Genomic DNA, 57,671 nt, shown 5'->3' with positions numbered 1-57,671 from the left:
ATTCCTACTTTGAATCAGGTTCGAACGATGGAGTGATGAGCGTTCCCGAAAATTATAGAGAGTGGGATTTCCTTGGTGCATGGGCAATTGACGGTGATAAAGGATCTAAAGGAATCCACAATGTCTATGCTTCACCTGGAGCAGTTTCATTCTATCAAAAAAACAAATATTTCCCAGATGGATGCATTTTAGTAAAAGAGTTGATGAATACGCATACCGAATATCTTTCGACGGGATTGGTGAGTAGAGCAAACGAGAATGAAGGATGGTTTGTTATGGTTAAAGATGCTAAAAACCGATTCCCAGATAATCCTTTATGGGGAGATGGATGGGGATGGTCTTTTTTTGAAGCAGGTAAAATGTATAAAACTGTATCTACCGATTATAAGGCTAATTGTATTGCCTGCCACGTGCCAGCGGAAAAAGATGATTGGATTTATGTAGATGGTTATCCGGTTCTTAAATTAGAATAGTCACATTTAATCAAATTAATACTAGTTATCAATGATAAAAAATAATCTTGCTAAAATTTTATTTTCAACCCGTCTCACTTCAATTCTATTTATAATATTTGCTGCTTCCATGGCTGTTGGGACTTTTATGGATGCTGGTCAAGAAACCTCACCAACCGCATATTCTAGGAATTTAATCTATAATGCATGGTGGTTTGAAGCTATAATGGGGCTTTTTGTTATTAATTTTTCAGGGAACATCTTTAAATACAAACTTTACAAAAAAGGAAAATGGGCTACACTTACCTTTCACTTAGGATTTATTTTTATTCTTCTTGGTGCATTTGTAACCCGATACATTGGTTTTGAGGGCGTCATGTCCATTCCTGAAGGGGCTACCGAAAATAGATTCTTTTCACAAAAGACTTTTGTTACAGCTCAAATCGATGGTGATTATCAAATTGATGGAGGGATACAACGCTTATCTGTAGAGCATGAAGTGGACTTTTCTGACCGCCTAAATAACAAGTTTAAAGTTGAAACAAAATATAATCAACAACCTGTATTTATTGAATTGGAGAAATTCATTGTTGGAGCGGAAGAAGATATTATTCCAGATGAAAATGGAGAGGAGTACCTAAAGATAGTTGAAGCGGGAGATGGATCTCCTCATAATCATTTTCTTAAACCGGGACAAACAAAAACTATTCATAACGTCATATTTACCTTAAATAATCCTATTGAGAATGCCATAAATATACACTACAACGACAACAAACTTTTTATTCAGTCACCAGTAGATGGTGAATATATGACCATGGCAACACGAGCTAGTGGACACTTGCTCAAAGATAGTATTCAACCGTTACTCCTTCGCTCTAGATATATTATTGGAAATTTACAAATGGTATTTCCAAAGCCAGTGATAAAAGGAAAATTGGATGTAGTTAAAAAACCACAAATTCTTAAAAGTGATGAGGATGGCATTGTCTTAAAGGTTTCGGTTAATGATGAAACTAAATATGTAAATCTAATAGGTGGGCAAGGCACAAATCCTACAATTAAACGTATGAGTATCGGAGATCTCGATATTGGGTTTCGATATGGATCCAAAATTTTGGAACTTCCTTTTAAGGTTAAGTTAAATGATTTTATTGCTGACAGGTATCCTGGAACAGAGAAGAGTTATTCTGCATTTTCAAGTGATCTGACGGTTTATGATGAAGAGATGGGTGATTTCAATTATCGTGTTTTCATGAATAATATTTTAGATCATCGTGGTTATCGTCTATTTCAATCAAGCTTTTATCCAAATGAAAAAGGCACAATCCTTTCGGTTAATCATGATTTCTGGGGAACTTGGATTACTTATTTTGGGTATTTCATGTTGTATTTAGGGTTATTAGCCATTCTATTTTATAAGGGTTCTCGTTTTTCAAATCTTACTAAAAATTTAAATAAAGTAAAAGCCAAAAAAGCCAAATTACTGTCAGTCTTTTTATTTTGTTTTGCATTGAGTGGTTTGGCGCAAGATGATTCACGTAAGTCTAAATCAGTAATAGATTCAATTTTAAGGGAATCCATTACGCCAAAATCTCATGCTGATGCCTTTGGTCACATGGTAATTCAAGATCTAAGTGGACGTATGATGCCTGTTAACACCTATGCTTCAGAAATGTTGCGTAAGTTGAGTAAGCACGATACTTATGAGGGATTTAATGCTAATCAGGTATTTCTATCTATACATGAAAACCCATTTTTATGGTACGATGTGCCAATCATTTATCTAAAGCCTAAAAAAGGTGATTCCATACGAAAATTAATAGGTATAGATAAAACTCAGAAATATGCAACACTTGCAAATTTCTTTGATGAAAAGGGGTTGTATAAATTAGGCCCTTATCTTGAAGCGGCATATAAGGCGCAACCACCTAGCGGTTTTCAAAAAGAATTTAAAGAGGCAGACCAACGGGTTAATTTATTATTTAATACGGTAGAAGGAACCTCGTTAAAAATATTTCCGCTTCCAGACAATAGTAACAACAAATGGATTTCATCTAAAGAAAAGAATTTAAAAAATTATAAAATAAAAGATTCACTATACTTAAATTTTATCAATAATGGATTTGATTTCTATCTGTCGACATTGAATGAAGCAAAAAAAACAAAGAATTTTAAGGAGCCTGAAAAATTTCTAGAAGCAATTAAAAAAATTCAGAATGAATATGGATCATCAGTAATGATAAGCGATGATAGGATCAATGCCGAAGTTAGATACAACAGATATGACGTTTTTAAAAAATTGTTTAGTTGGTATATGTATGCAGGCACCTTTCTATTTATAGTTCTTATTGTACAAATTTTCAAGGATAAAAATAAAATTATTAGTGCTTTTGTCACGACTTTTAAGTTTGCAATTCTGTTGTTGTTTGTAATACATACACTAGGACTAATTGCACGTTGGTACATCTCTGGTCATGCACCTTGGAGCGATGCTTACGAATCTATGATTTATGTTGCCTGGGCTACAATGTTCTTTGGACTAATTTTTGGGCGTAAAAGTGATCTTACAATCGCAGCCACCGCATTTGTAACTGCCATGATATTAATGGTGGCTCATTGGAATTGGATGGATCCGGCAATTGCCAATTTACAACCGGTTCTTGATAGCTACTGGCTTATGATACACGTTGCTGTGATTGTAGCAAGTTACGGGCCATTTACTCTTGGAATGATTTTAGGGTTGGTGGTACTTTTACTTATGGTTTTTACTACAGAGGCTAATAGAAAAAAGATGCGTCTAAATATAGAGGAATTAACCATTATTAATGAAATGGCACTAACTGTAGGACTCGTTATGCTTACCATTGGAAATTTTTTAGGTGGTATGTGGGCTAACGAGAGTTGGGGACGCTATTGGGGATGGGACCCTAAAGAGACTTGGGCCTTGATAAGTATAATGATTTATGCCTTTGTACTACACATGCGTTTGGTTCCTGGGTTACGAGGTCGTTTTGGATTTAATTTGGCCTCAATTATTGCTTTTTCTAGTATTATGATGACTTATTTTGGTGTTAACTTTTACCTCGCAGGATTGCACTCCTATGCAAGCGGAGATCAAATCGTCAGTTTGAAGTTTATAGGTTATACCCTTGGAATTATAGCAATAATTGCATTTTTTGCTTATCGAAAATATCATAAATATTACAAGAAATAATAATTACCTATTGATGCATCTTTTAAATATAATAATAACAAAAGAAAAGATTGGGTAATTTAAAAGCTTAAATGCTGCTTTTTAAATCAACTAGGTTCTCAGTCTTCTATGATATTGTTTGTTGAATTTGTTAATGTAAAATTTTAAAATATGAATTATCACTATTCTCATTTTCATAATCAGAGTGAATTCACCTTGACAGACTTTAATTGCGTATCTTTTGATAAACGTTTAGGTGATAGTAATTACTATAAGATTATCTGGGTTAAAGATCAAGATATTTTGATTGAAGTAGATGGGTATCATCTAACAATAAAAAAAAACCATGTCTTATTCTGTACACCCCTAAATATCCTTAAATTAGATCCTTATACCGAAGGTGTTGTCTCATATATATTTAATAGAGAGTTCTATTGTACTAGAGATCATGACAATGAGGTGTCCTGTCAAGGATTTTTGTTTTATGGGTCTTCATTGCCTCCAATAGTTGAACTTAATAAGAAGGAGCAAGGGAGTTTCGAATTATTATTTATGATGTTTCAAGAAGAATTTTCTAACAAGGATCATATTCAAGGAGAAATGCTGAGGGTATTGCTAAAAAGGTTATTAATTAAATCTGTAAGATTGGCTAAAGAAATAGGACCTTATCCAGAAATGCAACAGTCTAAGTTTGATGAATTCAGAAAGTTTAACTTACTCGTTGAAGAGCATTTTAGAAGCAAACATAAAGTAGCTGATTATGCGGCACTTTTAAATAAAACTCCTAAATCCTTATCTAATCTATTTTTAAAATACAACCAAAAATCACCTCATAAAGTGATTAGTGAACGTGTCAGTCTTGAAGCACAAAGACTGCTAAATTATTCGAAGAAAAAGGTATTTGATATTTCAAATGAATTGGGATTTTCTGAAGTATCACATTTTTCAAAATATTTTAAGAAACATACAGGATTGTCTCCTAATGCGTTTCGAAATCAAACTTAATTACATTGGAGTTAAACTTTAAAATTATTGTTCCAGTACTTATTGTCTTTCAGAGTCTAATATTTGTATACCATCTGTTCACTTATAAAGGCCCGAAAAAAATAAGCAATCGGATACTAGCATTTTTCTTGATTTTTTTGGCAACGTTGCTAGCATTTAAGATTAGCGTTTTAACGGGAAATAAAATTATAGAAATGCGTATAATATTCTGCGTTTTGACTCTACTATATGGTCCTTTACTTTATTTATATGCGTTATCACTGATTCGCAGATACTTTTCACTTAAACCAATTTATTTACTTCATTTGGCTTTCTCACTATTTTTACTTTTAAATATAGTTATTGGTTATCCAATATGGGATTTTGTTAGACCTCTTGTTTACCTGAGCTTGTTCCCTTATTTAATATTTGCCATACGAGAGATTCTTAAGTATCGAAAAATCATGGTGCAAACCCAGTCAAACGCTACACAAACTGATTTGAGTTGGCTTTTATGGACCATGATCATTTTTTGTTTTGTTGTATTTTCAGATTTGGTTGAATATTTACTTTCAACTCAGCTACTTATTTGGTCGATACCTGTAGTCGATACAACAGTGCTAATTTCGGTAAATTGGATGTTCTTTAATGGACTAAAACAGCCACAAATTTTTTCAGGAATTTCAATTGGCGATAAAGTTTTTGTCAAGAAAAACGACAATAATAAGTTTGATCCAGAAATAATAAAATCTGACATTAAGCAGATTACAAAATATATGGATAATGAAAAACCCTATTTAAATTCGACGCTTTCATTAACTGAGCTAGCAATTGAATTGGATATGCCTGTAAGGAAATTGTCTCATTTGATAAATTACTATTTCCATAAAAACTTTATAACTTTTATTAATGATTATAGGTTGTTGTTAGCAGAAGATCGTTTAATAAATCCTTTTCATGAAAAAGAAACAATATTAGAGGTTATATACGCTGTAGGATTTAATTCCAAATCCACATTCAATTCTCTATTCAAACAAAAAACTGGATTAACTCCAACAGAATATAAAAGAAATAACTCCTCACATTAATTACATATAACCTTTGTAAGTGATTTTATAATTATATCTATTCCTAAATAGTACGAATACATGTATTCGTACACTTCATCGAAAAAAACTTTGTTAATTGCTATATAAAGAACAAATAGTTGGTGACAATCTCCGATTTAGGTGTTGACATTAAAGATGTTTTAGTATTCAAAAATGTGAAAATTTCTAATGGATTAGGTTCTTAAAGGTTTAAATTTTTATAAATACGCTCAGAACAAAACAGGACTATTCTTAGACGTTTATAAAAGTAAATTCTCATAACTTTTAGGAAATTGTATAATTTTAAAGGAAGTTTCTTCATTTTAATAACGATAATTTAACGTCAAATTTGTACTTTAAGTAAGTCATTAATAAATAGATACTTAATATGAATTTGTTTTCGACCAATTTTCTTGAAATAAATAGCGCAAAAGGAATTCACCTTATTTGGGTATATAATATAAATTTGGATGCAACTTTTAATTCGAATAGTATTATTCTGAAAAAAAATAATCTCGTTATAGTAAGGCCAAATGAAAAGTTTTCAGGAAGGTGTGATGATTTCTCAGAGTTTAAAGTTATTAGGTTTAAAGAAAATGAGAGTATTATGGAAAATTCATTTTTATATAATCTATTGACTAAATATTCGGATAGAACATCTATAATTGAAGTAGATGATAAAACAGCTAAAGAAATTGATAATTCATTTGCCAAGGCTGCAAATTGTTCTTGTCTACAAAATGGACTAAATACCAATTTATTAATTAATGATGTTAATGAATTAATTATCAATAAGAAAGAGGTCGAAAAAAACTCAAGGTTTGGATTAGTATTTGATTTTCAAAAGTTACTTATGGATAACTATAAATGGAATCACTCGGTAGCAGGATATTCAAAAGAATTGGGCATAAAACCAAAAAAGTTATTAAAAAATATGCAAAGGCTGGGATTTAAAAACCCTAGTGTGATGATTAAGGAAAAACTTTTGTTGGAAGCAATGAAATTACTAGTACATAGTAGCAAGTCAAGTAAAGATATCTGTTTTGACTTAGGGTTTGATGATCCGGCTTATTTTACTCGTATTTTCAAAAGTAATACTGGGATTACTCCATTAAATTATAGAACGATTCATAGAAATTCTGATAATTGCGAAAAATGTCCTATTTAATTTAGTGTTTATTATTTAACTTTAGTATTTGGAACTATGGTAAGCGTATTGAATAAAGTAACAGAGAGAAATTTGAGCAGTAGCATGTATAGGTTTTTATCAAACCTTAAGAGTTCAAAAATCGAAGATGCTTTATATAATTATTTCGATGAAGACGTTTTAATAATTTATAATAATAAGCAAAGATTAGTAAATAAACAAAATTGGATTAGGTACGTAAAAAGTAATGTTTTTAATCAGTTTACGAACGTTATTCAATTTAATATAACAAATATTAAAACAGTTAACGAAGAGTTGTTTTTTGACATCTTTATGATATGTAAAAAGTATAATGGTCATATGGATTTCACAGAGATTAAAGTCACTCAGAAATGGCAAAATGATTTGATAAATCAAACGACATACAATTTGAATAGCTATTAATATAAACAATAATTTTTCAACATAATTAAACACTAAAATCATGCTAAAAAAAATTTTTAAACCCAGCAGTTACATTCTAATTGTAACTGTTATTGCATTTATGTCTTGCAAAAATGAAGACACTTATAAAGAGATCTCCTATTATACTATTAATGAACAAGGAGAGCTTGAGCGCCCAACCGACTTTAGAACCTGGGTTTTTGTAGGAACGCCATTAACGCCAAACGAACTTAATAATGGAAATGCTGCTTTTCCGGAATTCCACAGTGTGTATATTGACCCTGTTAGTTTTAAGCATTACAAAAAAACAGGGAAGTTCAGAGAAGGTACAATAATGATTAAGGAACTAATTACTGTTGGAGACAAAATGGCTACAAGTGGTAGCGGTTATTTTATGGGAGAATACCATGCTTTGGAAGCTACCATAAAGAGTAAAAAGGATTTCCCTGATGCTGCTGGAAATTGGGCGTATTTCCCATTCCATGTTGATGATTCGGGAACTCTACCGGGTTCTGTTAAGGCACAGCCAGATGTAAATTGTAATGCATGCCATGATGCAAATGCAGCAGATGATTTTGTATTCACGCAATACTATCCAATTTTAAGTGCTGCAAAAGGAGTTGGGGATGTTAGCCCAGAAGATTCTGATCATAGAGGATCTGAAATGAAAGTTAATATGGGTGGAACTACTGCAACTTCGGAAGAGAATTCAACTTCTGATTATGCAAATGCAGGAATTTGGGAAGCTAGTGCGCCTACGCCAGAAGATTTGGATTTGGATTTCCCTTTAGGCAAAGAAGAATTATTTGCTTATTTGAATACCAAGAAATATCAAGAATTTAAAACACAGGAGAGCGAGGCTCATCCATCAATTGGACCACATACAAAACTTGGTTGGCCAGTTAGAACATATATGAATGATATTTTGGCAGAATCAATGACTAGCGGAAATAGTAGTCATCCAATAGGATCTGCGGTAGTTAAGGAAATGTTTACTGACCAAAATGTCCTAAATGGTTGGGCAGTATATACTAAAACTCAAGATGATACTGCAGCCGGAAAAGGATGGTTTTGGTATGAGGTTACAAGTACAGAAGATAGTAATGCTATACAAGGTATTGGAAATGGTGTCAACGGATGTGTAGGTTGTCATGCTATTGGGAAAGACATGGTTCGTTCAGCATTCCCATTTAAATAAAAAAATAACTAATCTATAAAAATATTTAAAATGAAGTATTTCAAATACATAACAATAACAGCTTTGAGTCTAATGCTTTTTGCAGCCTGTGCCAAGGAAAAAGAGGCAACCGAAGAATATACAGAAGTGTCATATTATAAAATGGACAGTAATGGTGATTTAATGCGACCTACGGGCTATAGAGATTGGGTTTATGTTGGTACTCCAGTGACGCCTAACGAATTAAATAATGGAGCCGCTGCATTTCCTGAGTTTCATAATGTATATATTGATCCTATGAGTTATAAGCATTACAAAAAGACTGGCAAATATAGAGAAGGTACTGTAATGGTGAAGGAGTTGGTGAGTGTTGGTGATAAGGCTGCGACAAGTGGTATAGGTTATTTTCAGGGAGATTTCTTAGCAGTAGAAGTAACAATAAAAAGTAAAGAACTATATCCTGATGAACCAGGAAATTGGGCATATTATGGATTCCATACAGATGATGCGGGTAATTTGCCTGCAACTCAAAAGCCATTTGGAGCTCAGCATTGTAATATTTGTCACCAAACCAGTGCAGCTGAAGATTGGGTATTCTCACAATATTACCCTGTATTAAGAGCTGCTAAAGGGGTAGGTGAAAATGTTAACCCAGAAGATTCAGATAAACGATAATAATAACAAAATAATACTTTACTAGACAAATAGATAAAACCAATATCTATTATGTCTTCATGATTAACTTTGTTTTGAGCTTTTAAATAAGAATTTTAACTAATCCTTTTTTAAATAGCAAGAAGCTATAGTTTTTCCATTAACCTCACTGATTATTAAATTTTAATTGTAGTCATTAGCATATGCGATTAGCCTGTTCTTTCATTGATAGGTTTAGTGTTGTCCAAAGGTGTTTTATGATAATAGAACACTTTTGGATTGTTTAAGATATTCACTAATTAATAATTAAAAACAGAATCTATGAAAAAATTAAAAGAACGTTGGGGCATTACTTCCAATTTTCAAATTATAATAATTCTTCTCGTATTTTCTGTGACGGGATCTTTATCCGTTGCCCTTGCCAAGCCATTAATGAATGGTATTGGTGTTACTAAAGAACTTATGAATCCAATAATATTCTGGTCTATCCGTGTATTTTCTATGTTCGTTATATACCAAGTACTTTTAGTAACAATAGGAACCATTATGGGTCAGCACAAGTTCTTTTGGGGAATGGAGAAGAAAATGCTATCAAGAATTGGTCTTAAAAAATTCTTCAAAGAGTGATATTCCACAGTTGAAAATCTGTAAAGTTTCTATTTACAAATTTTATCATTTAACAACATCAAAGGAAGGGTGAAAAGTACAATTTTTGAGGTATTATAGATATTGTAATACGCCCTTTATGATTCTATCTTTGTATAATAAATCAAACCTAAAAGAAAGGATATAAATTATGTTAACATGGAAAGATGTAATAAGTTTTACTGTTAAAGGAAATCCAAAGCCTAGCAGGAGAGTACAAAAAACTGATTTGGAATGGAAAGAACTACTAACTCCTGAACAATTCAGAATTACTCGAAATAAAGGAACTGAAGCGCCTCATAGTGGAGCGCTATGTAGTATTCATGACGAAGGTAAATATAATTGTATTTGTTGTGATACACCTTTGTTCGACTCGACAATTAAGTTCAGTTCTGGGACAGGGTGGCCCAGTTTCACTCAACCAATAGAAGAAAATGCTATTAAGTATGAGCGAGATACGGCATTTGGTATGGCTCGTGTTGAAGTTATGTGTAATACCTGTGACAGTCATTTGGGGCATGTTTTTCCTGATGGACCTGAACCTAGCGGATTACGTTATTGTATTAATTCAGAATCAATGAAAATAGAAAGGAAAGAATATGGAAACTAAAAAATTAGAATTAGTAACACTGGGAGGCGGATGTTTCTGGTGTGTAGAAGCAATTTTTCAAGAAGTAAATGGTGTCGAAAAAGTAGTCTCTGGATATAGTGGAGGGAATGCACCAGGAAAGCCTACATATAGAGAAATATGTTCAGGACTAACAGGTTATGCCGAGGTTGTTCAAGTTTCATTTGACTCAAATGTCATTTCTTATGAAGACATTTTAGTGATTTTCATGACAACTCATGATCCAACAACAATAAATCAACAGGGAGCAGATAGAGGAACTCAATATCGTTCAGTTATTTACTATCATAATGATGAACAAAAGGAAATAGCCAAAATGGTTTCGAAAAAGGTTTCACCTTTCTACGAGCAGCCGATAGTAACAGAAATTACGGCTTTAGATATATTCCATGAAGCCGAAAAAGTGCATCAAGATTATTACAGAAATAATCAAGCTCAAGGCTACTGTAGCTTTGTAATAACTCCAAAATTGGCCAAATTACGGAAATTGCATGGGGATAAATTAAAAAAGATAGCTGCTTAATATCATTTTTATAATATATCAAATAATTAGTCAGGGTGTGTTATGCACCCTTACTAATTCAAAGAAGTAATTTAAATAAATGAAAAATCACAACCAATTAAGGTAAATGAAGCTGTTCATTATAACGGTAATAAAAAGTTTTATAGTGAGGGAATTAATTCGGAAAAATGGTTCGCTAAATACCCAAGATGGGCAAGGTATAAAGTAGTTTGCACAATGTTATTGTGTAGCTCATAACTTCGTAAGGATGAAAAAAAGGTATAAATTTTTGTTGATCATAGTTGTTGTATTCATTGGAATACAATTTTATGGTCCATATAAGAATTCTCAAAAAGGAACAACTGTTAACGATTTTTTGTACTCGGAAAAAGCACCAAGAGATGTTGCAAACTTAATTATAAATTCATGCTATGATTGTCATTCTAATTTCACTAAAGATAGATGGTATAGCAACATAGCACCCGCATCATGGCTTGTTGGCAAGCATGTTAAAGCGGGTAAGTATAGTCTGAATTTTTCTAATTGGGCTATTATGGATGTTAGAGACAAGAGAGCTATGCTTTCGGCTGCAGCTTTTAATATTACGAAAGAAGAAATGCCTTTGAAATCATACCTTATGATGCATCCAGATACTAGGCTATCTCAAGAGGAAATAAAGAAGATTATGAAATGGTTATATACAATAGAGGTGAAATAAAACAAAAAATGTTGCAATTTAAAAAATGTAGCATATTACTAGAGAAACTGAAAATTTGCTAGAAGGATATTCGGTAGTTCAGTTAATAATGAAAAAAGCGGTAAAGTGTATGCCAAAGAATTTGGCGGGAGTGATTATATTAGTTTCAGCAATCACATTGCCAATTAGAATGAAATCTTAAGACCTTGTGTGATGCCAGAACTAAGGGTTATGAATAGTTTAATAAAAAATTAAATTTGATGAAAGCAATTTGGAATAATACAGTTATTGCGGAAAGCAATGAGACTTTAGTTATAGAAAACAACCACTACTTCCCACCTGAAAGTATAAAAAAGGAGTATTTAAAAAGTGTGGATATACACTCAACCTGCCCATGGAAAGGTGAGTCATCTTATTATGATGTTATTGTTGGCGGAAAATTAAATACAGGTGCTGCATGGTATTATGAAAACCCGTCAGTTCTAGCTAAAGGCATAAAAAATTATGTTGCATTTTGGAAAGGTATTGAAGTAATTAAATAGATTAATTTAAATATAAGAATCATGAATAAATTAGCTTTAAAACAAGAAATTATAAGAGTTCAAAGAGAGAATCTTGAGGCAGTTGAATTAGAGTATGCCGAATTTAATGAAAACACAAAGTTAAAATTACAAGATAACTTGGATACGGATGATTTATCCCATAGAACACAGGCAGAAGAATATAGCCAGGTATTTGACAAACAAATCCATAACATTAGTGATAATATTGAGAAGATAAGCAAAATATCATTTGACAAAAAGGATAAAATTGGCCTAGGTGCAGTAGCGAAAGTAAACGGTCAAAATTATATCATTGGGATTCCAGCTTGTCAATTTGATTTTGAGGGAGAAAATTTTATTGCAATGTCCTCAGAGGCACCTTTATTTATAGCGATGATGAATAAATCTATAAATGAAACCTTTAGTTTTAACGATAAGTCTTTTTTGGTGGAGGATATTCATTAGAATAAATAAGACCTAGAAATTATTCAATTCATTCTTCGTTTATTTCGAGAATTTGTCTGATCATTTGATTTGTAAATCCCCATTCTGTATATCGCTGATTTTATAATCAATTTAATTTTTTAGTTATTTTTGAGTTCCTTTTATCGCTTTGATTGTCTATCTTTTATTTAAAATCAAGGAATTCGGCTAAGCAGCAATAATTAACTGAATTAAATTCCTTGAAAAACCCACATCTTACTCAAATTTTCACTCAGATTTGTTTCTTTACTTTTTGGTTGATTCTTTATGCTCTTTATTTACGTAATAAAATATTTAATTAATTTCGGTTAAACTTTCAAGCATTGAAGGGATTTATTCTGAAACTGTTAGATGAGGTTGAACTGAATCCCTTATCACTCATCCTATAATAATTATATCAAACGGAGTGATACCTATAAGTACTGATTTTTAGTATTGTTAATTTGAATGATTGTTAGTTAGGGAATAATTTTATAATCATTAAGATTAATTATAGCTTTTTGGTAAGATCTTAATTGGAATTATATAAAGGAAATATATCCAATAAATTAACAGGTATATGTCGTAATTTTATATAATTCATAATTTATTAACAACATTTTTAAAAAAATAATTATAGTTTAATAGTAACACTAGTATTATTGGTTTTTGGAGAATCATATATGTTTGCACAATTACCAGATCCTGGATTCGAAATTGATGACGTAACAGCACATGAATAAAATGAAAAAACAACTAATTATATGTTTATTGCTTTTTACTTCGTCAATGCTTTTGTATTCTCAGTCGGAAGAAAAACATAAAAAAGAGTCCGAAAGTGAAAATCCAGTATTAGAAATTATCACCTCAGGAATTTATGTCACTTCTTTCAAGAATAAAGAAAACACTTTTGGAACAGAATTGCATCTCACTTATTGGTTCAACCATAAATGGGGAGGTGGATTATCGTATACAGCCAAATTTGAAGAAGAGGAAACTCTTAATGATGTTGCTTTGCTAGGCAGTTGGAATCCTACTAAATGGATAACATTAAACGTTGGACCAAACTTTGGCCTTTCTGGGGAGCATAGAGATTTCGAAGTATCAGCTTATACCGAAGCAGAAATCAATATCCGACCTAAAGAATGGATTCATTTTGGACCGGTTATAGGAACAGTATTAGGTAGAAATTCAGAATTTACTTTAGGAATGCATCTAGGATTTGAATTTTAATAAAATCCAAATTCTACTTTTAATTCAAAGTTTGGCTAGAGTTTTTGTGATAATAAAAGGATATAGCAAATACGTGAAATAGTGTTTATTAATTAAAGTTGATTTTGCAAGAATAACGTTAGATGTTAATACATCATTAAATATAAATAAAATGAAAAAATTAATTTTAATTCTTGGTCTCGTTATTTCCATAGTATTGGTTATGAGTTTTGTGCAAAACGATACAACTGATAATCAGGAAATGGTCGCATTTCCTGATGGTTACCGAGACTGGACTCATGTGAAGTCTGTAGTTGTTATGGAGAGCCATTCCCTTTACGAGCGATTTGGAGGGATGCATCATATCTATGCAAATGAAAAGGCCCTTGCTTCTATGAAAGACGGCTCAACTTACGAAAAAGGATCTGTTTTAATTTTTGATCTCAGGCACGAAGTTGTAGCAGATAGTTTCATTTATGAAGGATCACGTAGAAGTGTAGCTGTTATGATTAAAGATTCTGTCTTATTCCCAGAAACTGGTGGTTGGGGCTTTGAGGAATTCACAAAAGACGATCAAAGGATTAGAATAGTAAAAGATGCGAATAACCAATGCTTCTCCTGCCATAAAACTCAGAAAGCCTCTGATTACATTTACTCAAAATACCGTGATTAAGATCGTATCTATAATTGCACAAATAGATAAAACCAACTATGAGTTTATCTTCTGAAACACCTTGCTTCTGAACAATGGATTTCTTATTTTTTGCTAACTTCGTGCTCAATGGTACTAATCTGTTAACGAGCATATTATAGGCAATTTAGTTATATAAAAGACTGAATTAATTTATTGAAATTTAGAAATTATGCGAAATCCAATTAAATTTATTATTCTAATATTTACTTTTATAGGCTGTAAAAGTAGCGTAGATATTAATCCCGTAAAAAAGATAGATTCAATTAAAGTTTCTATGGATAAAAATGCCGAATCATTTCTGATTGCCTCAAATATAAATTCGGTATCCATTGGTATTTATAAAAACGGAGAGATACATACTGGTCATTTTGGTGAATTAGATAAGGGTATGGGCAATACACCAAATGATGCGACAATTTATGAGATAGGTTCTAATACTAAAACCTTTACTGGTTTTCTTGTGGCGCAGGCGGTATTGGAAGGCAAGCTGACTATCGAGGATGATGTCCAGAAATTTTTGGATGAAGAATATCTGAATTTTGTGTATAAACAATCTCCAATAAAGATTAAACATTTACTCACACATACCAGCGGATTGGTTAATACATTACCTCCAGAAGTGAATGCTTTATTTGGTAAATTTGAGGAGGAGGGGACTCCTGAAAAAATAAACCGAGTATATGCAAATTACAGTAAGGAAAAATTCCTCGAGGATCTTCATGGTGTTCAAATTGATACGATACCAGGATATAGGTTCTCTTATTCTAATGCAGGAGTCGAATTATTGGGACACATACTAGAAGTTGTTTACGAAGATAATTTCGATAATCTACTTAAAACCTTCATTTTTGAAAGAGCTGAAATGACCAATACTAAAATGGAATTAATGCAAGTGGATTTGCTTAATGTTGCCAATGGACTAGGTTTTAGCGAAAATGTTAGACCGCTTTTTTATAATCCACTTTGGGGTTCAGCTGGCAAACTAAAGTCAACAACTCCTGATTTAACAAAATACTTGCGCCTTCAACTCGATTCAACATCAACCACCATTCGAAAGTCTAGAGAGGTTATTTATAGCGAAGATGGGAGAACTATTTCCTATTTATGGCGCGTTAGAGCATACGAAGAATTTGGAAACTACTACTATCATCATGGAGGGTCTTTTCGAACTCAAAACATGATTTTTGTGTTTCCGCAGTTTGATTTAGGAATCTCCGTAATAACAAATCGCAGTGATAATGAAACAGGGCCTCAACTTCAAAAACTAGCTTTTAGCCTACTAGAAGATTTGAAATAAGTGCTTATAACAAAGTGTATAGTTCATTGTTAATCTTAGGGATAGCCTCGACACTATACATAAATCGTTGTGTAACATTTGATGATATATTTTATAGAAGTAAGAACTACGGACCTCGAGTTCTAAGAAATCAGCTATGAAAATTTAAGGGAGATAAATAGTTTAGATATGACCCAAACGGAATTAAAAATAAACACCCTTGAAAATTTAAATTAACAAGGGTGTTTATTGATTGTTTTGATTGATGTGTTATCTATTGATAACCCGTTTACTAACTGTAACGTCTTTTTGTATTCCAAACAAATGTTTTAGTGGTATTTGTTGTGGCTGTAATTCTGTTGGTGTTTAGTGTTCTCATGATGTTAATTTTATATAGATTGATGGTTTTGCTTTTAGTTTAGTTGTAACGTCTTTTCGAATTCCAAACAAAGGTTTTCGTTGTGTTTCTTGTTCCTGTAATTTTGTTGTTATGTAATGTTCTCATGGCTCTAATATTTGATTGTTTATACTGTATAGACGACCGTGTTTTAATATTGTTACGGTATTTAACCCTTGTTAACAGAGTTTAACAAAACGTTAAGGAATTGGAAACCAGCTTTAAAAAAGAAAAAAGAGGGTAACAACCTTCATAATTCATAGCATATGAAATTCCATGCGGAAACTTCTCGCTGCTGAATAATGGGTTCTTGATTATTTGCCATCTTTAAGATCAAGCAATAAACCATATTTTGGGTGTTTCCTATTCCTGTCTTAATTATAGGAATAAGAAGAGATCTTTCACCATCTCCAAATAGTTAAATATTTTCAACAAAATTTAAAAAGACTTTTTTATGAAGTTCAAGATCCATATTAGGAGAAAGTGCTACTCGAGCAATATAATCTTTGTCGCCTTCTTTAGTTGTTCCTTGGGTAGATGTTGCAGGTATCGTCCAATAACAGCCATTTAGCTGACCATAACTCACGCAGTACTTGCTTTCATTAGGGATTTCTGTAATCATTAAATTGATTAATTTATGATTTAACGCTCTTTTATAAGATTCTTTTTCTTCATCTGTGTTACCTTTAGTTGGAAGATCTAATGAAAACACGGAAGGAGTAAATCCTTGTTTCGCTAATTCTTTTGATACAAAATTGATTTTCGCCTCTGGTAAAGTATCGTTGATAAAGTTTACAAAATCACGTGTATTTTCATAAGCATCATGAATTCTTTGTTTCATTGAAGGTAATTGTTTTGCCAATATTTCCATTTGAAGATCTGTAGCTTCGTTATCGCAAAGTCTTAGATGTATTTCTATTTTTTCCATCAATGCTGTAGTTTTTTTGTTTCCTACACAGTAGCCAGCAGTACATTGTCCACCACTTGGAAATTTCGATCCACTAGCATATGATATGGTCCTAATCGTTGAGAGTATTTCATTTTCACCTAAAAAGTGTACGTTAGGACAAAATGTTTGATCTAAAATAAAAACTGGATCTATTGCAATTTTACCAGTTGCAGTTTTACGGGATGCACTTAAAACATCTTTTAGTTTTATAAGATCGGGAACTTCAACTCTAGGGTTTGTTGGGATTTCAGCGATGATGTATGGGATAGCATCTTCGTAAGAAATTTTATCTAAAATGACATCAATACTTTGAACCATATCATTATCACCATCAACTGGTAAATCCACCACTTCAACATTATCAATGCAATCAGCAACTCGTCTTGCTTGGTCATTTGTTCCACCATAACAATTTGGAGGAACAATAATTTTGATAGCCTTTCCTTTATGATTTTCTTGTGCATCGTGAATTAACCCCATCATAATTGCATATTGAATCGATAATCCACTAGAACCAACAAGAGCCTTTGTATTTGTTCCAGTAATGGCTGCAATGGAGTCTAAGACAAGAGCTTTGTTTGTCTCAACATTATTTTTTTTAATATCAAAAGAAGATTTCTCTATTAGAAACTTTAAGGCAGCAAGAGAATTGGCTGGCGTCATTGCGATTGTCTCTCTTCTTCGGACATGTTGAATATCTGAGATATAACTTTCATTTTGTTCGCCATTCACTAATAAAACACTTCCAAGATGAGCATAAATATTGATGAAAAAGTCAACGTTTAGGGAGAGTTCAATAGTTCCAATTTCATCCTGTTGTGAAATATAAATGGTACTACCGTTAAACACGGAAATATCTTCTACCCTCTCAATATTCTGCAATTCAAACTTATAGCCATAAATACGTCGCAGTATTTCAACATCAAAAAAATCTGGTAATTCACCTGTATAAATGATTTGGGTATTTTTATTGTCTATCAAATTTTTTCTTAGAATTGCCAAAACAGGAACCGTCTTTGATGAAAAACTTATGACATTATTTGGTTTTTGATTATTTAAATTGGCAATTACCCATTCTAGAACAGAAGATAATGGATGACCTAATCGAATGTAGTCATAAGCAGTGGGTAATTTACTTAATGCCGATGATTCAGAATTATTGTTATTAAATAAGACTTCAAATTGTTCTAGAAATTCAATTTTGGCCAATTTTTCATCATAAATATCTAGTCGATGAGTTGTTAGGCTCAACCAGCCAGTTGGCATGTTTTCTAATACATCTTTAATATAATTTAGCATTTTAGTGTCTTGCATGATTTTTACCTTTGATAGGCCAGTAATATACATTAATTAGATTTTTTTTAAAAGTGTTACTAAACGTTTTGTTACATTGTGCATAACGTTTAGTATATAAAAAGTAGCGAGATAATATGTGTATTCTCTTCGGAGAGGATAAATATATTAAAAAAACGCAAGCTTTGATAACTTGCGCTTAATTAGCTATTTTTTATATCTGTTGTTGGCAATAGTTTATTTTGTTGTTTCCAAAGTTTTAAGCTGAGAGGTAGAATTGTCACACCAATAGCAATCATCATTTTTGGGTTTAAACTTCAATGCATTTTTGTAGCTGTCTTTTGCCTTTTCATTTTGTTTCGCAGCAAAATATACATCTCCCATAGTATCCCAAATATTACCATTATCAGGAAACAATTGAGTGTTGAGCTCTGCAATGACAATTGCTTTTTCAATTTTGTCCCCTCGTAAATAAATTCCACTTAAGCGATTTAAATAAACGGGGCCATCCAACATCGCTTCAAATTTCCGTTTTAATTCCCCCCCCAAATCTTTCACATTTCCGGTATAGCTTTCGGTAAATGTTAGCAACTCAGTCACCTTATTTTTTGATATAGGTTCTGGCTTATAACTTTCATCAAAAAGCATCTTTTCTACTTCAAATGATATTCTCATGGATTCGCGAGTTGACGAATTGGTTGAAAATAGAATAAGAGCATCTTCTACAGGAAACCATACAAACTCATAATAATTAATACCATTATAACCATTATGAGAAATTACTTTAGTGTCTCTATCTGATTGAAATATGGCCCAACCATAGGCATAATAACTTGATTCACCTTCGTATTCGAGAATATGCGGTGTCGTTAATTTCTCCATAGAAGAATTGTTTAATACTGTATTATTTTTTAATGCCAAATACCATTTGTACATGTCTTCTTGGGTGGAGTTAATACCTCCATTTGCCTTTAAAGGCCAAGCAATTTTCCCATCCTGCTGATATTTAGAAATGTGATTCCCTTTATTTATGACATTATACAAATATTCATTAGCTACCAAATCACTGTTCCATTTAGGCAAGAGATAGCCAGTTTGCGTCATTCCTGCCGGTTCAAATAATTCTTTTCTTAAATAGCTTTCATAACTTTTGCCTGATACGATTTCTATTATTCGTCCAAGAATACTGTAGCCAGAGTTAGAGTATTCATATTTTTCTCCTGGTATGAACTGTAAGTCTGTATCAAACAATTGCTGGAAATATTCCTTTTCAGGGATATGGTCAAAATCACTTTCGCCTATATCATGCCCAAATCCACCCGAATGCGTGAGCAATTGATGAATGGTGATGTTCTTTTTATCAAAAGGCAAATCCCTAAAATATGTACTTAAAGAATCGGTTAGCTTTAGTTTTTCGTCCTCGGCTAACTTCAATATCGCCGTTCCTGTAAACTGCTTTGTTACGGAACAGATATCAAATACTGTTTTTGGGGTATTTGCAAAGGACTTTTCCTTATTGGCGAGTCCATAGCCTTTGTTAAGAATTATACTGTCTCCTTTTGCAACTAAAACAGTTCCGTTGAACCCATTTGACTCACAAGCTTCCAGATAGTCATTTATTGGTGAGCTTAATATATCTGTATTAACGGTTTCTCTCTGTTTTTGATCACAGGCAGTGAAACAAATTGCGGTTAATAGTAAAATAGATAGTTTAAGATATTTCATATTATCTGGTCGTAATTATTGCTTACGTCTTCGTGTGGTTAGTTGCTTTTAAAAGCCTTTTGGCTAATGTTGATTCTGCTGAAACAGCCCATAGACAGAGCACGCTGAAAAAGGAGCAAGGCTGTATGGACTAATATTCTGATAATCTAAAGATAGTAATTTGTGGGAGATTTTCCGTTTCTCAACCAACCGCAGCAATTAATTATACACGTTGTCGACAGTAATTTATATTCATTCAGTTTATTCAAATCTTTCCAGAATAATATTTCGCTCACCTCTTAAAACATTATTTTTATCTTTTTTTAAGGTTATTATATTCGAAAATCCTCCACTTCTCTTTATACTCGTTACGTAGTCATCTGTAACTCTTGGGTCATCAGAAAACCATAATGCAGTAAGCCAATATTCTGGATGATCTGGTCCTTGTATGTTATAATGAATATGTGCTGGTTCACCACCATGATTGTGATAAGGAGCAGGTCGAATTGTTTCAAATTCATATTTTCCATTTGAATCTGTTTTTATCCAACCTCTCAAATAACCGTGGTATTGTCCATTTCCTTTTTCATCGCCTATTTTTGGATAGATTCCTTCTATGTTAGTGTGATAAACATAAACGATAATGTCTTTTGCAGGAGTTTTTTTGTCAGGTAAATAGATTGTTCCTGAGATAATGAGTTTTTCTCCTAATTCTCCTTTTGGAGGAATAATTGTTTTCGAAGTAATATTTCCAGGTGCTTCTGAAGTACCACACCAATTACAGGTTTCTTGATAGTTATTTTCTAAGATAGATGCTGATTTTAAAGTACTGTCGTTTTTTTTAGTTGTTTGTGAGCAACCATTAAAAATGAGGCATGAACTTGCAATACAAAGAACAAATAGGTTTTTCTGAATAATCATTGTCATTGAATTTCCGTGTTACTTATAATTAACACCAATTTGCTTCCTTGTGTATGATTTGTGCGACTTAGAATCCGATAATTTTAATTATCTTAACTCTAAATTTGAATCTATTTTAATTGTCATTTACTTCACTTTTCGCGTTTTGTAGCTAACGTGTTTGTGCATGGTTAGTTGCGTTAGTTAGCAATTAAATTAATAAAAGAAACCGAGTACTCACAAAGTAAGCAATGAATTATACACGTTGTTGGTCATAGTCAATTAATATTTTGAAAAATGACCTTAGTTTTTTGGAAGTTATTAAATAATACATTTGAAAATTCAGATTCCTCATATTTGATTATATTGGCATTAAAGTAATATGGTTTTACTTTACGTCTTTCTGGTTTTTTATCTTTTTTAAAAGCAAAATATAAAGGTATTTCATCTCCGTAATAGTTTGCTGTTGATAAAAATCCTATAAGTGCGTGTTCCAAAGAATGAAATCCATTTTTCCAATGACAGGTTTTTAATCCTAAATCTATTGGGTTCCCAAATTCATCTAAAACCAAATAAGTTTCTTTGTTTTTAGAGTCTATCATATTCTCTTGCCAGTATTTATAAGTTTTTTTGAGATAATTTGTGTAGAAAGTAGTATCTGCTAGACTCATTGTAGCTGCCATTTGATCGAGTTCAGCATAATTCCACCAGACTTTGGTTTTTGAAATGGTTAAGGTGCTGTCTGTATACATTTCGGCCCAACTCCCATTTTCTTTAGTGTAGGCAATTTTAAGAAGATTAATTGCGTTTTTTTTCGCAAAATCTTCTAAAGAATTATCATTAAGGAGTTGTCCAGCCAGATACAACATCCAAAATGATTTGATACTATGTCCAAAATCTGTTGGTGATTCACCTAGTTTTTTATTATTTAAGTCACCCCAAAACAAATTATATTTTGCGTCGTAAAAATTATCTTTTAGTGAATAGGCTAAATTTTTAACATCATTTTTAAAGGACTCAGATAATTCATTAGGAACTAATGGTGTTATAAATAAAAGGTAGGCATTTAATTGGTCTAGAACTGCAAGAAGACGTTTGTCATTAGACGTATCTCCCTCGTAGTTATCTTTAACCCACATTACTAGTTTTGTTTTTTCTACAAGCGATGAATTGTCATAATATTCTGAAATCACAAAATCTTTAACTTTTAAAATATTTTCTAATACAGTTTCGTCTCTTGTTAAGTAATAGTACATAGTTAATCCAGTCAACGAATATGCCAAATCTTGAGTGGTACATTGGAATTTCCCTGGCATTCCTTTTCCATCTTGCCAATAAGTATATGGGCTGCCAGTAGAATAACCACCATTTTCAAGTAAATAGTCAACCCCTAATTTGGCTCTTTTCAAATATGCTTCGTTTCCTGTCATATTATAAGCAGCACAATATGTATAAACCTGACGAGAATTAATTCTAATGTAATTTCTCCTTAGGCTATCAGGTTGATCAATAAGGAAAGGAGCAAATTCTTTTGGTACTTTTTTGAAATCAAAATTCTCATAAGTCAATACTTCACCAATTCTATTTCTGTAGTTTGGATAATTTCCCATTGGGTCTCCTATGGCTTCATCAACCATCCAGAAGGGCATTAATAAACTATCTACTTGATATATCCAATCGATTTTCGTGTTTTTAATGTGTACATTTAATTTCTCAGGTTCTGATTTGCAACCAAAAGCCAATAAAACCAATATTAAAATTGCAAGTGCTTTTCTTAGAGTCATATTCCCTCAATTATGGCTAACGTGTTCGTTTATGCCTAGTTGCGGAAAATAAGTTGAGATTTTCCGACGTACTACGAAGTTAATTAATTCAAGTGAATTTCCCGAGAAGAAACTCTGCAGCAATTAATTATACACGTTGTTCGCAATAGTTTTTAGTGTTGAAATAGATGTTCAACTATTATTTTCGCAGCAATTTGACTACCTTTTATAGAAGGATGAAACCCATCAGAGCTGTAATATTCATTGTTTTTGGTGGAATCAATATAATCTTTCCATGTCCTACCAACAGGTAGTAAAATTGAGTTATTAACAGATGCTGCATCTTTATAATTTTTTATAACATCATCAAACGTATGATAGTAGTTTAAAGATGGCCAAACCATAAAGTAGCATAGTTTAACTTCATTTAATTTACATAAACTGTCATATTTTTTTCCGTATTCAATAAGCATTTTTCTACCATCAATTTGAGATGAAGGTCCTTGTTGGAGAATTACAAAGTCATATTTTTTACTTGAAATAAGTTTTTGGACTTGTCCATCATTCCAGTGATCTTCAATGGCATAGTTAGGAAATGCAATAATCTGAGTATTAATTTCTTTTCCTTTTAGCTTGGCATATTTCTTTACAAGCAGTGGCAAATTATTAGTAGAAGTAAGACTGTTACCAATAAATAAAATATTAAAATTTTTATTACGGGTTTCTTGCTGACTATCTAAATTAGAAAAAGTAATTATTAATGAGAAAAATAAAAAATATAATTTCTGCATATTTTGGATTTTAATTGTTGCAACGTGTTTTGTGTAAGATTAGTACCGACTTCGAAACCCAAATCTTTTAATATATGATAAAATTGTGACGAACCACAACTTTATAAACATGTAAATAAACTTTATAATTATAGTAATCAAGGAGTTGTGACCTTCAAAACTATTCAATGAAGTTAGGTGACATTGGTACAAGTGTTCTCTTATTAGCTTACAAAATTAAAGGCTTATCATTCATTTGGTTAGCCTTTTTGTTTGGCCAGGTAACGATAAATAAAAAGCCCGGAGAACCCGGGCTTTTATTTAACTGATCAAATATTATTTATTTCATATAAATCAATTTTCCACTGAATATTTTATCAGCAATTCGAATCTGATAAATATATATTCCATTGGTTCTTAATTGATCTCCACGAATTTCAGCATTAATTACTTCACCTCGTTTTACTTGAGTATCCAATATTCTGGTTATATGACTTCCATTGAGATTATAAATGTCAATTGTTGCATTACCATTAATTGAAGGAAGATATTTGATTATTGCACTTGTAGTAAATGGATTTGGTAAGACAGTAACTTCACCAAGTCCTTTAGTTGTACTTTGTGCTTGAATTCCATTTTGAGTGCTTGCTAAACGAACATTATCACATGTTCCAAATGGAACGGATTCACCAGATCCAAACGCACCTCCTGTAGGAGATCCAGTTGTAACACCATCATATGTAATAGAATAGCTTCCTAAGCCAAAACCGCAACAGATACCATCTCCAAAACTGTCAGAGATGTTAAAGCTGTAACAGCCAGGTAAAACACATTCGTCATATACTGTTATGGTAGTTGCATTTGATAGCGTACCAGCGTCACCTGAAGCAATTAAACCGCCATTTTCATCTGTTAAATTCCAAGATGTTTCTCCCCCAAAATTATCGGTTGTAATTTCAATAGAAATAGCTACACATACTGGAGGCGGAGGATTCGTTTCTAAACACGTATTTCCGCAGAATCCTAAGTGATCACCATGAGCCAAGTGTTCAGCCACATCAACCTCACTGATGCAAATTTCATGCGCATTATCAGGATTTCCCAAAGGAATATGGCAAACACTAATTTTATTGCCATTTTTACCGCAAGCTAAATCCACTACATTCACGTCTACAGAAGACTCTGAAGTACATCCATTGGCATCAGTAACAGTAACAGTATAAGTTGTCGTTTCTGTTGGATCTACACTAACAGAGAAGATATTTGGATTAGTTACGATACCAGCACCAGACCAAGCATAAATAAATGGCCCCGTTCCGCCCAATACACTAGCAACTAAGTGGTTTAATTCTTCTGCAGGTTCATAACCTACAAATTTTGTTTGACAACCGCCAGCATCGGCAATTAAAGGTGTACCACCTAAATCATCTACCAAAATAGAATCAGAACCAATAGCACCAGCAAATCCATCCAACTGGACTAATAATGTGTCACCAGGGGTAAGGCAGGATAATTCTATATATGCAGAAAATAATGTAGAAGATCCACTGCCGCCATCGTCATTGGCTCCAACTTCTGTAAATGAGCCATAATCGCTACAATCACCAGCGCTCCAAACGGCAATTTGACTATCAAATCCAGGTGCGCCTATAGAAACAGATCCGGAAGCCGGTACTTCAAAAGAAAACCAAACCGAGTTTTGTACTGCTGTTTCAAATGAACACCATCCGTCTTGTGAATCACAACTGGAATCGCCTGTTCCTGCTCCCGGAGAAACTTCTCCAACATCTGCAGTGGCAAATGAATTATTGTAATCTTCTGCAACACCAAGGGTTAATGCGGTTGCGTCACAAGGTCCATCATTTGTTGGTGGCGTAATCTCAATACAAGAAGTAGAAAGTGTGAAATCGCCGGTAGCCGTACCAAATCCATGTACCAATATTAAATAAGTCGTTCCTGCATCTGCAGAAAAAGTGACAGTAGACTGGAAGATACTAGTACCACATGAAGAGTCATCATCATTACCAACAACACACGTCAATCCGGCACAAGAACCTGCATAAACGGTTAATTTAGTATCATAACTAGTTGCAGCGTCACAGGTTGTTATAGTGACTTCTTTAGCATCTGCAGAAGTATAAGAATACCAAACACCGGGTGAAGTATTTGAAGTGTCACAAAAGGGTGCACTATCTGCTGTAGCACCTGAAGTGCTCCCAGTTACGCTTTCGTCACATCCTATTGGAATGGCATTTGCGCAATCGTCGTTAGCAAATACTGGCATTGTAAATAATGCTAGTGTTGCAATCATTAAAATTTGTTTAACTTGTTGTTTCATAATTTAGTTGATTAATAGTTATTTTAACATAATATAAAAAATAACTAGCAGAATATTAACATTTTAACTAATTAATACCGAAATATTTAACATTTTTACGCTTTAACACTTTAAGTTTACACTTTAACGTTTTAACACTTTAACTTATATGATTTATCGAGCCAAAACCATTGCTTTATTCCTGATTTGTATGTTATTTTTTGCAAGTTGCAGCAGAAAGATTACTGAAAACCAGAATCAATTATTATTCGAGAGAGCTCAAAATAAACAGGAAAAGCTTGATAGGCTGCAATCAGCCAGAGAAGATCGGGTTGAAATTGACAAAAACTATCTTTTGTATTTTAACAATGGAACGGTTGCTCATAACAGTGGAGATTACTCCAAAGCGATTGAGTTATTTAATGAATCTCTTAAATTGAATCCCAATTTTGCAGAGGCTTGGGGTATGAAAGGGTTTTCAAAATATAAAGCAGGAGACACTCCAAGTGCATGTAAGGATTGGAAAAAATCACTTCAACTTGGAAACACCAATGTTCAAAGCACTATAGACGAACAATGTCAATGATCAATGTACATTTAATATTTAAAAAGAGAGTGTAAATAATAAATGCCAAGGGTGATATCTATCTCTTTGTTAACGAATTTGGATTCTTGAAACGGAGTGAGCATGATGTTGGTAAATTTGTACTTGAAAAATGATGAACGAAAATCAGCTCGTTTTAATAGTTGTGTTCGCTTTGCTCGTTTTTTGTGCCTGCTTGTCGCAGTTAGGTTGTGAAGAACTAAATTAGTGAAATAGAACGAACCAGAGGAATGCCGAGCATCTGGATTCCGAGGACGCACAGACCTAGCAATTAATTATACACCTTGTTAGCAAAAGTTTCTACTTGATAGCGATAACAGCACTTGATGGGCCAGTTAAAGGCATCACACTGGTTTTGCTAAACCCTGCTTCTTTCGCCCATTGGTCAAAATCCGCAGCTGTAAAATCAAAACCTTGATCAGTTTCTATAGCCATATTTAATGACATCATTAAACCGAAAGCATTCTTATTCCTTTCATCGTCAATTATATTTTCAATAACAATAAAAGCTCCTCCTTCAGGTAAAGCATCATAGGCTTTCTTTATTAACATTAACTTATCATCAGAACCCCAATCGTGGAGAATATTTCCCATAGTAATAACATCTGCATTTGGTAATTTATCAATAAAAAAATCTCCTGAACAGACTTCTATTCTATCACTTAATCCCAAAGTTTCCACATTTTCTTTGGCAATTGGGCCTACTGGAGGGAGATCAAAAGACATGCATTTGATATGGCTGTTATTTTTTGCAATATGTATCGAAAGATTCGCTCCTGAGCCACCAATATCACATAGAGTATTGTATTTAGAAAAATCAAAATCTTGAGCTAGCTTCATGAAATTGCCAGTTTGGACACCACCCATACCATGTATGAATTCCCGCAGCCTATCTTCATTTGCATAAATAGCTTGAAAAAGAGGCTTCCCATCATCTTTTGTCTCATTTTGTGGTTTACCTGTTTTTAGAGCATCTTCCAGATTATTCCAAAAAGGATACAGTCTATTGTTTGACATTTCTAGTATTCCACCCATATAACTTGGTTTGTTTTTGTCCAAAAATAAATCAGAGTCGTCAGTATTAGCATATATGGCATTTTCTTTTAATCCCGTTCGGTATAAAAATCCTAACGCGACTAAAGTGTCTAGAAAGTCGAAAAGGGATCTGTCATTTAGCCCAAGTTTCTCTTGGATTTTTTGACCTGACAATCCGCTATTGGCTAGATGAGTAAACAGTTCCATGTTTACAGCTGTCAATAACGTTTTTGATGCCCAAAACCCCATTCCAATTTGCATTATTTTAGAAGGGCTAATTTGATTTTCTTTAGTTGAATCCATAATATGGTTGATTAAGTTATTAGTTTGATTCCTCGATTCCTTGATTTTTGCTAACGAGCTTTTGTATGACTAGTTGCGTCTAACAGCCTTGTGACAAATGTTGGCATTGCTGAAACAGCCAATAGATAGACAGAACGCGATGGAAAAGGAGCAAGGCTGTGTTTACTAATTTTCCAATAATCTAAAGATAATAATTTGTAGGACGATTTCCTCGTCTTAACCAACTGCAGAAATTAATTATATACGTTGTTATATGCAGATGTTAATTCAGATTTGGTTGAGGAGTTATTCTTAAATAAGGTTTAACTTCAGTATGTCCTTTAGGAAATAGAGTTGGTATTTCATCATTTGTAACCGAAGGAACAATGACACAGTCATCACCATTATTCCAGTTGGCAGGTGTTGCAACTTTGTGATAAGCGGTTAGTTGTAATGAATCAATTACTCTTAATAACTCATCAAAATTTCTACCTGTAGATGCAGGGTAAGTAATCATTAATTTTACTTTTTTGTCTGATCCAATCACGAATACAGATCTAACAGTAAGTTTACTATCTGCATTTGGATGTATCATATCATAAAGCAATGCTACCTTTCTGTCTTCATCAGCAATAATTGGAAAGTTGACTATCGTATTTTGCGTTTCGTTAATGTCATTTATCCAACCATTATGGGATTGGAGTCCATCAACGCTTAAAGCTGCTACCTTAACATTCCTTTTATCAAAATCTGCTTTGTATTTAGCAACAGTTCCTAACTCAGTAGTGCAAACCGGAGTGTAATCAGCTGGATGAGAAAATAATATCCCCCAACTATTTCCTAACCAATTATGAAAGTTAATTTCTCCTTTTGTGGATTGTGCCGTAAAGTTTGGTGCTTCATCACCTAATCTAATTGTTCCCATTTTTGTTCTATTTAATTTATAATTATTGTTTTCAAATTTGCATATATCGTGTTTGTGTATGGCTAGTAACAAAATTAGTAAAAGAAAACGAACTAGAGGGATCCCGATACTCGGGGATTCCGAGAACACACAAACTGAGCTATTAATTATACACGTTGTTGTGGTTAGTTGTTTAATTTTCTTTAAGAAAAGCCTTATCTCTATGCCCACCAATATATAACCACTTATTATCCACTTTTATATAAATATCACTGAATCTTAATTTTCCGTTCATTATCTGACCCTTTCGAATAGTTATGCCTTCATCATTAGTTTTATTCTCTTCAATCCATTTGTAATATTCATCGATGGTATAATGTGCAATTGCAAGGTTTCCATCGTCAAGGATTTGCATTTCTTTTCTTTCAATATCAATTTTAATGACTTCCTCATTTTTTTTGATGCCATCCCAGAAAGAAGCAAAAATATCTTTTGTCATCAATGTCTTTGAGTGAAGAGTCCATCTTCTAAAATCGGGATGATAAATTGACATATGACCTTTAAAGTCATTTTCAACCCATGTGCTGTTTCTTTTTTCTACTACTTTCCAAATCTCTTCTTTAATTGACTCTTCTTCATTTAAATTATTTACTTCTTGAGCCAAACCTGTAAAATGAGTCGCAGATGTTAGCATCAACAAAAGGAAAACTCTAATTTTCATAATAATTATTGATTTACTTACCAATTGTCTTGGCTATGATTACGTTGCTTGCAAATACGACAGGATTTTTCCATTAAACAATGAATTTAGTAAAAAGGCTTAGCTTTTCGTCAGAAGATACAGCAGCAGTGAATTGTAGGTGTTGTAGTTACCCGTTTAATCTCCTCACTCTTTTTTTTCTTCCTTCAACGTTTTTTTAGTAAACTTTTCTCCAAAAGCTTCAAGGTCTTCAATCTTTCCTGATGTATTTAAATTAAAATTAATCAAGATTTCACCTCGCCATTTAGGATCTTTATTTGTAATAAATGTATCATAATGCCAATGCTCCATTTTATAATTCAAATAGTTATTAAAGTCTATTTGCAATTGGTCACTAACCAAGCTAATATTAACTATACCTAACATCTCATTTTGATAGGTTCCTGAATATTGGTCTAAGGCTAATGATGGTCTAGTTTCCATAAGTCGTTCTTCATTTCTCTTCTTTTTAGCTTCTTTTGCGTTTTTTCTAAAACCGGAATACAATTTGAAAATTTCCTTGTGCCAGTCTCGATTATCATCGTTGAATGCATAAAGGTCCATGGCCTTATACATTATTGCATGACGAAGTTCGGCATGATCAAGGTTCGCGAAAACATAAACTGCTATATCCTTATCATGTATAATCCCAGCTATTGCAACAAGACCAGGCAGACTACCTGTATGAAAATCAAGTTTATTACCTCGATAGTCCTGCTGAAACCACCCTAACCCGTAGGTGTTCCATTTTGGTTTTGTCAATTTATTAGTTGGATAGACCTGGTTCTCCGTTAATATAGAATGTGGTTTGAATAAATATTGAAATGTTGCGGGTTGAATAATTGTATCCCGTTTAAATATTCCATCATTCACAAGAAACGTTAAATAATTACTGACGTCATTTGCAGAAGACCAAACCATTCCAGCAGCTCCAATCTGATCTGAAAATGTATAGTCCACTTTCACAATACCATCGTCTAAATCATTAAGGTGTGGTGTGGTGTAATTGCCAGCTTTCATGATATCGATCGATTTAGTCTGTGTGCGAGTCATCTCTAATGGCTTTAAAATTTCATTATCCACGAAGACTGTCCAATGCTGTCCACTTACAGCTTCAATAAGCTCTCCAGCAACCGCGTACATAATGTTTTGATAGGTAAACCCACCACGTAGAGGGTATGTTTTTTTTGCATATTTAAATTTATCAATTGTCTCGGTTGTAGAAAGGTTATTTATTACCCATAATAAATCTGCATTTCCAATACCGAGATTATGTGTTAGTAGATCTATTACTCTTGCATTTGCTGTAATGTATGGATCTGAAAGCTTAAACGAAGGAAGATGTTTAATCACTTTATCTTCCCAAGATATTTTATTCTGGTCTACAAGAATTCCTAATGAAATAGCAATTAGTGCTTTGGTTGTTGATGCCATACTGAACAGTGTATTATCATCTACTGGCTCTTTAGTTTCAATGTCTTTTATACCATATGATTTTTTGAATACTACTTTACCGTTTTTAACTACAATTGCTGAAAGTCCTGGTATTTGCCATTCTTTCATTCCTTCCTCAATCAGTGCATTGAGTTTATTGCTTTTTGACATGTCTTGGGAAAACCCTGATTGCCCTAGTAATATAGTTACTACTATTATTAATAAAATTCTATAAGTATTCATAGTAAAATATGTTTTGTTAATTGGCTGCAACGTGTTCTTGTAAGTTTAGTTCCCTTGCTTAGCAACTAAATTAGTAAAAGAAAACGAACCAAAGGAAAATCCGTAGGATTTTCCGAGGATACACGAAGTAAGCAATGGGTTATAAACGTTGTTATCAACTTTTATTATTCAATTCTTATAAAGAAAGCAATTTCAGAAACATTAGTGCTTTCGCTATCAAATGCAATTCCAGCTTTTTCATAATTAGTTATTTTTTGAAGATAATTGTTGTTATTTGAAAAAACGAAAACATCGGTTGAGTCGTTATATTTGGATTGAGTTTGGTCATTATAATTGTATGCTAAGGATCTTTTATAAGTTTTATTTAGTCCTTTTTCCCAAGTACCTATCCAATAATCATTTCCTGGCACTGTGCATTCTTCTGTGATGTCATTTAATAGAAATGTTTGAAAATAGAACGTTCCGTCTTCATTGTATTTGTATTGTGTGCTACTGCTACATTTTAAAAGGAGATTTTCAAAAGGTTCTTTGTCTGAAAAAGTATAAACAACTTTTTCCATTTTCCAAGTTCCAATAATTGGATCATTAGAGAAATCTAGCTTGTTGCAATAATAGGAAAATGATAAAAATGATAGTCCAATTAATATACAAAATAGAAGGTTCAATTTCTTCATTCTGTCAAATTTTGATAGTTATTATTTTAACGCTGAACGATTTATTTAATTGTTTACAATGGTTTTATATAAGTTGTTGGCAATAGTTTTCTGTGCTATAAATAACTCAACCACCATTTATCTCTATTCTTTAACTTATACTTCATGTACCAATTACATAATGGGTAATGAATAAGTATAATACCAACCCATACAATATAAACCACGCCTAGACTGAATCCTAATGCATCTAATCGACCACTTTCAAATAATTCTGTATTCAAAATGCTATCCGTGTAACTACCACCAGTAGCAATGATTGCAAGCATAGAGGCTAAATGAATTATGAGTATATGCAAAAAATAGAAAAATAGTGGTACCCTTCCAAAAGTGATAGCAAATTTAGTTCGTTTATTACTGACTCCTTCAATAGCATATAAAAATAATAAGGCCGGACCAAGAGTAATTAATGCATAGTCTAATGATGGTGGATATTTAGTCACATTCAAAAAAGACATGATTGTATAAATACTGTTTTTTTGTTCGACCCACGGTACCAGGTCTCCATAAATATTTATTCCCCTTATAATCAAAAAAAGTAATATTGATCCTATTCCGAGATAGAGTAATAGTTTTTTTCTTACCAGAATATCAAAACCCTTTTTATAAATTGCCCCGAAGCAATAACCAAGTGAAATAATTCCAATCCATGGAATTAAAGGATAGGAGAACCTAACAAATCTACTTTCGCCTATAGGGAATCCACCTGATTGGTGCATGGCTCGCCATAAAATTGATGTAAAATTGTCTCCATTCATTACAATGCCATCCAATAGATTATGACCAGCAATTAGTGAGATGGCGATTAAAAGAATTGCTTTTTTAGGTAAATAAATAAGAAATGATAGAACGACCATACTACAACCAATTGCCCAAATAACTTGTAGCTGTATGAACCCAAATGTAATATCAAACCACCACAGGAAATTATTCAGAAAAATCTCTAAGAATATCAACCACAGGCCTCGTGTAAAAAGAAACTTAAATAGGTCTTTCTTAGTTCTTTTTGATCCATATAAACATGCTGATGATCCAGCCAAAAACACAAAAATAGGAGCGCAATAGTGAGTGATAAATCGTGTTGCGAAAAGTATTGGAGTTGTTGTCTCTAGATTGGTAGGATTGGGTAGTCCTAAATGGAAATAATCTCGTGTATGATCCAGAGCCATGAGAATCATGACAATACCTCTTAATATGTCAAGAGATTCGATTCTATTTGATTTCAATTGTTTCATCATAAAAGGTGAATTATTGCCAATGTGTTTGTGTATGCTTAGTTGCTTTGGAAAGAACTAAATTAGTAAAAGAAAATGAACCAGAGGAAAATCCGCAGGATCTTCCGAGTACACACAGACAGACCAAGCAATTAATTATACACGATGTTATACTCAGTTTTTGTTTTTCAAAATGTTAAGTTCCCCGAAATCAACATCAAGTAAATTTTCTTGATCAATGGAGAATCCTAATATTTCTCTTTTTGAATTAAAATTGAAAGTTAAAAAACCATCTGGAACACGTATGTCATACCAGTCAATTTTAAAAGTGTCAAAATGCCAATGTTTTAATTTTCCTCGAAATACTTTAGTATGGGAAAATGAAATTTCTAATTCGCCTTCGTTGGATTTATTTATTAATATGTCACCATACATCTTATCCGTATATTTTCCAATATATTCACTAATTGCTAATGAAGGCTTTGTATTAGGAATTTTTAAAAGGCTTTTAGAATATTCTTTTTTCTCTTTTATTCTATTTTCCCTCCATTGTTTCACTCTAGAATAAAAATTGTCTGGTAGATTCTCTTCAAGAAGCTTCTCTAATAGCAATGCCCTCAAAATAAATGTTGCTGGTTCTTTCGATGCATTAGTAAGTATAACAAATCCCAAGTCCAAATCCTTTATCATCACAAGTTGGGCTGACATCCCGTCAATCCCTCCACTATGTTCAATTACCTTATGCCCATTTACCGGTGTAAGCCACCAACCGAACCCGTAGGACGAAAATTCATTTTTGAAAATACCTCCATTTGCGTAAATAATTTGAGGCTTGAAAATTTCCTTGATTATCGTTGGACTTACAATCGTATCATTTTCAAATACTCCATTATTCAACATTAATCTCATATAATTTGACATTTCAATTGCTGACGAGTAGATAAAACCTCCAGGAGCAAGATTATCTCCTTTTTCTTGAATTATTGCAGCCTTTTTGTAATTTTCATTCCAAATATGAGGTTGTGCTAGATTCATATTAGCTTCTCTTTCTGTTGATAACGATGTGCTATTTTTCATTTTTAGTTGGTCAAACACTCTAGCTTTAAGGAATTCATCCCATGATATTCCAGTAACTTTTTTTACGATTTCTGAAGCGACAACGTACATTACATTTTGATATGCTGGCTTTTCTCTAAAAGTAGACGCAGGCTCCAAATATTTGAGTCGTTTTATTATTTCTTCTCTAGAATAATCTGAGTGATACCAAAGTGTTCCACCACTAACATCTTTCAGCCCACTTCTATGGGTGAGCAGGTCTCTAATCGTAAAATTATCTGTTACATAAGGAGCGTACAATTCAAAATAGGGTAGGTGCTCTTTAACTTTATCATCCCAATCAATTTTACCTTCATCTACTAAAATCCCCAACGTTAAAGCTGTAAATGACTTAGAAATTGAACCTATTCCAAAAATTGTATTTTCATCAACTTTTCTTTCATTATGTATCTCCAAATTTCCATATCCTTTGGAAAATATTATAGAATCATTCCTGACAATACCAATCGAAAGCCCAGGTATTTCAAAGTCCTTTATTACTTGATTTATTTTCAAATCAAGTGAATCTAATTGTATTTGTTGAGAGAATGAATTGGAGAATAATAATAACCCAATTATGGAAAAGAAGTTAATTTTGATTTTCATTTTTTATGTAATTGAGTTTAACATGTTTGTGTATGGCTAGTTGCGTAGGCTAGAACTAAGTTAGTAAAATAAAACGAACCAGAGGAATCCCGAGCACACATAGACCAAGCAATTAATTATATGCGTTGTTCCTACTGGTATTTTATTTAAATAGTTCATAATGCCCATTTAGTCTAATAGTAACGACTATATCTTCGATGGTTTCGTTTCTAAAATACCACCCATGTTTTCCTTCAAAAGGAGCAGTTAGTGTTCCTGCCATATTGTTCGAATATGCAAGCGTATAACTTTCATAAAACACATTTTTTGGCGGATTTTCTTGTTTTACTTCACCATGAAAATCTATATAAACAATACCCTTATCTGTTGCCCACTCGTATTTGGTGCTACCATATTTTAGACTTTTAAATTTATATTCAATTCCTTTTCCAGCAGGTACGACTACCTCTATAGTATCCTCTCTTAAAGGGTACTGAACTTCTGGAGGTGGATTATCTGCTTCGCTAGGCTTAGGTACGCTTAGGGGAGAACCTAATTTTTTCATTTTTATTTTATTGAAATTTAAACTAGAATAGGTTTCATTATTTTCTGTTTTTTCATTTCCTTGATATAACTTAGAAAAACCAAATAATTTACCCGTTCCTAAAGGGTCCAAACCATACTCCGCAGGTAAAACGGCAGTTAACAGTACAATGGTACCAATTATTAATGCGATGATTAGTGATTTTAATAATTGGCCTTTATTTAAATTAGGTTGATTATTTGTTGTCATGTTATAGTATGAATTAAGAAATAAAGTATCCAGTTAATTGATAACCAAGCAACAAAAAGCCAGCTGCCATTAAAAATATGTTAGTGATTTTGGAGAATTTGATATAACTACTGTACCGTCGCCAAAATGAAATAATTAAGAGTACTAATCCTAGCGCCAAAAATTGACCAATTTCTACACCCAAGTTAAAACCCAATAAATTAACGAAAAGCCCTTCTTTATCAAATTCAAATTCTTGTAATTTCGTTGCAAGCCCAAAGCCATGAAATAATCCAAAAATTAGAACGGCTACTTTGGTATTGGGTTGTTTTCCAAATATTTTTTTGAATCCTCCTAAATTATCAAAACCTTTATAAATTATAGATAAGCCAATTATGGCATCGATTAAATGGGCATTTACATTTATATCTGCCATAACTCCAAATAAAAGTGTAGCACTATGGCCAATAGTAAAAAAACTTACATAGGTGATAATTTCTTTGGTTCGATATAAAAAAAAGATAACTCCCACCAAAAAAAGTAAATGGTCGTAACCTGTAATCATATGTTTTGCGCCTATATATAGAAAAGGTCCAAAAGCAATACCTTTGTTTGATGTTAAAAATGATTGTGTCTCTTTATCTACACCATGCGCATAGGCTGAAACAGAAATAAGACAACACAGTATTAGTATAATAGGAGTTGTTATTTTTACTAATTTCATATAATTTTAATTAGTGTGCATGCCCATGTTCTTTTACCTGACGAATACTATCTAGCTTTCTTTTTTCGGCTTCGTCAACATTGTCTTCAACTGATATTCTGTTTTCTTGGGATTTAATCTCTGTCTCAGGTTTCTCTTCAGTTTTTTTCTTGTCAGTACAAGCTGTGAATAAACCTATTGATAGTATTAAAGCAATAATTAATGTTCTAGTTTTCATACTGTAAAAATTTAATGTTCATTATTCTTCTTTGCTAGGCTGTTTTATGTTCTATATGCTGCTTGCAGAGAACGTGTTCTATGGCACGTTGTTTTGGTTTAGCAACTAATTTAACAAAAGAAAACGAATCAGAGGGGAATCTGCAGGATTTTCCGAGTACACACAAAGTAAACAATGGGTTATACACGTTGTTGTAACACATTTTTCATGACACTAAAACTATGTCTATTATTAGTCTAACAACAAATAATCCAATCAATAAGAGATAACCATTCTTGATTTTTATTTTCTTTAAAAATACTGAAAAGCCAACCAGAAAACTTATTAGTCCCATTAAAATGAAAAGAATAAGAGTCCAATTTGGTTTCATAAAGAAAAACAGGATATCTGTGTAATGATATAGATATAATAACTCTCCAAAATGCCAAACCCAAAAAACAGATAACAATATTTGAATTATTCCATTAAAGGAAGAGCTTTCAAATAATTTATCCATTTTTATCTTTTAGATATTTCAAAAAATTAACAAGATGTTGTTCAGAGTGAATTTGCATTCTATCCTTAAAGCACCATTTTGCATATTTCTTACTCGTATTCTCAAATTGCCATTTAATTTCGAGCATATCCTTAATGATATCACTCAAATCGTCAATTGCATCTCCAGTTACCAAATACGCATCTGGTATTATTAAGTGTGATTCCAAAACTGAATGATACCAGCCAAAATCCGGAAAGTTTGCCTCAACGTTTTTCTTTATCGAGTCATAATCAAAAGTAGGCTCTTCTTCTTCAAAATCTCCATCATCAAATTCCACTTCCAAATTCAGATATTCATAGTAAAGTCCGACCAAGAGGTTTTGGATTTCTAGTTCGTTATTATCCGACTGAACTTTATCATTAAGTCCAAATTCTGTAATCCGTTTTATATACTTTTCTATTTTGCTCAATGTTTATCTTAAATTTGTTACTACGTGCTTGTGTATGGCAAGTTTCGGTTTTGTGTGCGACGATTTTCCAAAGGAAAATCAGACAGAACAAAATAGAATCTACCTTTGTTTAAGCCTAAAATAAGCAATATTTTCTACCCGTTATTATGAGCTTTTTTTATTCCTCAGTATTTTTACAATACGGTTAATTACGATTTCCGATAAATTCCAGTCATATCCATCAAAATTAGTTGTATTCACAAATTGAACGACAATCGTGTCTATGTCTTTATGGTATTCTGCAAGACTCTGATAGCCGGGAACCAGACCTCCATGCTCGTAGACGTAAATGGAGGAATAGATTTCCTGTTCCCCTTCATCAAACACTGAACCATCGTTTAATGCCCGCAAAAATATGCCCACATCCTCTGCTGTAGCTAACATTCCGTTTTCATTTGTCTTAAAATCGGCTTCAATGCCAACATAGTAGCCACTCATAACATTGTCTATATCCACTTCTTTAAGCGAACTAAACGTATTGTTCAGTTCGAGTGGTATCAATATTTCCTCCTTGATATATTGATGATGGCTATAACCTACCACTTTATAAATGATCTCGCGAAGCAACAAATAATTCGTGTTTGAATATTCATAACCTTTATCTGGTTCAAAGCTAGCCGGCAAATCAAGGGCAAATTCTAGGGCTCCTTTACTGCTTTCCGGTTGGTCTTCCCAAAAAGCGGGATTATTGGTAAAATTGGGAATGCCACTTCGATGTTGCGCCATCAATCTCAAGGTGATTTTTTCTGCATTTTCAATTCGATCTGCAAGCTCCGGAAAGTAATCAGCGAGCGTTTCATCTAAAGACAAACGTTTGTCATTGACTAATTTGGTGATAGAAACTGCGACATATAACTTGCTTATACTGGCAATCTTGAACAAGGCTTTCGGGTCGGCAGGTATTTTGTTTTTTCGGTCTTTCCAACCACCTGTATAAAATGCTGGCGGTTTTCCTGCTTCGTCCACATAAACAATCATTCCATCAAACCCATGACCAATTGCTTCATTTACTTGTTCTTGAACTGTATTAGGTAGTGGTAAAATCCAAGCCTTTACTAAAATCCATGGTACGAAGAACAAAGAGGTTATGCTTGCAATAATAAATACTATTCTGAGTATTGGTTTTGTTTGTTTCTTTTTCATACTTTTTTGTGGACGGTGAACTTTTGTTTAATTCCCTACAACGTGATTGTTTATGGTTAGTTGGGTAAGCACTAAGATAGCAAAAAGAAAGAGCGTAAAGGGAATTCGGTAGAATTTCCGTGGTAATTATTAAACACGCTCTAGCAATTAATTATACACGTTGTTGTGTGTAGTTTTTCCTCGCTAAATCTTGTTATTTTATTTCAGTTTTTAAAGTTGGCGAATTCAATCCTTTGAAAATTAGCCAAAGCGCAAGAATTAGTTGAATGAGTCCTATTGGAAGGAGCATATTCATACTAATGCTATTTCCTAAAATCGAAAATAATATTTCAATAAACATAAGAATTACTGCTATTATTCCAATAACTGAAATGATTTTTGGAATTAATTTAGACATGTGTAATGTATAGTATAGAATAAAAATCGGGAAGCAAGAAATGAGTAGACTCAAGTAGTGTGTCCACCAATGTTTTTTATAAAACACATTACCTAATGTATTTAATATATCGGAATTGTTAGTTCCATTTTTAGTATACTCTTGACTTAATTCTAACATTGATAGAACACTAATATTATCAATGGACATAGCGATAAAGCTTAGTATGCTAAATGCTAAATATAAAAATGCCAAGGTGATGCTGAATTTTTTAAAAATTGGTAATAAAATTGCGGCTATAACAACAGACGTTATGCCGCTAAAAAATAAAAGTAAGGTCGAAATAATGATTTCATTTGAGTTTGCAGAAGTGGTAGTTAGAAAATCATCTGAAAATAGTACAGGACCTTGTAAAAATTGATAGACAGCAATACCAGTTGCAAAAATGATGAGAAATAATAGTCCAATAAGCCTTCCCGTTCTTTTATTTGATTTCATATTTTGATTGATTACTTGATTGAGCATAAGACGTTGTAAACTATAGAATGTTACAAAAGAGTATGATTCCTCAAATTACACACAACGTGTTTGTGATGTGTCACTAACGGGAAAGTGTGCGAGTACTTACCTGACGTAGCTAATTTAATGAAAAGTCATGAATTTCCTAATCGGAAATTTAGCCGTTATTGCGCCTGCACGTTGTTAGTCTTTCGTTAGTATATAGTTTTAATCAATAATTGTTATTTATTTGTTCTATTAAAAGAGTTGCTTCCTCTTTTACATTTTCTATTGCATTTATAAACCTATAGTGTGCATAACCTTTGATATCTGTTGCACTGATAAAGCTTGAAGCAAATTTTAGTTCATCTAAATTGGTCCAGATCAAATTAACAATATTTGAATTTTGATGCCCAGATACGGGATAATTATCTGAATACCTTGATATTTTATTTGAGTATATTTCTGTATAATAATTCGAGTTTTCTCTTTCTAAGTCTTGTAGTGAAATTAAAGACATTAACTTCTTATTAAGAGATTCATCGAAAAGGTCAATGTTTCCGGTTGCAATTAAAGTATTAAACGTATTTCTATTATACTGAAAACGTGTATTTAATTCAGGGTCAAATTCAGTTCTTGCAATTTTTATAAGAGTGTCGACTGGTGAATCTTCACCTAAAAACCTCTTCTTTTGATTATTTAGGGTTTCCAATTCACTATAATTTTTTGTAATCAACTCATTCAACTTTAGAATATCCAATGAGAGGTCATTTATTAAAGAAATTTTATAAGAAATTTTTAATTTTTCTTTTTTTTGAATTTCATTCCAATTGTTAATTTGTAGTGCTATCAAAATTCCAATAACAACGAGAACAATTTCTCCTATGGCATATTTCAAATACTTTCCAGTTTTATTCTTCTCCACAAGGCCGTAACGTATTTTTCTAAAGATTTTTATCATTTCGTTAGTGTTTGGTCATGATGAAGGCTCATGTATTCGTATTTGGTTAGTTGGAGCCAAATTAGTAAAAGAACCACAGGGAAATCCGTAGGATTTTCCTAGTACACATAGAAAAAGCAATCGACTATTCACGTTGTTGGCGTTAGTTTTCTTAATCAACAATTACGACATTGCCACGATTTCTGATTAACATTACCTGTATTATTTTTTCAACCAATTCCGTATTGATTTTCATTCGGTCGGCTATTAATTCTATTACTTTTTCTTCATCTTTTTCAAGAATCCCATCAGCTAATACTATTTCAATAGCCATTGAAAATAAAGTATCTTTATCACCTTCATTAACGAATTCAGAGCATGCCTCAACCAATCCAATTCCACCGATTTTTAGTTTTGCTTCTACAACTGAATTATAAAGAGGTGAGATATCTATTCCAGAGAATTTTTGTTTATGGACAATCATTCTCGAAAGAGAATCAATTTCCACATCACTTACAACACCATCTGAGGACATACAAGCATATAGTATTCCTATCCAAGCTTCCAAATCCGAGTGTGGTTTATAAATTATGTCTTTTGTTTTTTTTATAAATTGGTCAAATAGCCCCATTTTTTTGTTTTTATAGTTTTGTTAAAAATATAATTTTTACTTTATTTTTTTTGTTTGAATATGAAATCATTAACGTTTTATTTGGAGTAATTACAGCCAACGTGTTCGTTTATGGTTAGCTGCCTTGGCAGGAACTAAGTTAGTAAATAGAAAACCATTCAAAGGAAATTCCGTAGGATTTTCCGAGTACACAAAGAACGAGCAATTTGCTATACACGCTGTTGTGTTTAGTTTTTTACTTTATCACTTTAAAAACCCATTTCAACACCACGTACCTTGTAAATTACAACAGCACAGCACAGCACCTTACATCTTACTGATGATAAGCTGTGTTATGAGCTAAGGCACCACCACAAGTGCTACAAGCACCAGAAGCTCCAGATCCTCCAACACATCCTTTTCCACAGGTATAATGCCATACTCCAGCTTTATTTTGACTAGGTTCGGCGGCAGGAGCAGCAGCAGTAGGATTAGCATAAGGAGCAGTAGAAGTTGGTGCGCTATTAGCATTGGCATGATAAGTAGTGTTATGTGCTAAAAGACCTCCACAATTATCACAATTAACAGCCGATCCAGCACCTCCAGCGCAACCTTTTCTACAGGTATAGTGCCAGACTCCACCTGCATTTTGAGAGGGCTCAAGAGCAGTCGAATTTGGAATCGTTACATTAAGTGGAGTAGTCGAATCTAAAACTTTCAATGGTTTTAAGGTTTCTTGTTTTGATGCTTTAGTAGTGTCATTACAGGCGTAGAAAAAAATGACTGAACTGAATAATAATGCAATGATCTTAAAATATTTCATAATGGTATTTTTTAAATTTGTAATGTATAAAGCAAGCTAATTTGGATTTTTATGTCCTTTGATTTGCGAGCCTATTCAAAAGTTATATTCTATTATGTAAACTTACATTATATTTTTTTTACTTGGCTTTATTTGAATATCATCTATAAATTATCAAATTTTACACCGCGTTTTCGTGTATGGTTTCTTATTCCGTCGTACTTATTTTATTCCGTTCAGTTTTAATTCGGTCAAAGTATTTTGAAATATAGAATAATAAAAAATAGCTACAATATTAAAATTTATTTCGATTATATCAGGATGCGCATTCCTTGATAGTCTCCAGTTAGTGAATCCAAAGTCTAATCCGACAATGGTATCGTTTGTTAACTTAATGGTAAGTCTAATATATAAACGGATAGCAAAATCAAAAATGTAGCCTAATAAAACATTACTAACTGCTTGTCTGGCTTGCATAAAAATCGAACAGTTTACACAAGGTATTTGTTTATTGTTAGTTGCGTCTAGCAGCCTTGTGACTAATGTTAGTCTCTACTGAAACAGCTGTTAGTTAGGCGGTTAGGAAGAACGTGTTGGAAAAGGGGTAAGACTGTCTTGACTAATTCTCCAATAATCTAAAGATAGTAATTTGTAGGAGAAGTCCCTGGTCTTAACCAACTGTAGCAATTAATAATACACGTTGTTTATTGACTGTTGTTTTTTATTTACGTTTATCTGAATTTTATTAATTGTCTCAATAACAATAAATCGCAAAGGTGGAATAAGCATTATAAATGTAATTGCGCAAATTAATAAAATGTAAACTGCCTCATTTTATATATAATATATTACGGGAATATCTGTATCTATAATTACCTTTCGTTATAGCCAGCTGTTTATTCTTTCTACATGTACTTTAATTATATTTTTTTTAATATTTTTAGACGAATTAAAATCATTCAAATGCAAAACGGGAAGAGCTTAATAACCTTGATTTTTTTGGCAATTGCGACACTTTCATGGTCTCAGTCTACGCAATCTGACACTACAAGAATCCTTTTTATTGGAAATAGTTATACTTATTATAATAGTTTGCCTGAGTTGGTAAAGGCTATAACCGAAGAGAAGTTTCCAGATCAAGTTATAGAAATTCGAATGGTTAGTCAAGGTGGTATGACCTTAAAGGGACATTGGCAAGAAAAGGAAGCGCTACAAGCGATTAGGTCTGACCATTGGGATTATGTTATACTGCAAGAACAAAGCAAGCTGGGAATGGGTGTGATGATTGATGACGACATCTATTTTGGACAAACCGATCTGTTCTTTGAGTATGCTAGAAAATTTGATGTTGAAATAAAGAAGGCCGATGCTAAAACAGTTTTTTTTATGACATGGTCAGTGAGTAGCCGACCTGAAGAACAAGAAATATTAACCCACGCTTATTCGACAATCGCCAAAGAACTTAATGCAACGCTCGCTCCCATTGGCTTGGTCTGGGATCAGTTGCGTAGCAGCGACCAGTTTAATTTTTATGAGATGGATGGCTCACATCCCTCTCCGATGGGGTCTTACTTGGCAGCTACTACCATATTTTCAAGCCTATTTGAAGTAAGTCCATTGGGCTTATCGGGAAGCATCTCGGGAAATGAATTATCGAGTTTAGATGAACCTTTATTAGAATTGCAACCTTTGATGGATATTACAAAGGAGGATGCTCAAGCGATTCAAAAGGCAAGCTGGTCGGTAGTTGAAGCCTTGCAAAAGTCAGGTAATTATCCCGAGGTTCAGCAACCCAAACCAAGTTACAATATTCCACTGTTGGTTCAAGGTGAGAAGATTGATTTGAAAAACATCATAGGAAGGTGGTATGGAACTTCTTCCTATGGTTTTAATTATCTGGGATTAGTTTTGGATGTTGATTATGTTGGAGATAAACTCGAAGTTAGCTTGTCCTTTTATGCTCCAGATCGAGAAGATAATATGACAGTTCAAGAATCTAAACTTCTAGAGAATCAGTTAGACTTAAAAATGTTTGATAGCTTAAGAACAATGAATTCTACTATTCAATTTTCTCTCAATGGTGATCAAATGACTGGATTATTAGAATCTGAAGGAGCTATTACAATGTATAAACATCTTAAACTTTCTAGAGAAAACATTCAAAATGAATTTGATATTGCAGCTTTTGTTTTATTAATGCAATCTTTCCAATCAAAAATCTTGAAAGTTGGTTATGTAAAAGCAGCTGTTAATCACTATGAACAATATAGTCGACTGATAGGTGACACGTATTTACCTGAAGAAAGTTATTTGAATGCGCAAGGCTATAATTTTATGCGAGATGACAAGATGAATGATGCCCTTAATCAATTTGAATTGGCAATGACTTTATATCCCCAGTCTGTGAATACATATGACAGTTATGGAGAGGCTTTGGTCAAAGCTGGAAAGAAAGAAAAAGCATTAAAAATATATACTAAGGGCTATGAATTAGCAAAAAAAACAGGGGATAGAAATTTGGCCTATATAGAGGCTAATCTCATGAAGTTGAAAGAAGGCATCCCAATTCTCCAACAGATGAGAACGCCGCCACCACCGCGACAATAACTATAATTTGAATATAAATTTTTGCCAGTTTGTATTTATTGTTTCAATAAATGTTATGCAGATAAGTAAATGACAGCCAACGTGTTTGTTTATGGTTAAGCAACTAATTTAGCAAATAAAAACCGAATAGAAAATCCGCTATGATTTTCGTAAGCAAGCTAGAACCAAACAATTAAATATACACGTTGTTGGCAGTAGTTATTTTTTAAATTCATTTGCTTTTAAAACTCTTAAGAAATTGCTTCCAAGAATTTTAACAATATCTTCCTCACTGTATTCTTTTTCGACTAATGCTTTAGTTATTAAAGGATATGTTGTTACATCATCCAACTGCAATGGTGTAAGATTGATTCCGTCAAAGTCAGATCCAAGACCAACGTAATTAACGCCAACCAGTTTAACAATATAATCGATATGATCAATCAACTTAGTTAATGGCGGTCTCATTAGTTCTGCTTCATCTGCATATTTTTTATACAGATAATCCATCTTATACCATTCGTCCATTCCGCTTTTTATTAGAGAATCTCCTTCAATAGCGTGCTTTTCAAGAAAGGCCATCTCTTTTTTATCAAAACTACTGTCAATAAAACCAGGATGAAAATTCACCATAATTACACCTCCATTTTTAGCAATTGCTTTTATTTGATCATCTTTTAAATTTCGACGGCTCGCTACAAGACTGTAAACCGAGCTGTGAGAAGCGATAATAGGTTTATTGGTAATCTTAATCACATCCCAAAATGTCTGGTCGCCAGAGTGACTTACATCTATCATCATACCCAATTCATTCATTTTCGTTATAACCTGCATTCCAAAACCTGTTAGACCTTTTTGTGATAAGTTTGGATTTGTTGTTTCATCTGCAGCGCTCGTTGCCCAAGAAGGAGCCACATTATGTGTTAAAGTTAAATATCTAGCCCCACGTTTATATAGAGCTTCTAATTTATTAAGATCATCTTCAATCATGTGACCGCCTTCAACTCCAAACATAGCAGCAATTTTATTTTCTTTTATAGCTTTTAAAATCTCTACAGAGTTTGCTGCTTTTATAATCTTATTTGGGTTCCGTGCTACTACTGCATCTAGACTATCCATTTCCCTGTTGGCAATTGCATAGGCGTTTTTTACACCGCCGTCACAATACACCGAAAATATTTGAACATCCAGGCCTCCCTTTTTCCAACGATCCAGATCGCTATGCGTTTTCCCAGTTAAATCTTGATCCAATATTACTCCTTTGTCTACTATTTTCATTAGGATATCATTGTGGGTGTCAATTACAATTGCCTCATTATGAATTTCTATAAATGTTTTGGGTTCAGATTTTTTATCTGGCGAAGGTTTACAGGATGATAAAACAATAAGCAGGATGACTAAATATCTCATATTCTTGAATTTATAATTTTGGTTTGTAATTACTGCCAACGTGTTCGTGTTTGGTTTCGTTGCGTGAGAACTAAGATAGCAAATAAACAGAAACCCATTGTTCAGTAGTGAGGATTTTCAGAAAACAAAGAGACGCAATGAACTAAACAAGTTGTTGTGCTTTCGTTATTTTCATCTTTCATCAATAAAATAATTTATTTATTGAACTAACTTTTCGAAAGAACTTTATCATTAAAGGTATTTTTGTGTGTTCTCAATACCAATCATCAGCAATCTTCTTTTGGGAGCCAATTTCAAAGCAAGTTTGTACTGAGAATCAGCCTCGCTATACCGTTTTTGACTCAATAACCAGTCTGCATATAACTCGTGCGTCGGTTTCTGAATATGAGGAGGGCCATAACTATAACTTATACTGCTTTCAAGAGCGATGGATTTAAGAAAATGTTCTTCGGCTGAGGTAATACTTGAGCTCGTATTGGCTTGCAGCCCTTTGAGTTGATTCAGCCTTATCTTGCTTTCAACAAGGTCTGTCTGCGTAGCTTCTGATCGACTTACATTTGAACATAAATTTGAGCTCCCGTAGGCCAGAACGTACGATCCTCTGTCAATGTCATTTTCCATTATACTAATTACATTCTCCAATTTTTTAATATCGGAATTACCATAGGCCTTCATCCCTTCTAGAAAATGATATTGAGACCGAATTGAAATATTAAGATCACTAATGTCTACAGGAATTTCTGCTATTTCACTATTCCATTCATTAGTTTCTGCCAAATATGTGCCTTTAAGAAATACCATATGAACTCGCGCTCGTATCGATGGCTTTTCCTCAGCAAACACCATCATTTCCTGAACTAATGCTTTCGCTTTCTCTTTCTGATTGTTCTGAAGGTATCCGTATTCCAGCCAGTGAAACGCATGATACCCCCGAGCATCATTATCGAGTTCCTTTCTAACCATTCTGTCCAAACTGGCCTGATACGAATCAATGTTCGATGCAATTACGTTCTCCCACATCCCCATAGCTACGAATATATGTGAAGGCATGTGCAAGGCATGGCTGGCATCAGGAGCAACTTTTGAGTAGGCGTGAGCAGCATCTAGGGCCATAGCTGCATGTCCTGGATCGTCATAAGAGTGAATAAGGTAATGCAATGCTCCCGGATGTTTTGGGTTTTCTTTTAAAATACCCTGTGCAATTAGGGCACCTTTACCATAAATTTCATCATCACGACCCTCTTGAACAGAACCTAGTAATGACAGTGCATAAAATGCCGCAATTTCATGATTCTTTGGATATTTTTTAGAGAGTTTTGCCATATATTCTGAATACGCTACATCCCGACTGGACTTGTCTATTTTAGGCTTGTACAAAAGATGAATGGCAGCGATTAGGTCTTGTTCCATTGGGTTACAATTACTTTGGTAATTAATGCTTTTTAACTTAGCTAATACCTCAGTGGCTTCTTCCAAATCTTGTTCTGACCATAAGCTATGGTTATAGGTCATTGCCTCGCCCCAGTAGGCCATTGGCATTTCAGGATCTATTTTCTGTGCTTCCTGAAAAGCGTCACGGGCATCTTCGTATTCGAAAGAATGGAGCAGTAGAAGCCCTTTTTCGAATAATGGCTTGGCTTTTGAAGTACCTGATACTTCGATACGAACTTCTCCTAGCTGATCCTTGAAACTCTGAGCATTATTGCATGAAAAGAAGCATAATATGACGGCGATAAAAAAACTAATTTTCATAATAAATAGGGTTAGTTAGTTTGTATAAAGATATGATTTCTATTGGTTAAGCGAGACTATTGAGAGAGTCAATTCTTAATCGTAAGGCATTTCAAATGAATGTTTAGTCGTTGAATTTTAACGGCCGACTTTAAAATTCATTATGATTTTGTCTCCTAATCTACAACTATGGTCCTTAATAATGGCTTGGATATATTTACAGAGAAACTATCTAAAGTCGAATCTTTCATTTTGAATAGTATCTAGGTCTTGAATAAAATGCTTAATAACTGTTTATAATTATGTAGCCTTTATTCAGGACGGGGCATAATGAAGCACAACGTATTTTTGTGTGATTTGTGCGACTTAGAATCGCAGGATTTTTAGTTGTGGAAAATCAGTAGTTTAAATATATAAATTTTAAATGAAGTAGGAGTGAAGCATTAATTATACACGTTGTTGGCCTTTGGTTATTTTTAATTTTCTAATCGTTTTATTTCATTTTGGACTTCCTCAATTAGTTCCTCTAATTTTTTTAATGAGTCTTCTAGCCAACGGTTTCTTACTTGTAAGTATGCGTTATGTTCTAACAAAATGTTTTGAAATTCAAAATTCCCATAAAGAGCTTCAATATTAATCGGTTGAATTTGAGCTTTTACGTAATTAACATTATGAGTATCCCATGAAATGGGTTTAAAATTCTTACGTATAAAAGGTTCCAATACCTCATTTTGTATTTTATCTTCGCCAATACCTCTTAAATCAATATTTCTAAATTCTTTTTCATACATCATTGTAAGACGTGTTCTTAGGCTATCATTGGATACTATATTCATGCCTTCGCTTTGAATATATTTATATGCTGTGTTGGCACTATTAAAGAAGCTGGTGTGCCTTATTCCTGTTAAATACGTCACTAATGAGTCATCCAATTTTCGCTTTTCATTAAAGAATAATATGATAGAATCTGAATATCGAAGGCGTAATTTGACCTCACTTAGTATTATTTCTGCTTCTTCTTGGTTATCTATAAGGTCTGCTCTCAACTGTTTAAGGATTTTTACTTCCTGTAAGGTCTCTTGTCTAGTTTCTTTCCAATTATTTAAACTCAGAGCTATCAAAATTCCAATGACTACAAGGACAATCTCACCTATGGCATATTTTAAATACTTTCCAGTCTTATTTTTTTCCATAAGGTCGTATCGAATTTTTCTAAAGAATTTTATCATTGGTTTGTTGGTTGATCTAATTGAAGGCTTAACGTATTCGTGTATGGTTAGTTACGCTGGCCAGCAACTAAATTAGTAAAAGAAACCGAACCAGAGGGAATTCTGTAGGATTTTCCAAGTGCACAAAGAACAAGCAATTGACTATACACGTTGTTAGCCTTTTGTTATTTATTAGTTTTAACTAATGCATATATTTACTGTAACAATTATTGCAAATAGTTGTCTTTATTGAATATATAACAATTATAATATAATGAAAATTAACAAAAACTTTTTAGCTTTTCTAAGTCTAATCTTTCCACTGATGCTTTCTGCACAGGTTGAATCAATATTTAATGACATTCGATTGAACCAGTCATTGCAAGTGGTAACTCAAAAATTAAGCAAAATATCCGAAAGTTCAAATATCATTTCTATTGAGAAGCCAAGTTTTCCATTAGCGAATAACCAAGAAGAACATTTAGTTTGCTCACAAGTAAAAACTGATAATGGAATAATTAGTAGCGTTGTATTCACTTTTGCTGATGACAAGCTAAAGTATATTGAAGCAAGAGGAAATGCACGCAAGACCTTAACTAGGACGCTTACAGATACCACAAGAACGTATCTCGATTATGATGTCTACGTTTCTGAAAAATTATTTTTAAAGAAAAAGGAGGATGCTGCCTGGATATTGACTCAGGAGGGAATGCATACTGGTTTGTTCGCTTGGGAAAATCCATACATTGATGCAGGTTATAAGAATAAAATAAAGTCTAAATCCTCCAGTCAAATACCGGAATTTATTAAAATGGGTGTATCCCTTGATGAATTAATGCCATCATTAGAATCTAATAGTAATTTTACAAACACTGAAAAATTAGATGGAACTGATCCAAATGCTCAAATTCAAATTAACTGTTTTGGTGTTGATTATTTAGGATTTCCAAGAAAAATTGAAGCTCGGTTTGGGAATAATATTTTAAATGCAGTATGGATATTAACTGGAAAAGGAGAAGAAGACAGAATTAGAAAAGCATTGACTAATCAGTATGGTAAGCCTATTTTTGTTAATGATGATTGGGAAATTTTTAATAATTGGCAGGTTGGTTTAAGAAAGGATAAACCTGAAATATTACTTTTAGAAAAGGAAATAGGATTAAAGTATAAAACCAGCTATTTTAAACAGTAATTTCCTATAAACTAATTCAAAGAATTTTATATAAGCAATGTAGGGTTAAACATAATGAAGACCAACATGTTCGTGCATGGTTAGTTGCGTTGGTTGGCAACTATTTTAGTAAAAGAAAATGAACCAGAGGGAAATCCGTAGGATTTTCCAAGTACACACAGAACGAGCAATTGACTATAAACGTTGTTTTGCTTTCGTTATTTTCTATTTTGAATCACACTCCTTTTTTAGTTGATTATAGGTTATTTCCATTTCTTTCAGAATATTGCTAAAATGTTGTTTTTCTCTTTCGCTCATTGTTACAAAAAAAACTAAATCATTCTGAAATTGCTTATAATATTTAGATTCACTATCAAATTGCCAATTATAAACAGGAAGAGTTTCTAATATTTCATTTCCTAATGATTTTTTAACGTAGTCATAATTTTGAAAGCCAAATAAAATGTTGTCATCATACGAAAAAGCTTTTTGCAGGCTTTTTGATCGATTAATTTCAAGTTGATAAAGCAATTTGTCCAATTCTACATAGTATCGGATTATGTTATTTTTCAAAGAATCGTTTGTCAATAAACTTAATTTTCCAGATGATATAATATCTGTTATAGTTACTTTGCTAGGCACAAATGCATTCGTTCTTAATGCTTGTAAATAGTTGTTTAAAAGATAGGATTTAGCTTTGTCTTTACTGTTTAATTCCAAAAGAAGTCTTTTGCTAGTTTCTATTTTATATTCTGACGCTTTATAGAGTTCCTCAATATTTTGACGGTCAAGTTCAAAATCGGAAAGAATTTTACAATAGTATTCTGATTCAGAAATTCTGTTTTTCCTGTTCTCATTCCAATTATTAATAGAAATCGCAATTAAGATACCAATCACAACAAGAACAATTTCTCCAATGGCGTATTTAAAATACTTTCCGGTTTTGTTATTCTCCATAAGGTCGTAACGTATTTTTCTGAAAAATTTTATCATTTAGTTAGTGTTTGGTCATAATGAAGGCCAACGTTTGGTATATGGTTTGGTTCTTAAGCACTAAGATAGCAAAAAGGTGATAATTTCCGTGGTAATCATTAAACACTCTCTAGCAATAAATTATATGCGTTGTTAGTACCTATTTTTTGTTTCTTTCCTATTTAAAAAACTGTAGCCTTTTATCTTTAACTTTATCTATACGAAGCATTTTGTAATCTAAAATATAATTTTGGTATATCCGCCAGGGTGCCTTATTTCCTTGACTTGGAAGTATGTTTGCTGCCCTCTTAATGTATCCAGAATTTAAGTTGAGTAGTGGAGCCGATTGCAAATTGTTCTCAATTACTTTTGCTTGCAAAGCTTTGTAATTATGCTTGTTTAAATACGTCAAAACTCGAGAAATATATTCACTGGTAAGGTCACTTTTCAATGTCCATGACGCATTGGTATAGCCAACAAAAACAAAGAAGTTGGGTAGGTCGCTCAACATAAGACCTTTATATACAAAAGATTTGGAAACATCAAATGGTTTTGAATCTATTTGAAATTTTACGCCTCCAAACGCCACTAGATCCAACCCTGTTGCAGTAATGATAATATCTGCGTCCAGTGTTCTTCCGGATTTTAATAAAATTCCATTGGCTACAAAACGATCAATATGGTCTGTAACGACAGATGCTTTCCCTTTTCTGATGGCTTTAAAAAAATCTCCGCTTGGAGCGATGCAAAAGCGTTGTTCCCATGGATTATAGTTTGGTGTAAAATGAGGGTCGACAGGAAAGTCACCCAAACCTTTTTTCGCACCTTTTAGGATGAATTTCTTCATTCTTTCCGGATAAAACCTACAGAGATTATAAAAGATAATCGTATAGAAAATGTTTTTATAACGGATCAATCTATAGGCTAATTTTTTATGGAATATACGTTTCAGCCGGGCGGCAATCTTGTCTTTATTGGGTAAAGCGGCAATATAAGTTGGTGATCTTTGCAACATAATAACCTGTGCAGTCTCATTGGCAAGCTCAGGCACGATCGTTACAGCAGTGGCTCCACTACCAATTACAACGATTTTTTTACCGGTAACATCTAAATTTTCAGGCCATTTTTGGGGATGGATTATTTCTCCTTCAAAACTTGCTTGATCCTTAAATTCGGGAGTATAACCTTTGTTGTAATTGTAATAGCCACTACAGCCAAAGATAAACTGGCACGTATAAGCCATCTCTTCACCAGTTGCCGTATTTATGGTGGTTACTGTCCATAATTTCTCTTTTGTACTGAAGTTATAAGAAATAGCACGTTGTTGGTAGATGATATGTTCTCGCACCTTATATTCGTCAGCGGCTTCATTTATATATTTTAAAATAGATGGTCCGTCTGCAAAAGACTTTTGCTCATCCCATGTTTTAAAGGAATAGCCAAATGTATACATATCAGAATCAGAACGAATACCAGGATATCTGAACAAACTCCAGGTGCCTCCAACTTCTGTTCTTGCTTCCAAAATCACATAGGTTTTATCGGGATTTTTACGAGACAAATGACAGGCAGCTCCTATTCCAGATAAACCAGCTCCAATTATAATAATATCTTTATGCATCTTTTTTATTGGTGCTAACGTGTTTGAGTGTGATTTGTGAGACATAGAATCCGCAGGATTTTCAGTTGTAGTAAATCAGTTATTTAAATATATAAATTTTAATTGAAGTAGGAGTGAAGCATTAATTATACACGTTGTTGTATGCCGTTTTAGTCTTATTGCAATTTCGTCTCTACAAAGTACATTTCCATTTCACCTTTGCCTTTGGCTTGAATTTTTCCTCTGGACTCAAAAGTGAATTCTGGATCGTCTTTTAGCAAAATATAAGTGCCTTCAGATATATTCACCTTCCCAATTTCACCACTGCTTTCCATGCGTGATGCTGTGTTTACGGTATCCCCCCAAATATCATACTGAAATTTCTTTACACCAACAATACCAGCCACTACTGGTCCTGTATGAATTCCTAAACGCATCTTAAATGACATTTCATTTAATTCATCTTTCTCAATGATTCGATTAGAAATAAAAGACTGCATTTCTAAAGCTGCCAACACCGTGTTTTTTAAAGAATCCTCAGAAGGCACTGGTAATCCACCAGCTGCCATATAAGCATCACCAATGGTCTTTATCTTTTCTATACCATGTGATTCACAGATGTAATCAAAAGCCTTAAAGCAAACATTGATTTCTTCAATAAGCGCTTTTGCAGACAACTTTTCTGAGGCTTGTGTAAACCCTTTAAAATCAGTAAAGAGTATAGATACCATTTCAAAATCTTTAGCATCTGCACTTCCTTTCTCTTTGAGTTCCTCAGCTATTTCTGATGGCAAAATATTAAGCAATAAATTTTCAGACCGATCCTTTTCTTTTTCAATAACAGCTTTAGATTTTTTCACATAACGCCATCTGCTAAAAAATCCTCCCGAGAGTAACAGAAAAAATATACCAGCACCTATGGCTAAATCTTTATTTTTATCTTTTTTTCGTACTTCAGTTTGATGTGCCATTTCAACTTTTAGTTCTTTCTCTACTTGGACAAGACTATCTGCCAAAACTTGTTTGGAAAATTCCATTTGTTGGAGTTTCTTTGCTGCATCTTCTGTTTTTAAACTATCATTTAGCACCAACATTTGTTCGTGATATAACAAGGCTATGTTACCATTGCCTAAAGCTTTATACCCCGTGTAAAGGCACTCACAAGCCATTTTTTGTACTGCAATGGCTTCTATTTCTTTAGCTATTTCATGGCTTTTTTTACAATTCAAAATAGCCTTTGAATAATTATTTTGTATTCTATAAATACTTCCAATATTTGCTAAGGATAGTGCAACTCCATATTTATTTCCAATTTTCTCCAAAGTATTTAAGCAATATTGATAATTATCTAATGCATTTGAATAGTCTTGCTCTATTAGATATATGTCCCCAATATTACTCGAGGCCCTAGCAGTTCCTATTTCATCTCCAGTTTCCTTTGCGATTTGCAAGCTATTTTGAAAAAAATCTTGAGCTTTTTTGTAGTCATCCTGCCCTTTATAACATAACCCAATATTGTTTAAGGTATTTACTATACCATCTTTAGCATCAATTTCATCATAGATATTCAAACTTCTTTGGTAATAATTTAAGGCATTGATATAGTCGCCTAATTCAATATAAACATTCCCGATATTGTTTTCGCTTTTGGCGATTCCCAGTTTATTTTCAGTTTCAGTATGGATATTCACACTTCTTTGATAATAATCTAAAGCATTAATATAGTCGCCTTGAATTCTATAAATCATTCCAATATTGTTTAGTGAAGATGCAATTCCATATTTATTTCCAATCTCATTCTGGATAATTAAACTGCTTTTATGCTGTTTAAGTGCATTAGGAAAATCACTTTTATTATAATAGGCCATACCCTTCATGTTTAAAGCACTAGCCATGACTTTTTTCTTCCCTCTTTTCTTAGAAAACTCAAATAGGGTATCAGATAAAATAATAGCTTTATCTGGATCAGAGTAAACATAACCAAACCAAATATAATCGTCAAGCGCTTTTATACGACTTGAATCGGGTTGTGTCTGGTCTTCCCAAACGGTATAGAGAGAATCCAGGTTGGTTTGGGCATTGGTAATAGTAAAGATGAGACTAAATATGAAGTAAAGCCATTTGCTTTTCATGATATATGCTTTTAAAGCAAGGTAATACGAGAGAGATAAATGAGGGGGTATAAAGGTTTGGAACTAAGATAGTTGTTTTTTTACATTTGTTTGGGTGTTCAGTCAAAAATTTGAAAACACTAATAAACTCAAGAGGGTAGGTTTTTGCATTCGATTTTTTTAATGTCTTGTCCTGAAATATGGCTACAGGTTAAAATTGATTTTACGCTGTTAAATTATATACCATATTCGGTGTCTTAAAGTCTAAAGATAAGTGTAATCTTATTTCGTTGTATAAATTAATTGCATTTTTTGTAGCTCTTTTCGCGTGCGTTACGTTTGTAAAGGTCTGATCAAGATAAAACTCGTTTTTTAAAATGCCGTTTACACGCTCTGCCATTCCATTTTCCTAACACTGATTTTCTTCTGTCATACTGATTCTAATCTTTTTTCTCTCTAGTATTTGTGTGTGAGGATTTTCCGTAGGTAAATCAGACGGAACAAAATAGCAACTGACTTTGGTTAAGTACTAAACTACGCAATTTTTTATACACGGTGTTAGCCACTGGCTTTTTAGTTCAATTGTCTTTTAAAACTACAAAACAAGAAATTCTGCTTTGTTTCAAATGGTGTCAAGTGGTCTTCTGTGATGCACTTAATTTTGTCAAATCCGTCATTTAATTCCGATGTTAATTCCTCTTCGTTGTATTGTTTTATTTCGAGACCGCTACATTTTTCGGGTCCATTTTGTGAAAAGGTTCCGATTGTCAAGAATCCGCTCACGGAATTTCTTGCGATTTTTATATATTTTTTTATTTGTTCAGTGGTTGTGAGAAAATGAAAGGTTGCTCTGTCGTGCCACATATCAAAAGTCATATTTGGCTCAAATTCTGTAATGTCGCTTACAATCCAATTTACTTTATTTGCTTTTTCTCCAAGTCGAATTTTTGCTTTTTCAAGTGATTTCGCCGAAATGTCAAGTACAGTAACATTTTCAAATCCTTCATCAAGCAAGTAATCCACAAGTTTACTGTCGCCGCCTCCTATATCAATTATTTTCGCAGTCTTGTTTAGTCCAAATGAATGTATAAATTCAAGTGACGTTTTCGGCGTTTCTTGCGTCCAACTTACTTGATCCGGGTTTTTAGTTTCGTAAACCGTTTCCCAATGTTTCTTTCTATCTAAACTCACAGTTATTTTGATTTTTCAGCTTGTAGCTAACGACTCGAATAATCGCCGGTTTTAACGGTGTTTATTTTATGTTAGGCATTTTTTTAATTCAATTTCATCAACGTGTTTTATGAATAAAATCTTTCTTCTGAATCTGCATTGGTGTTATAGGGTATCCATAAAAGTTGGTTTTTTTACCTGTGATTTCCCCACCTATCTTTAAGACCATTTCAACTGTTATATCTCTAGCGTCAATTTTTACTTTTTCTATTCCCATTTGAAATAATTCATCTAAAGATTTTATTGCAATTTTTTTTCCCATACCAAGACCTCTTAGCTTTTTATGAATTGCCAATCGGCCCCAATGCCATTCAGATTTGATTTCCCATGCTGCAACAATTCCAACAACCTCATCACTACTTCTAATGCACCACCATTTTTGACTTTCATTTTCAAGAGGTATTAGTTTTTTTGGAATATTTTGCTCTTTGTAAAATACATTCTCAAGAAATAATATAGCTGAATCATAGAATTCTTGATTCAATTGTTCTATTTCAAATGAAATTGAGTTTAGTTTATTTTCCAACTTTGACTTTTTTTAATTATGCCTAACGTGTTCGTGTATGGTTAGTTGCGTTGGCTGGAACTAAATTAGTAAAAGAAAACGAGCCAGAGGAATCTCGAGCACACAAAGAACCAACAATTAATTATACACGGTGTTAGACTTTCGTTATTTAATTATCCTAATTATCAAAGACTTTTGATTTATTATCGAGCTTATTATGAGGTAATTAGTAACTAATTTTATTTTACTGCTTGTAGATGTATCCAATATTCTTCTTTGAAAGGAATTTGAATATTAATGAATCCAGCATTTCTCATCCACTCCATTTGAACCAAATAGTCTGTTGGTTTGTCAAAAGCTTCGTAATGTTCCATTAGCCAATTCCATTTTTTTCCATCTGATAAGTTATTATTTACAAATTCTTTCCATTGTCTCAGTAGCATTGAATGATCAGGATTGGTTTTACTAATCATTAAATCGCAATATAAAAATATTCCTCCTTTTTTTAAAGAAGTATATATGTACTTAAAAATAGATTGTTTTTCGTTTTCATCACAATGATGGAGGCTAAATCCTGCAAGAATTAGATCATAATTTTCTTTCTTAAATAAAAAATCCTTGAAGTATTTATTGGCATAAATAAAATCATAGCCTTTGAACTGATTACGACATAGATTTATCATTTCGTCAGATGCATCTACAAGAGTGAACGTTGCATTTGGGAAATAAGGAATAAGTTGGGCTGTAACATTTCCATTACCACTGCCAAGATCAAGAATGGATTTAGGGTTAAAATTATCAGGAAAGTGTTTTGTGAAACTTGAAATTAGCGACAAATAATGAGGTACACAGCTAATCATATCATTGGTGTAGTTCTTCGAAAAATCATTGAATTCTATAGCTATGGTTTCTCCTTTTTTCATTAGCGTATTGGTTTCTTTTTTTAAAAGAATTCTATCATATTTATTTCCCGAGAAAGCGGGAACTCTATTGGTTGATCATAATGAAGGCTAACGTGTTTGTGTATAGTTTCGTTGCGTTGAGCACTAAGTTAGCAAAAAGAAAGGAACCCATTGTTCAACAGCGAGAAAATATTGAAGGGAATTTTAGACGTAATGAATAATATACGTTGTTGTATGCTGGCTTTATTCGTTTAATTTATCGACTAATTTTCTTGAAATAACCGTGTCGTATATTATTTTCAGTTTCTTTATTTTATTTTTAGAGTCGAATTCAATAATATCAACAACATCAAATTCTACTTTCTGATTATTTTTCAAAGTCCATTTATAGGTAAAGTAAAGTGCCAAATCATTCGAGTCATCTTGTTCAAAAATT

The 57,671-nt window shown here is 33.0% G+C and carries 52 protein-coding genes and 1 pseudogene (1 of these 53 running past the window's edge); 19 read left to right on the top strand and 34 right to left on the bottom strand.

The window, feature by feature from the left end; translation table 11 throughout:
• The 16 genes from V7719_RS06065 to V7719_RS05990 form a co-directional block, all read left to right on the top strand.
• Positions 1 to 473, top strand: the 3' portion of a protein-coding gene (locus V7719_RS06065; RefSeq protein WP_335728989.1) for a cytochrome P460 family protein. The gene continues 121 nt to the left of window position 1, outside the view; 473 of the gene's 594 nt are visible here — the last part of the coding sequence; its start codon lies off the left edge, out of view; its stop codon occupies positions 471 to 473.
• 31 nt (positions 474 to 504) lie between these two features.
• On the top strand, positions 505 to 3,669 hold the full coding sequence (ccsA, locus tag V7719_RS06060; RefSeq protein WP_335728988.1) for a cytochrome c biogenesis protein: 3,165 nt from the start codon (positions 505 to 507) through the stop codon (positions 3,667 to 3,669).
• A gap of 150 nt (positions 3,670 to 3,819) precedes the next feature.
• Positions 3,820 to 4,653 (top strand): helix-turn-helix domain-containing protein, encoded by an 834-nt coding sequence (locus V7719_RS06055; protein ID WP_335728987.1) that lies wholly within the window; start codon positions 3,820 to 3,822, stop codon positions 4,651 to 4,653.
• Between the two features lie 215 nt (positions 4,654 to 4,868).
• A complete protein-coding gene (locus V7719_RS06050) occupies positions 4,869 to 5,720 on the top strand; it encodes a helix-turn-helix domain-containing protein (RefSeq protein ID WP_335728986.1) in 852 nt (283 codons plus the stop codon).
• Positions 5,721 to 6,108: 388 nt separating this feature from the next.
• Positions 6,109 to 6,888, top strand: coding sequence for a helix-turn-helix domain-containing protein (locus tag V7719_RS06045; RefSeq protein WP_335728985.1), 780 nt, complete (start codon positions 6,109 to 6,111; stop codon positions 6,886 to 6,888).
• A gap of 463 nt (positions 6,889 to 7,351) precedes the next feature.
• Positions 7,352 to 8,509, top strand: a complete 1,158-nt coding sequence (locus V7719_RS06040) for a cytochrome P460 family protein (RefSeq protein ID WP_335728984.1) — start codon at positions 7,352 to 7,354, stop codon at positions 8,507 to 8,509.
• Positions 8,510 to 8,539: 30 nt separating this feature from the next.
• Positions 8,540 to 9,163 carry a cytochrome P460 family protein gene (locus V7719_RS06035; protein ID WP_335728983.1) on the top strand — a complete coding sequence of 208 codons (624 nt, stop codon included), beginning with the start codon at positions 8,540 to 8,542 and terminating at the stop codon, positions 9,161 to 9,163.
• Between the two features lie 300 nt (positions 9,164 to 9,463).
• Positions 9,464 to 9,769, top strand: a complete 306-nt coding sequence (locus V7719_RS06030) for a DUF6787 family protein (protein ID WP_335728982.1) — start codon at positions 9,464 to 9,466, stop codon at positions 9,767 to 9,769.
• A 169-nt stretch (positions 9,770 to 9,938) separates the two neighbouring features.
• A complete protein-coding gene (msrB, locus tag V7719_RS06025) occupies positions 9,939 to 10,397 on the top strand; it encodes a peptide-methionine (R)-S-oxide reductase MsrB (RefSeq protein ID WP_335728981.1) in 459 nt (152 codons plus the stop codon).
• Entirely contained in the window at positions 10,387 to 10,938 is a 552-nt protein-coding gene (gene msrA / locus V7719_RS06020; protein ID WP_335728980.1) for a peptide-methionine (S)-S-oxide reductase MsrA, read from the top strand. The genes msrB and msrA overlap by 11 nt, the downstream gene beginning before the upstream one ends.
• Before the next feature lie 247 nt (positions 10,939 to 11,185).
• Positions 11,186 to 11,635, top strand: coding sequence for a heme-binding domain-containing protein (locus V7719_RS06015; protein WP_335728979.1), 450 nt, complete (start codon positions 11,186 to 11,188; stop codon positions 11,633 to 11,635).
• 239 nt (positions 11,636 to 11,874) lie between these two features.
• A complete protein-coding gene (locus V7719_RS06010) occupies positions 11,875 to 12,156 on the top strand; it encodes a DUF427 domain-containing protein (RefSeq protein ID WP_335728978.1) in 282 nt (93 codons plus the stop codon).
• Positions 12,157 to 12,177: 21 nt separating this feature from the next.
• Positions 12,178 to 12,621, top strand: coding sequence for a hypothetical protein (locus tag V7719_RS06005; RefSeq protein WP_335728977.1), 444 nt, complete (start codon positions 12,178 to 12,180; stop codon positions 12,619 to 12,621).
• A 741-nt stretch (positions 12,622 to 13,362) separates the two neighbouring features.
• On the top strand, positions 13,363 to 13,851 hold the full coding sequence (locus V7719_RS06000; protein ID WP_335728976.1) for a hypothetical protein: 489 nt from the start codon (positions 13,363 to 13,365) through the stop codon (positions 13,849 to 13,851).
• Between the two features lie 151 nt (positions 13,852 to 14,002).
• On the top strand, positions 14,003 to 14,503 hold the full coding sequence (locus tag V7719_RS05995) for a cytochrome P460 family protein (RefSeq protein WP_335728975.1): 501 nt from the start codon (positions 14,003 to 14,005) through the stop codon (positions 14,501 to 14,503).
• Between the two features lie 190 nt (positions 14,504 to 14,693).
• The gene (locus V7719_RS05990) at positions 14,694 to 15,821 is read left to right on the top strand and encodes a serine hydrolase domain-containing protein (protein ID WP_335728974.1); all 1,128 of its coding nucleotides are present in this window, start codon (positions 14,694 to 14,696) and stop codon (positions 15,819 to 15,821) included.
• Positions 15,822 to 16,615: 794 nt separating this feature from the next.
• Here V7719_RS05990 and V7719_RS05985 read toward each other — a convergent pair.
• The 6 genes from V7719_RS05985 to V7719_RS05960 all read right to left on the bottom strand — a co-directional run bounded on the left by V7719_RS05985 (position 16,616) and on the right by V7719_RS05960 (position 25,914).
• Positions 16,616 to 18,460 (bottom strand): cystathionine beta-synthase, encoded by a 1,845-nt coding sequence (locus V7719_RS05985; RefSeq protein WP_335728973.1) that lies wholly within the window; start codon positions 18,458 to 18,460, stop codon positions 16,616 to 16,618.
• Between the two features lie 216 nt (positions 18,461 to 18,676).
• A complete protein-coding gene (locus tag V7719_RS05980; RefSeq protein ID WP_335728972.1) occupies positions 18,677 to 20,164 on the bottom strand; it encodes a serine hydrolase in 1,488 nt (495 codons plus the stop codon).
• Between the two features lie 240 nt (positions 20,165 to 20,404).
• A complete protein-coding gene (locus V7719_RS05975; RefSeq protein ID WP_335728971.1) occupies positions 20,405 to 21,064 on the bottom strand; it encodes a dioxygenase family protein in 660 nt (219 codons plus the stop codon).
• Between the two features lie 257 nt (positions 21,065 to 21,321).
• Positions 21,322 to 22,827, bottom strand: a complete 1,506-nt coding sequence (locus V7719_RS05970; RefSeq protein WP_335728970.1) for an AGE family epimerase/isomerase — start codon at positions 22,825 to 22,827, stop codon at positions 21,322 to 21,324.
• A 152-nt stretch (positions 22,828 to 22,979) separates the two neighbouring features.
• A complete protein-coding gene (locus V7719_RS05965; protein WP_335728969.1) occupies positions 22,980 to 23,597 on the bottom strand; it encodes an SGNH/GDSL hydrolase family protein in 618 nt (205 codons plus the stop codon).
• 319 nt (positions 23,598 to 23,916) lie between these two features.
• The gene (locus V7719_RS05960) at positions 23,917 to 25,914 is read right to left on the bottom strand and encodes a T9SS type A sorting domain-containing protein (RefSeq protein ID WP_335728968.1); all 1,998 of its coding nucleotides are present in this window, start codon (positions 25,912 to 25,914) and stop codon (positions 23,917 to 23,919) included.
• A 148-nt stretch (positions 25,915 to 26,062) separates the two neighbouring features.
• Between V7719_RS05960 and V7719_RS05955 the strand changes: the two genes are divergently transcribed.
• Positions 26,063 to 26,479 carry a tetratricopeptide repeat protein gene (locus V7719_RS05955; RefSeq protein WP_335728967.1) on the top strand — a complete coding sequence of 139 codons (417 nt, stop codon included), beginning with the start codon at positions 26,063 to 26,065 and terminating at the stop codon, positions 26,477 to 26,479.
• Positions 26,480 to 26,797: 318 nt separating this feature from the next.
• On the opposite strand, the gene V7719_RS05950 is transcribed toward V7719_RS05955, so the two are convergent.
• From V7719_RS05950 to V7719_RS05870, 17 genes are all read right to left on the bottom strand, one after another.
• Positions 26,798 to 27,835 carry a methyltransferase gene (locus V7719_RS05950; protein ID WP_335728966.1) on the bottom strand — a complete coding sequence of 346 codons (1,038 nt, stop codon included), beginning with the start codon at positions 27,833 to 27,835 and terminating at the stop codon, positions 26,798 to 26,800.
• A 262-nt stretch (positions 27,836 to 28,097) separates the two neighbouring features.
• Positions 28,098 to 28,739, bottom strand: a complete 642-nt coding sequence (locus tag V7719_RS05945) for a peroxiredoxin (RefSeq protein WP_335728965.1) — start codon at positions 28,737 to 28,739, stop codon at positions 28,098 to 28,100.
• 172 nt (positions 28,740 to 28,911) lie between these two features.
• Positions 28,912 to 29,439, bottom strand: a complete 528-nt coding sequence (locus V7719_RS05940; RefSeq protein WP_335728964.1) for a nuclear transport factor 2 family protein — start codon at positions 29,437 to 29,439, stop codon at positions 28,912 to 28,914.
• A 165-nt stretch (positions 29,440 to 29,604) separates the two neighbouring features.
• Positions 29,605 to 31,134: a serine hydrolase gene (locus V7719_RS05935; protein ID WP_335728963.1), complete on the bottom strand. Its 1,530-nt coding sequence runs from the start codon at positions 31,132 to 31,134 to the stop codon at positions 29,605 to 29,607.
• A gap of 164 nt (positions 31,135 to 31,298) precedes the next feature.
• On the bottom strand, positions 31,299 to 31,808 hold the full coding sequence (locus tag V7719_RS05930) for a hypothetical protein (RefSeq protein WP_335728962.1): 510 nt from the start codon (positions 31,806 to 31,808) through the stop codon (positions 31,299 to 31,301).
• Between the two features lie 95 nt (positions 31,809 to 31,903).
• Positions 31,904 to 33,085, bottom strand: coding sequence for a DUF1624 domain-containing protein (locus V7719_RS05925; RefSeq protein WP_335728961.1), 1,182 nt, complete (start codon positions 33,083 to 33,085; stop codon positions 31,904 to 31,906).
• A gap of 150 nt (positions 33,086 to 33,235) precedes the next feature.
• On the bottom strand, positions 33,236 to 34,762 hold the full coding sequence (locus V7719_RS05920) for a serine hydrolase (protein WP_335728960.1): 1,527 nt from the start codon (positions 34,760 to 34,762) through the stop codon (positions 33,236 to 33,238).
• Between the two features lie 142 nt (positions 34,763 to 34,904).
• Positions 34,905 to 35,534, bottom strand: coding sequence for a hypothetical protein (locus V7719_RS05915; protein WP_335728959.1), 630 nt, complete (start codon positions 35,532 to 35,534; stop codon positions 34,905 to 34,907).
• Positions 35,535 to 35,547: 13 nt separating this feature from the next.
• Positions 35,548 to 36,237, bottom strand: coding sequence for a HupE/UreJ family protein (locus tag V7719_RS05910; RefSeq protein WP_335728958.1), 690 nt, complete (start codon positions 36,235 to 36,237; stop codon positions 35,548 to 35,550).
• A 10-nt stretch (positions 36,238 to 36,247) separates the two neighbouring features.
• On the bottom strand, positions 36,248 to 36,454 hold the full coding sequence (locus V7719_RS05905) for a hypothetical protein (RefSeq protein ID WP_335728957.1): 207 nt from the start codon (positions 36,452 to 36,454) through the stop codon (positions 36,248 to 36,250).
• A gap of 488 nt (positions 36,455 to 36,942) precedes the next feature.
• Positions 36,943 to 37,401: a DUF5063 domain-containing protein gene (locus V7719_RS05900; RefSeq protein ID WP_335728956.1), complete on the bottom strand. Its 459-nt coding sequence runs from the start codon at positions 37,399 to 37,401 to the stop codon at positions 36,943 to 36,945.
• Positions 37,402 to 37,545: 144 nt separating this feature from the next.
• On the bottom strand, positions 37,546 to 38,583 hold the full coding sequence (locus tag V7719_RS05895) for a serine hydrolase domain-containing protein (protein WP_335728955.1): 1,038 nt from the start codon (positions 38,581 to 38,583) through the stop codon (positions 37,546 to 37,548).
• Positions 38,584 to 38,776: 193 nt separating this feature from the next.
• Entirely contained in the window at positions 38,777 to 39,457 is a 681-nt protein-coding gene (locus V7719_RS05890) for a DUF4386 domain-containing protein (RefSeq protein ID WP_335728954.1), read from the bottom strand.
• A 232-nt stretch (positions 39,458 to 39,689) separates the two neighbouring features.
• Positions 39,690 to 40,418 carry a DUF6090 family protein gene (locus V7719_RS05885; protein WP_335728953.1) on the bottom strand — a complete coding sequence of 243 codons (729 nt, stop codon included), beginning with the start codon at positions 40,416 to 40,418 and terminating at the stop codon, positions 39,690 to 39,692.
• A 151-nt stretch (positions 40,419 to 40,569) separates the two neighbouring features.
• The gene (locus tag V7719_RS05880) at positions 40,570 to 41,028 is read right to left on the bottom strand and encodes a tellurite resistance TerB family protein (protein WP_335728952.1); all 459 of its coding nucleotides are present in this window, start codon (positions 41,026 to 41,028) and stop codon (positions 40,570 to 40,572) included.
• 313 nt (positions 41,029 to 41,341) lie between these two features.
• The gene (locus tag V7719_RS05875) at positions 41,342 to 41,830 is read right to left on the bottom strand and encodes a hypothetical protein (protein WP_335728951.1); all 489 of its coding nucleotides are present in this window, start codon (positions 41,828 to 41,830) and stop codon (positions 41,342 to 41,344) included.
• Positions 41,831 to 42,031: 201 nt separating this feature from the next.
• On the bottom strand, positions 42,032 to 42,286 hold the full coding sequence (locus V7719_RS05870; RefSeq protein WP_335728950.1) for a hypothetical protein: 255 nt from the start codon (positions 42,284 to 42,286) through the stop codon (positions 42,032 to 42,034).
• Positions 42,287 to 42,772: 486 nt separating this feature from the next.
• Between V7719_RS05870 and V7719_RS05865 the strand changes: the two genes are divergently transcribed.
• Positions 42,773 to 44,416, top strand: a complete 1,644-nt coding sequence (locus V7719_RS05865; protein ID WP_335728949.1) for a DUF4886 domain-containing protein — start codon at positions 42,773 to 42,775, stop codon at positions 44,414 to 44,416.
• A 198-nt stretch (positions 44,417 to 44,614) separates the two neighbouring features.
• On the opposite strand, the gene V7719_RS05860 is transcribed toward V7719_RS05865, so the two are convergent.
• The 3 genes from V7719_RS05860 to V7719_RS05850 all read right to left on the bottom strand — a co-directional run bounded on the left by V7719_RS05860 (position 44,615) and on the right by V7719_RS05850 (position 48,729).
• On the bottom strand, positions 44,615 to 45,805 hold the full coding sequence (locus V7719_RS05860) for a dipeptidase (RefSeq protein ID WP_335728948.1): 1,191 nt from the start codon (positions 45,803 to 45,805) through the stop codon (positions 44,615 to 44,617).
• 231 nt (positions 45,806 to 46,036) lie between these two features.
• Complete coding sequence (locus V7719_RS05855; protein ID WP_335728947.1) at positions 46,037 to 47,557, bottom strand: tetratricopeptide repeat protein; 1,521 nt, start codon at positions 47,555 to 47,557, stop codon at positions 46,037 to 46,039.
• Positions 47,558 to 48,012: 455 nt separating this feature from the next.
• On the bottom strand, positions 48,013 to 48,729 hold the full coding sequence (locus V7719_RS05850; RefSeq protein ID WP_335728946.1) for a DUF6090 family protein: 717 nt from the start codon (positions 48,727 to 48,729) through the stop codon (positions 48,013 to 48,015).
• Positions 48,730 to 49,018: 289 nt separating this feature from the next.
• Here V7719_RS05850 and V7719_RS05845 point away from each other — a divergent pair, with 289 nt between their 5' ends.
• A complete protein-coding gene (locus V7719_RS05845; RefSeq protein ID WP_335728945.1) occupies positions 49,019 to 49,936 on the top strand; it encodes a hypothetical protein in 918 nt (305 codons plus the stop codon).
• 204 nt (positions 49,937 to 50,140) lie between these two features.
• Here the strand turns inward: V7719_RS05845 and V7719_RS05840 are convergent, their stop codons facing one another.
• The 8 genes and pseudogenes from V7719_RS05840 to V7719_RS05810 all read right to left on the bottom strand — a co-directional run.
• Entirely contained in the window at positions 50,141 to 50,872 is a 732-nt protein-coding gene (locus V7719_RS05840) for a DUF6090 family protein (RefSeq protein ID WP_335728944.1), read from the bottom strand.
• A gap of 193 nt (positions 50,873 to 51,065) precedes the next feature.
• On the bottom strand, positions 51,066 to 52,508 hold the full coding sequence (locus V7719_RS05835) for a flavin-containing monooxygenase (RefSeq protein WP_335728943.1): 1,443 nt from the start codon (positions 52,506 to 52,508) through the stop codon (positions 51,066 to 51,068).
• A 155-nt stretch (positions 52,509 to 52,663) separates the two neighbouring features.
• Positions 52,664 to 54,619, bottom strand: coding sequence for an adenylate/guanylate cyclase domain-containing protein (locus V7719_RS05830; RefSeq protein ID WP_335728942.1), 1,956 nt, complete (start codon positions 54,617 to 54,619; stop codon positions 52,664 to 52,666).
• A gap of 202 nt (positions 54,620 to 54,821) precedes the next feature.
• Positions 54,822 to 54,998: an integrase core domain-containing protein gene (locus tag V7719_RS18795; protein ID WP_442969058.1), complete on the bottom strand. Its 177-nt coding sequence runs from the start codon at positions 54,996 to 54,998 to the stop codon at positions 54,822 to 54,824.
• A gap of 173 nt (positions 54,999 to 55,171) precedes the next feature.
• The gene (locus V7719_RS05825) at positions 55,172 to 55,789 is read right to left on the bottom strand and encodes a class I SAM-dependent methyltransferase (RefSeq protein ID WP_335728941.1); all 618 of its coding nucleotides are present in this window, start codon (positions 55,787 to 55,789) and stop codon (positions 55,172 to 55,174) included.
• Positions 55,790 to 55,886: 97 nt separating this feature from the next.
• A complete protein-coding gene (locus V7719_RS05820; protein ID WP_335728940.1) occupies positions 55,887 to 56,354 on the bottom strand; it encodes a GNAT family N-acetyltransferase in 468 nt (155 codons plus the stop codon).
• A 218-nt stretch (positions 56,355 to 56,572) separates the two neighbouring features.
• Positions 56,573 to 57,256 (bottom strand): class I SAM-dependent methyltransferase, encoded by a 684-nt coding sequence (locus V7719_RS05815; RefSeq protein WP_335728939.1) that lies wholly within the window; start codon positions 57,254 to 57,256, stop codon positions 56,573 to 56,575.
• A gap of 222 nt (positions 57,257 to 57,478) precedes the next feature.
• Positions 57,479 to 57,671, bottom strand: a pseudogene (locus V7719_RS05810) (nuclear transport factor 2 family protein); the annotation flags it as partial.

The sequence above is a fragment of the Psychroserpens sp. genome, from assembly GCF_036960315.1.
Classification (GTDB): Bacteria; Bacteroidota; Bacteroidia; order Flavobacteriales; family Flavobacteriaceae; genus Psychroserpens.
This window is presented reverse-complemented; position numbering and strand designations above follow the sequence as displayed.

Bases quoted from the DNA above. Each gene is read 5' to 3' on its own strand.
- V7719_RS06000 (WP_335728976.1), top strand. From the start codon at position 13,363: ATGAAAAAACAACTAATTATATGTTTATTGCTTTTTACTTCGTCAATG.
- V7719_RS05845 (WP_335728945.1), top strand. From the start codon at position 49,019: ATGAAAATTAACAAAAACTTTTTAGCTTTTCTAAGTCTAATCTTTCCA.
- V7719_RS05990 (WP_335728974.1), top strand. From the start codon at position 14,694: ATGCGAAATCCAATTAAATTTATTATTCTAATATTTACTTTTATAGGC.
- V7719_RS05880 (WP_335728952.1), bottom strand. From the start codon at position 41,028: ATGGGGCTATTTGACCAATTTATAAAAAAAACAAAAGACATAATTTAT.
- V7719_RS05975 (WP_335728971.1), bottom strand. From the start codon at position 21,064: ATGATTATTCAGAAAAACCTATTTGTTCTTTGTATTGCAAGTTCATGC.
- V7719_RS05955 (WP_335728967.1), top strand. From the start codon at position 26,063: ATGATTTATCGAGCCAAAACCATTGCTTTATTCCTGATTTGTATGTTA.
- V7719_RS05945 (WP_335728965.1), bottom strand. From the start codon at position 28,739: ATGGGAACAATTAGATTAGGTGATGAAGCACCAAACTTTACGGCACAA.
- V7719_RS05875 (WP_335728951.1), bottom strand. From the start codon at position 41,830: ATGAAATATTTTAAGATCATTGCATTATTATTCAGTTCAGTCATTTTT.
- V7719_RS05965 (WP_335728969.1), bottom strand. From the start codon at position 23,597: ATGCAGAAATTATATTTTTTATTTTTCTCATTAATAATTACTTTTTCT.
- V7719_RS05835 (WP_335728943.1), bottom strand. From the start codon at position 52,508: ATGCATAAAGATATTATTATAATTGGAGCTGGTTTATCTGGAATAGGA.
- V7719_RS05925 (WP_335728961.1), bottom strand. From the start codon at position 33,085: ATGATGAAACAATTGAAATCAAATAGAATCGAATCTCTTGACATATTA.
- V7719_RS05920 (WP_335728960.1), bottom strand. From the start codon at position 34,762: ATGAAAATCAAAATTAACTTCTTTTCCATAATTGGGTTATTATTATTC.
- V7719_RS05930 (WP_335728962.1), bottom strand. From the start codon at position 31,808: ATGAAGAAATTGAACCTTCTATTTTGTATATTAATTGGACTATCATTT.
- V7719_RS06045 (WP_335728985.1), top strand. From the start codon at position 6,109: ATGAATTTGTTTTCGACCAATTTTCTTGAAATAAATAGCGCAAAAGGA.
- V7719_RS05915 (WP_335728959.1), bottom strand. From the start codon at position 35,534: ATGACAACAAATAATCAACCTAATTTAAATAAAGGCCAATTATTAAAA.
- V7719_RS05940 (WP_335728964.1), bottom strand. From the start codon at position 29,439: ATGAAAATTAGAGTTTTCCTTTTGTTGATGCTAACATCTGCGACTCAT.
- V7719_RS05895 (WP_335728955.1), bottom strand. From the start codon at position 38,583: ATGAAAAAGAAACAAACAAAACCAATACTCAGAATAGTATTTATTATT.
- V7719_RS05985 (WP_335728973.1), bottom strand. From the start codon at position 18,460: ATGCAAGACACTAAAATGCTAAATTATATTAAAGATGTATTAGAAAAC.
- V7719_RS05980 (WP_335728972.1), bottom strand. From the start codon at position 20,164: ATGAAATATCTTAAACTATCTATTTTACTATTAACCGCAATTTGTTTC.
- V7719_RS06015 (WP_335728979.1), top strand. From the start codon at position 11,186: ATGAAAAAAAGGTATAAATTTTTGTTGATCATAGTTGTTGTATTCATT.
- V7719_RS05970 (WP_335728970.1), bottom strand. From the start codon at position 22,827: ATGACTCTAAGAAAAGCACTTGCAATTTTAATATTGGTTTTATTGGCT.
- V7719_RS05910 (WP_335728958.1), bottom strand. From the start codon at position 36,237: ATGAAATTAGTAAAAATAACAACTCCTATTATACTAATACTGTGTTGT.
- msrA (WP_335728980.1), top strand. From the start codon at position 10,387: ATGGAAACTAAAAAATTAGAATTAGTAACACTGGGAGGCGGATGTTTC.
- V7719_RS05995 (WP_335728975.1), top strand. From the start codon at position 14,003: ATGAAAAAATTAATTTTAATTCTTGGTCTCGTTATTTCCATAGTATTG.
- ccsA (WP_335728988.1), top strand. From the start codon at position 505: ATGATAAAAAATAATCTTGCTAAAATTTTATTTTCAACCCGTCTCACT.
- V7719_RS05905 (WP_335728957.1), bottom strand. From the start codon at position 36,454: ATGAAAACTAGAACATTAATTATTGCTTTAATACTATCAATAGGTTTA.
- V7719_RS06055 (WP_335728987.1), top strand. From the start codon at position 3,820: ATGAATTATCACTATTCTCATTTTCATAATCAGAGTGAATTCACCTTG.
- V7719_RS06030 (WP_335728982.1), top strand. From the start codon at position 9,464: ATGAAAAAATTAAAAGAACGTTGGGGCATTACTTCCAATTTTCAAATT.
- V7719_RS05830 (WP_335728942.1), bottom strand. From the start codon at position 54,619: ATGAAAAGCAAATGGCTTTACTTCATATTTAGTCTCATCTTTACTATT.
- V7719_RS05870 (WP_335728950.1), bottom strand. From the start codon at position 42,286: ATGCAAGCCAGACAAGCAGTTAGTAATGTTTTATTAGGCTACATTTTT.
- V7719_RS06040 (WP_335728984.1), top strand. From the start codon at position 7,352: ATGCTAAAAAAAATTTTTAAACCCAGCAGTTACATTCTAATTGTAACT.
- V7719_RS05890 (WP_335728954.1), bottom strand. From the start codon at position 39,457: ATGAAATCAAATAAAAGAACGGGAAGGCTTATTGGACTATTATTTCTC.
- V7719_RS05855 (WP_335728947.1), bottom strand. From the start codon at position 47,557: ATGAAAATTAGTTTTTTTATCGCCGTCATATTATGCTTCTTTTCATGC.
- V7719_RS05950 (WP_335728966.1), bottom strand. From the start codon at position 27,835: ATGGATTCAACTAAAGAAAATCAAATTAGCCCTTCTAAAATAATGCAA.
- V7719_RS05860 (WP_335728948.1), bottom strand. From the start codon at position 45,805: ATGAGATATTTAGTCATCCTGCTTATTGTTTTATCATCCTGTAAACCT.
- V7719_RS05840 (WP_335728944.1), bottom strand. From the start codon at position 50,872: ATGGAGAATAACAAAACCGGAAAGTATTTTAAATACGCCATTGGAGAA.
- V7719_RS05960 (WP_335728968.1), bottom strand. From the start codon at position 25,914: ATGAAACAACAAGTTAAACAAATTTTAATGATTGCAACACTAGCATTA.
- V7719_RS05885 (WP_335728953.1), bottom strand. From the start codon at position 40,418: ATGATAAAAATCTTTAGAAAAATACGTTACGGCCTTGTGGAGAAGAAT.
- V7719_RS05850 (WP_335728946.1), bottom strand. From the start codon at position 48,729: ATGGAAAAAAATAAGACTGGAAAGTATTTAAAATATGCCATAGGTGAG.
- V7719_RS05865 (WP_335728949.1), top strand. From the start codon at position 42,773: ATGCAAAACGGGAAGAGCTTAATAACCTTGATTTTTTTGGCAATTGCG.
- V7719_RS06010 (WP_335728978.1), top strand. From the start codon at position 11,875: ATGAAAGCAATTTGGAATAATACAGTTATTGCGGAAAGCAATGAGACT.
- V7719_RS06035 (WP_335728983.1), top strand. From the start codon at position 8,540: ATGAAGTATTTCAAATACATAACAATAACAGCTTTGAGTCTAATGCTT.
- V7719_RS05815 (WP_335728939.1), bottom strand. From the start codon at position 57,256: ATGAAAAAAGGAGAAACCATAGCTATAGAATTCAATGATTTTTCGAAG.
- V7719_RS05935 (WP_335728963.1), bottom strand. From the start codon at position 31,134: ATGAATACTTATAGAATTTTATTAATAATAGTAGTAACTATATTACTA.
- V7719_RS06005 (WP_335728977.1), top strand. From the start codon at position 12,178: ATGAATAAATTAGCTTTAAAACAAGAAATTATAAGAGTTCAAAGAGAG.
- V7719_RS18795 (WP_442969058.1), bottom strand. From the start codon at position 54,998: ATGGCAGAGCGTGTAAACGGCATTTTAAAAAACGAGTTTTATCTTGAT.
- msrB (WP_335728981.1), top strand. From the start codon at position 9,939: ATGTTAACATGGAAAGATGTAATAAGTTTTACTGTTAAAGGAAATCCA.